Source organism: Nocardia ninae NBRC 108245, from assembly GCF_007990755.1.
GTDB classification, from domain to species: domain Bacteria; phylum Actinomycetota; class Actinomycetes; order Mycobacteriales; family Mycobacteriaceae; genus Nocardia; species Nocardia ninae.
This window is the reverse complement of record NZ_BJXA01000025.1, coordinates 56,827-112,404: the sequence shown is the minus strand read 5'-3', so window position 1 is coordinate 112,404 and position 55,578 is coordinate 56,827. Positions and strand designations below refer to the sequence as shown.

The following is a 55,578-nucleotide window of genomic DNA, read 5'->3' as shown; positions in this document are numbered from 1 at the left end:
CGGTAGGTGTCGCGGCGGCCGCGGCGTTCGCCCGGTTCGTCGCGGGGTCGCCGCCGTCGCGGCCGCGTGCCGGAACCGACGAGGACGACGCCATCGGTGTGCTGCCGGTGCTGCGCGCCGCGCAGGTGCAGGCGGCGTTGATGGCGTTGTCTTCCACGGATCTGATCGTGGTCCGCATGGTCCTCGATGAAGCGGATGCCAGCCGGTACGCACTCGGCACCATCGCCGCGAAGATCGCATTCTGGTTGCCGCAGGCTGTCGGCGTCGTGCTGTACCCGCGGATGGCGCAGCCCACGCATTCGGCTCAGGCGATCAGGTCGGCGCTCGCGGTCTTGTCGGGTATCGGCATCGTGGCGGTGCTCGGCGCCGCGCTCGCCGCACCACTGGCTCCGCTCCTGGCCGGCCAGGACTACGCCCCCATCCAAGGCTTGCTGTGGCTGTTCGCGTTGCACGGCGCCATCCTCGCGGTCCTGCAGGGCGCGATGCTCTCGGCGATCGCCGTGGACCGCACTGCCCTCGCCGCGCTGACCTGGCTCGGCCTGGCCGTCGAAGTGGCACTGATGGTTTCGTTCGCCCGCTCCATCCCGACGCTGATCACCACCGTCGCCTCCGTCGCGGCCGCCACCACCCTCGTGGTCGCCGTGATCGTCCTGCGCACCGCCGATCGGGACAGCAACGTTCGTCGCCACGAACCCGAACCCCGGCTGTAGCAAGCCTTTCAACGAGCTGCGCCGGTCACTGGCCGCTACCGGCGGCCGCCTCGGTGCCCAACTTCGCTATCGGCGGCTGGCGCGGTGCCCTAACTGATCGTCGCTACCGGTGGTGGCACACCGCGCCAACTGATTTCGCGAGCCCGTGGGCAACTCGCCAGTACCAGCTCAGCCGACTCCGGCCGCCACCTTGCTGACACTGTGCCTAGGTCTGGCCTGAATACCTGGGGAGGCGCAACAAAACGGCCCCCGGTCACAAGGACCGGGGGCCGAATCTTCAGCTACATCAAGGTTGTTTCGTGACGTTGATCTGCTCGGTCGGCGGATCGTTGTCCGCGCGACGCGAACCGCCACTGGTCGGTGCCGGTCCACCGCGTCCCTGGCTCAGCGGCCCACCGCCGCGCGCCGGAGCGGGCGTCGAACCGCCGCCACGGACGCCGAGGATGATGCCGACGATCAGTGCGATCACACCGAGCACGCCGAGCACGATCGGCATGATCCGCCCGTACAGCGACAGCTTGTCGATGTTCTCCTTGGCCACCGAGATCTGCGACTCGATGGTGTTCTCGTCGAACACGATGTGCGACTTCAGCGCGGTGACCTCGGGCTTGGAGTCACGGCCGTAGTACAGGTGCAGCTGCTCGCCACCCTTGATCACGGTGCCGGTCTTCGGCTCGACCCACACGTCGCGGGTGTTGGTGTACCAGCGCGACATGGTGACGTCGCCGTCGCCGGGCACGCCCCACTTCGCGGCGGGGAAGGTGAGCCGGTTGGTCGGCGCCTTCACCACGTCGTTCAGGTTGGTCGCCGGGATGGTCTGCTGGAAGTGGTAGACCTGCATGCTGTTGATCTCGGTCTCGCCGACGTAGTTGATGTCGAACGTCTTGCGCGCGTTGAGATCGAAGTACGGGTAGGTCTTCTGCTCGGTCCCGATCGGGAACCGGTACTGCAAACCGGTGTGCTGCACCGGATCCGCGACCGACTTCATCTCCTTGTCCACGTTGACCGCGATGGAGCCGTTCGGCTCCTTGGCGACCGGCTCGCCGGTCTTGCGGTCGATGGTGACCCGGTCGATGCTCGCGGTGAGCAGGCCGGTGTCGCCCTGCTTGTCGATGCGCCGCAGGGTCTGACCCGCCTGCACCGTCATCTCGGTGGCGTCGGAGGGCTCCTCGACGGTGAGGAAGCGCTGCGAGACCAGCGGCACGTTCGTGTCGATCTTCGCGGCACCCTCGGGCGCGCTGAGCGACTTGGAGTCCAGCACCAGGCTTTCCTCGCCCGGCGCGTTGGTCGCGATCGTGGTGATCTCGAGATCGAGAGGAGTCTTCGCCAGTTTGCCGACGGTGTAAGTCGGGATCAGCAGCGCGGCGACAATCAGCAACGCGCCGAGACCCACGAGCAGGCAGGCCACCGTCCTTCTGGTTCCGGCACTCAGTGCCATGCAAACTCTCCTCGTCGTAGAACAGGGTCGTTCCGGCGAGTACGGCGGGCCTCCCGCGGCACTCGTGAGCCCCGACACTAACAGTCCGGTGACGTACCATGCGGCGCCGAGGCCGGAAACGGCCGAGAAATCGCCCGAGTTTAGCGCGAAATGTGAAACGTGGGGTTATCACCTAAGAATTGGCAAGGCAGACTGGAGTCCGATGACCGCATCTCTGTCCACTTCCGCCGTCGCGGTCGCCCCGGCGGCCGAATCGGTACCGGCGCGCGCCTTTCTGCCCGCGCTCGAAGGCATGCGCGGGCTGGCCGCGCTCGGTGTGCTGCTGACGCACGTCGCCTTCCAGACCGGCGCCGCGGGCACCCCGGTGCTCGGGCGGGTGTGGGGCCGGTTCGACATGGCGGTCGCGGTTTTCTTCGCGCTCTCCGGCTTTCTGCTGTGGCGCCCGCACGCCGCCGCGGCCCGCGGGCTGGGCAGTGCGCCGTCGCTCGGCTACTACCTGCGGCATCGCGCCGCGCGCATTCTGCCTGCGTATTGGGTTGTGGTGTGCGCGGTTCTGGTGCTGCTGCCGAGTGCGGCGGGCACGGCGGGGTTGCGTGTCTGGGTGTCGAATCTGGCGTTGCTGCAGGTGTTCGTGCCGCTGACGCTGACCGATGGGCTGACGCAGATGTGGAGCCTCTCGGTCGAGGTGGCCTTCTATCTGGTGCTGCCGTTGCTGGCGTTCGCGGTGATGTGGTTGCGCGGCAGCACCGCTCGCTGGCGGGTGCCGGTACTGCTCGGCCTGGCTGCGGTGTCGTTGAGTTGGAACTTCATTCCGGTGCCGACACCGGACGCCATCCATTCCGACAATTGGCTGCCCGGATATCTGCCCTGGTTCGCGATGGGAATGGTGCTCGCGGAACTTTCTTTTGGTAGCGAACGGCTATCGAAATGGCGCAGGCTGGCCGGAAATCAACCGCTGATGTGGGTCATCGCGCTGATTGCTTTCCTCATCTCCGCCACCGATATCGGCGGGCCCGCCGGACTGACGCACGCCCAGCCGTGGCAGTACGCGGCGAAGATGGCGCTGGGCGCGATCATCGGCTTCGCGCTGCTCGCCCCGCTGGTGCTCGGCGACCCGAGTAGTGGGCATCGGTGGCTGAAATCGCGGGTGGCCGCGACCATCGGGCGCTGGTCCTACGGGATCTTCCTCTGGCATCTCGCGGTGCTGTGGGTGGTGTTCCCGGTGTTCGGGATCCTGCCGTTCAGCGGCGACTTCGGCTACGTCCTCATCCTCACCATCGCGCTGACCCTGCCCGTCGCCGCGGCCAGCTACGCGCTGATCGAGGAACCGGTGCGGCAGTGGGCGCGCAGGCGGGACCGGGCGAAGCCGGCCAAGGAAGTCGAAGAGGAAGACCGCCTCGCGGCCCCGTGATCGCCCGGCGCGCTCAGGTATCCAGCTGCCGGTGCATGTCCAACAGGTGGTGCCGGAGTTCGTGCAGGGTGTGCAGCGCGAGCCAGCGCAGCGAACGTTCCTGCGGCTCGGGGTAGCTGTAGATCAGCGTCCGCTCCCAGTCGTCGCCGCTCAGTCGTTCCAGCACATTGGCGAACAGTTGCGCCGCGTCCCGGAGCTGGCGGCCGACATCCGAGGGCTTCTGATCGAGGTACCCGTCGTGCTCGACGCGCTCGTCCCGGCCCATCGGCGTGGCGTCGGGCGTCGTGCTGCGCCGGGCGGCCAGCGCGCGTTCCCGTTGCACGAGAAGCACATCCCGCATATGGCAGGCGTACTCGAGCGGCGACCAGGTGTCGGGTTCGGGTCGCCGCCGTAACTTCGGCGAGTCGGTGAGGAGCAGGTCCGCGTACTCCACGGCGTGCTCTCTGGCCAACGGCGCGACATCGGTCGCGCGGGTCAGGTCGTAGACGAAACCGCATTCGGCACATTCCCTCACGCGGCGTCACATTATCAACGAGGTCCGTTGCGGCGCAGCCCGAATGACCGAGGCGGCGGCAGTGCAGCGACCCCGACCGCGATCACGGCGAGGACTGCGGGGAGTTGCGCCCACAGCGAGCCGCCCATGTAGCCGCCCGACGCGCGCCATGGGCCGGTCGACAGGGCTGCCGCGGACAGTGCCGTGCCGACTCCTGCGATGACTACGAGCGCCCGTGGTGCAACCTGTGGATAGAACCGGACGGTGGCGAGAATGACTGCGGTGAGGATGGTTCCGACCGGACCGGCGATCAGCGTTGCTGCTGCCGCGAGGCCGACTGCGCCGAGCCAACGAGGGCCCCAGGTTCGTGGGGTGGAATCCGGCACGTGGGCAACAGCATCCGTATTGGGGATGGTTGGGTCGGAGACGGGTGCGGCATCCGTGCCAACGGGTTTCGCGGGACGGGCGCGCCGCGGAATCGCCAGGGCTATCAGCGGCAGGAGCAGCAGGAGTCCACCGAAGATGCCGAGGCGGTACCAGCGGTCGATGGGGAACGATACGGTGACGGGACCGGTGGCGCCGGGCGGTAGCAGCCAGGCTTGCTGCCAGCCGTCGATCACCACGGGCTCGAGGGTCTTCCCGTCGGAAGTTGTTGCCTGCCAGCCGACATTGGTGCTCAGCGGCAGCACGAGCACGTGGTTGCCGGGCGACTGTGCGGCCGGTGCGGCGAGCCCGGTGCGTTCGAGGCGGAGCCGGTCGACGAAGAACAGGTCGGTCGGCCCGACGGTGACGTCGGCGCGACCCTGTGAAAGGCCGAGCGCACCGGAATCTGGCTGCGGCGAAGCGTCATCCGCGCAGACACGTGCGGGAACCGGAGCGCCGGAGCGCAGTTCAGCCGCGGTCGCGGTGATGGTGGTGCGCCGCAGTTGTCCGTCGATGTTGATGGTCGGGCCGATTTCGCACGGGACGGTGATCTCCCGGTCGAGTGCTGCGGGCGCGGGGTAGTCCGGACCGAGCACCGACACCTCGGCCAGTCCCGCAGGCTGCGCTAGTACGAAACCCATTGCCGTTCTGTCCAGGACGGGCTGCCAGTCCCGGATGCTCAGCTCGATGCGATCGGTCACGGTGGGGTGCAACGAGATTCGGGTCGGCGTGCCTGCGGTGCTCTTGTCCAGCTCACGCACCTGCGGACCGTCGCCGAGATTGACCACCACCGAGGTGGGTGCGGCAGGCAGGCCGCCGAGCGACGGGGTCAGCTCTAGTCCGGTCACCAGCGTCGGGGCGGGCAGTTCGATCGTCAGGGTGGGTTTGGCACCGGTCAGCACCCGCACCGAGTCCTCGGGGGCGGTCCAACTGGTGCGCGGATCGCCGTCGGTCGCGGCGAACGCGGCGCCGCGCAGGTCCCCGACGTCGGCCTTACTCCTGGCGACCGGGCGGTCGTGGTCGGTGAGCAGCGCCTCCAGCGCGGGGCCCTGCCGGGTCCGGACGGTCAGCTCCGGCGAGACGGACATGGGTTCGGGCACCGACAGCGTGCGCTGGAAGTTGCCTGGTTCCTCGGGCGCCAACGCGAGACCCTTGCTGCAGCGCACGCGGTCCGGCGAATCGAAACAGGCACTGCGCCCGGGGAATTCCTGCCCGAGATCCCAAGCCTCAATCTGCGCGCCCGCCGGGGTCGGCGGCAGTACGGTCCGGTGCCGGATATCGACGGGGACCGGTTGGTCACGGACGGAGTAGTCGTCGAGCGCGATCTCGCTGATGCCGAACTGCCCACCGCGCTTGCCGTTTTCGGTGCGGATGGCAGTGATGGTGATCCACTGCGTCTTGCCCGCGGGCAGCGAAACCGACACCGGCGTACCGGGTTCGGGAATACGGGTACCCACGGTGCCGTTGGCGGTGCGCACCTCGACCCACTTCACCGGGTCACCGATGGCGGCCGCACTGGTGCTGAAGCTCAGTTGACCGACCCGGATCGGTTGGTCCAGATCGAGCCGAAGCCATTGTCCGAGCGCGTGTTCGGAACCGTTGCTGATCCACGCCGTGGCCGGATCACCGTCGACGACGGCTGCGGTGGAGCTGCCCGGTGCGGCACCGCCCAATTGGGTGGCGTCGGCGGCCGAGCTCGACGCGGTGACGGTCGCGCCCGTCCATTCCCCGCGCACCAGGTCGGCGCCGGGCACCGGGTAGTCGGGCACCAGATTGTGGGTGCGGCGGGCGTCGTCGGGCGCGCGGAGTGCGGAATTGTGGTTGTCGACGCGACCGAAGTCGGATTCCCGGTCCATCGGGGTGTCGGTGACGGTCAACGGTCCGATCGGCAGTCCGGCGCGCCTCGCGTCGGCGGCCAGCATGGCGGGCGTCTCGGTGCTGCCCGGGTCGCGGTGCAGTCGTTCGAGCACTTCGGGCCCACCCTGCACTACGGGTAACGCGTCGAGCGGCACCGTGTACGCGCCGGGGAACGACGGCGGCGCACCGGTTCCGCTGCGCACATCGGCCGGTGTGCCCGGCCTAGGCGTCTGCACCCGGTAGATCTCGACCGCCGGGTAGGCGGGCCGCAGATCGCCGTCCGCGACGAGATCCTCGGCGATGACCGCGGATTCGATCGGCGCACCGAACTCCGCGACTTTCGCCAGGCCGGGGGAACCGTCGATCGCCCGGTGTGCCAGCATCGGCCGGGTCGAGCGCGATGTCTCGGCATCGAGATCGTTGCGCAACACCAGGATTCCGATGCCCTGCCCGGCCAGGGTCGCCGCGAGTCCGTTCGACGGTCTGCCGTCGGCGATGAGCCGCTGCACCGAGTCCATCGCGCGGATGGTGCCCGGCGGGTTCAGCGGTACGGCGTCGCGGACCGCCCACGGCGTGCTCGCCAACGCCTGCAACGGTTCGTCGCGCGTCAGTCCCCAAACCTGACTACCGAAGGGTGCACCGGGCACTACCAGTGCCCTGGTGTCGGAAGCGTTGTCTTGCAACCAGTCCGCCGTCTGCTGCCAATATGCGGGCACCTTGTCGTAGGCGCCGCGCGGGGCCAGCTTGCCGGTCCAGGCCAGCGAGGTGGACAGGGCAAGGGCGGTGAGGATCAGCGCGGCCACCGCGACGGCACGATCCCGCTCCGGATGCGTGAACGCGCTGCGCCACACCGGCATCGGCACCGAGGCGGGCAGCGGCACCCGCGCCAGCAGCTGGGCGAGGCCGAGCACCAACGGGATTCGGATCAGCGGCTCCAGCTTGTGCACGTTGCGCAGCGGCGCCCCACCGGAATCCAGGAACAGCCGCACCGATTCCGCGAACGGCCCGCCCAGCTCACCGACGTAGCCTGCGCAGATGCCGACCAGCCCGACGCACAGGATCAGCGTCAGCCGACCGCGGTACGGCATGGACCGCATCGCCAGTCCGGCCATGCCCGCCGCCGCCAGCAGCCCGGTGGCGAGCACCGCGGCAGGCTGGGTGACCAGCACCGCGCCCGCGATGCGCTCGGGCGAGACGAACGGCGTCCAACTGTCCGTGCCGCGCAGCACCTCGGCGAGCGAGGCCCATTGCGTTGTCACACCGGAGGATTCGATGTAGTCCAGGAACGGTGGGCTCACCTTGCCGAGCAACAGCAGCGGCACCGCCCACCAGAACGTGGCGAGCACGAGCAGCGGCACCCAGGCCCTGGTGAAGCGCCACCACTGCTTGTTCGGCCGATACGACGCCCACCACAGCAGCGCGGGCAGGAACGCCGCGACTGTGGCGACCGCATTGACCGATCCCATCAGCGCGAGTGCCAGCGCGCTACCGGCCGCCGATTCGGCACCACCGCGCCGCCCGCGGTCCGTCGGCCGATCGGCGCCGACGCCGGTCTCGGCCCGCGCATGGCCATCACCTGGCGATGAACCGGAATCGGGCGCGGATGCCCCACCAATCGCGCCCGAGGCCTGCCGCGCACCACCTGGATCGACCGTGCGTCGTCGATTCCGATAGCGGATGCCCAGCGCCGCCGGCGCCAGCAACACCCACGGTGCCAGCATCATCGGCAGCGTCTCCGACGAGATGGAGCCGAGCGTGGTGAGCACCCGTGGGGACAGCGCGAACGCGGTCGCGGCGATGATGCGGGAGCCGCGGGTGCCGATGCCGAGGGTCTCGCAGAGCCGGATGATGCCCCAGAAACCGGCGATCAGCAGCAGCGCCCACCAGATGCGCTGGGTGGCCCAGGCGGGCAGGCCGAGCACATGGCCGAGCGAGAAGAACGCGCCGTGCGGGAAGAAGTAGCCGTAAGCCTGGTTCTGCACCTGGCCCATCGGGGCCTGGCTGCTCCACAGGTGGCTGGCGCGTTCGAGGAAACCCAGCGGGTTCTGCGCCAGGTCGTATTTGGTGTCGGCGACCGTGCGTCCCGGCGCCTGCAGGAAGGTCAGCAGGAACGCCGCGAGCACCGTCCCGGCGAACCAGCGTCTACCGAGCGGCGCGGTGTTGTGCCGCCGCGCCGCCGGTCCGAGCGAGTCGGTGGGTGAAGCGGGGGTCAGCGGCTCAGCGACTGCCGTACTCGACGTTGTTCAGCAACGAGGAGTCCTTGTCACCGGAGCGATCGATGTCGGGACGCGAGTTCTGCTGCACCGCCACCGTGACGAGGAGCACCGCGATCACGCCGAGTACGGCGCCGCCGACAGCACTCGCAACACCAGGAACAGCAAACTTCATTGCGGCACTCCAATACATCGATGCAGGCACATTCCCGGTCAACCTAGCAGCCCGCAACCGTATCCGGTGCGTTCAGCCCGCCGATTGTCGGTCGGCAGTCCGGTTGAGGCGGCGATCACCGGGGATTCCGGGTGCTATCAACGGCCCGGTCGAGCGCGCCGGATCAGTGTGCGGGGATGGCGCAGTGCAGCCCGCCGAGCAGCGTGCGGAGTTTGGCCGTGGTTTCGTCGAGTTCGGCTTTCGGGTCCGAGGCCGCGACGATGCCGCCACCCGCGTAGGCGTGCACGGTGCGTCCGTCGGCCGACAGTTCCGCGCAGCGGATGGCGACCACCCACGAGCCGTCACCGCGCGCGTCGCACCAGCCGACCGCGCCACCGTAGAAACCGCGGTCCTCCTCCAGATCGGCGATCGTGTCGAGCGCGAGGTCGGTCGGGGTGCCGCAGACGGCGGGCGTGGGATGCAGCAGCAGCGCCAGCTCGAGCGCGGTGGTCGCTGGGTCGCGCAGCCGCCCGGTGATGGGGGTGGCGAGGTGCCAGACCTCGGGCGTGCTGATCAGTTCCGGACCGTCGGGGATGGACAGTTCGGCGCAGACCGGGCCGAGTTTCTCCCGGATCCATGCGATGACGAAGGCATGCTCGGCGCGATTCTTGGTGCTGGACAGCAGCTCTCGCGCCTGGACGGCATCGGCACCAGGGTCGGCGAGCCGTGGCATCGTGCCGGCCAACGGGCGCAGCGTGACGGTTTCGCCGTGCCGGGCGATCAATACCTCGGGCGTGGCGCCGACCAGCGTCACACCCGCCCGCCCGGCGGGGGACAGGTCGACGGCGAACACATTGGCGTGTGGATGCCTGGTCAGCAAGTGAGCGGCGACTAGTTCAGGGTCCAATGCGCCGGCCGCCTCGGCCATGACCGACCGGGCGGCGACCACCTTGCGCAGTGGTTGTACCGGATCGTTCAGCTGCTCAACGAGTTTCGTCACGCGCGCGATATGCTCAGCGGCGCTGGGGATTTCGGTCACGAACTGGACGGCGGGTAGGTCGGGAAGGGCAGCGGGCCGCCACGGCCCCGCGGTGTGCCGCACGTGTTCAGGCACCGTGAGCGCGGCCGGCCTGCGCGGATCGAACGGCAACGCACCGACGATCAGTTCGGCCGCGCCGTCGCGCAGCGCGGCGATCGCGGGCTCGGCCTCGTCGAAGGCGACCCGGCTCCCGGACGTCCGGACCACCCCATCCGGCTGAGCAAGCAGGAATCCATCCATAGTCCCTCGACCCTAACCCCGCCCCCCACCCCCGAAACCCGCTCCGTGAGCGCCCTCACGAAGCGACCTCGGACGCGCTCCGCGGCTGTGTCTTCGCTTCGCTCGCCGACCTCGAAGCAGCAACGCTCGGTTGCACCCGCACCTACCCGGTTTTGGCGGCGGGCTCCTTGCCTGGCGGGACCATCAGGACCGGGCGGTGACAATGCTTGAGGACCGCGTCGGCGACGCTGCTGTGCATCAGTGCGCGAATGCCGGTGGCGCCCCGGGTGCCCGCGACGATGATGTCGACGTCCAGGTCGTCGGCGCATTCGACGATGGCATTCCAGATGGTCGTCGTGCATTCGGCGGTGCGCGCCTCGGCGTTGAGCCCGGCGAGTTTGGCCAGCCGGACACCCTCGGTGTTGATGGTGCGGGCGTCGACGTAGGCGACGTCCTCGATCTCGTCGTCGGGCACCCATTCCGGCTGCATCACCCCGGACAACCCGGACAGGCGGGCGGCTTGGCGCACCATCGGCTCCCACGCGGTAAGCACGATCGCTCTGTTCGCACTGAGGAACCGCCCGGCGTATTCGATGGCCCGCTTGGCGTTCTCGGACCCATCGTAGGCAATGAGCATCAGATCGCAGGGCACGATGACCTCCTGGTGGGAGACTCACGGCTATTGAACAAGGCTACCCTGGCCGAGCCCGGCCTACTTGCTGGCGCGCGGGATCAGTACGGTTTACTTCCATGCGGAAGACGCCCCTGCTCGTGCTCGCCGTGCTGGCCGCCGTCGCGACCGCCTGCTCGTCCGGCGGTGGCGCCGACCCGACGCCGTCGCAAGCGGCGGCGCCCGAGTCGACGTCCGAATCGTCCACGCAGGCAACAACATCCGCGAAGCCGGATTGTACGGCCGGCTATCTCGGTCAGTTCACGCTGCGGCAGAAGCTGGCGCAGCTGTTGACCGTCGGCGTCACCGGCGCCGACGACGCCGCGAATGTGGTGGGCACCGAACAGGTCGGCGGGATCTTCGTCGGCGGCTGGACCGACCTCACGCTGCTGAGCGACGGCAGGCTCGAACAGATCAAGCAGTCCGCCAAGGTGCCGCTCATGGTGACCATCGACGAAGAAGGCGGCCGCGTCTCCCGGGTGAAGAACCTGATCGGCGCCGCGCCCTCGGCCAGGGCCACCGTCGACGCGATGACCGCCGAACAGTTCCACGACGCCACCCTGACCAGGGGCCGCGCGCTGAAGGACCTCGGTGTGACGGTGAACTTCGCCCCCGATGTCGATGTGAGCGCCCAGCCCGCCGATTCCGTCATCGGCGACCGCTCGTTCTCCGACGATCCCGCCGTGGTCACCCGCTACGCCGACGCCTATATCCGCGCCATGCGTGAGGTCGGCGTGGGCACCGTGCTCAAGCACTTCCCCGGCCACGGGTCCGGCTCGGGCGATTCGCACCGCGGCGCGGTCCGCACGCCGCCGCTGGAGAGCATGCAGACCGTCGATCTCGTCCCGTTCCGCGCGCTGATCGGTTCCGGCGCGGGCGTGATGGTCGGTCACCTCGACGTCCCCGGCCTCACCACCCCTGACGTGCCCGCGAGCATCAGCCCGCAGGTGATGACGCTGCTGCGGGAGGGTCGCGGTTACGGCGCCGCCCCGTTCCAGGGGCCGATCTTCACCGATGACCTGGGCGGCATGGCCGCGATCACCAACCGGCTGTCCATCGCGGACGCGGTGGAGGCCGCGCTGGTCGCCGGCGCGGACAACGCGCTCTGGATCACCACCGACGCGGTGCCCAGCGTGCTCGATCAGCTCGAGCAGGCGGTGGCCACGGGCCGCTTGCCCGCCGCGCAGGTGGACGCGTCGGTGCTGCGGATGGCGGCGTTCAAGGGAGCGCTGCCGCGCTGCTGAGGCACTGTTCCCGCGACTGATGAGCAAATGCGACCCGCGGAACTTACCTTGGAGTAATATATGAACTTCACCGTGCGGTAGGAGAGTGGATGGCGGGCGGAACGAAGCGACTTCCTCGAGCGGTTCGTGAGCAGCAGATGCTCGATGCCGCGGTCGAGGTGTTCTCGCGGAAAGGCTTCCACGATACGTCGATGGATGCCATCGCCGCCGAGGCCAAGATATCGAAGCCGATGCTGTACCTGTACTACGGCTCCAAGGACGAACTGTTCCGCGCCTGCATCCAGCGCGAGGGTCTGCGCTTCATCGAATCGGTGGTGCCCGCAGGAAACCCCCAGCTGACCCCGCACGAGCAGGTGCGGGTCGCGCTGGAGGGCTTCCTCGGCTTCGTGGACCGCAACCGGCGCTCCTGGCAGGTGCTCTATCGGCAGGCGATCGGTCAGCAGGCGTTCGCCTCGGAGATCGAGAACGCTCGCGAGCGCGTCATCGAATTGACCGCCAAGCTGCTGGAATCCAGCGCCAAACACCCCGAGCCCGGCACCAACTTCGACATCGTCGCGGCCGCCGTGATCGGCGCGGGCGAGGCCATCGCGGACCGGGTGGCCAGCGGCCGGATCGAGGTGGCCGAGGCGGTCGACCTGCTCGACGATCTCGCGTGGCGCGGTCTGGCCGGGCGCAAAAAGGCGGAGTAACTCCGGCTCGCCACTGTGGAGGAAGTGGCGGGTACCGGTTGCCGTGCCGTTAACGGCCTGCCAGAGTGCGGTGATCAACAAGTACAGACCGGCTCTGCGCGGAACGGGCCGGGGAGAACGGGGCGGAATTATTCGGGTTGCTCAGGCCGTGTGCGCACGGCGCGGCTAAGTACGGCATCGATGCGGCCGAGTGGCGCACACATATGTGCGGACTGTGTCTGGGGTTACGGGACGAGCACGGGCAATTGGCCCGTGCCACAACAAATGTCGATGCGATTGTGCTGAGCATGCTCACCGAGGCGCAGTCCGCCGGCGCGGTCGAGCGCACCACGGCGGGGCGGTGTGCCCTGCGCGGCATGCAACGCGCGTCGGTCGCGGCCGCGAATTCGCCGGGCGTGCGACTGGCCACGACGGCGTCACTGCTGCTGGCGTCGGCCAAGGTCCGCGACCACGTGGACGACGGCGACGCGTCCGCCCTGGCCCGCACGCCGATGGCGAAGGCGGCGAGTCGCTGGGCCGGACAGGCGCGGCTGAGCGCTGAGCGCATCGGGTTGGATGTCGAACCCCTCGTCGCCGCGTTGAGCGCACAGACGGGATTGGAGCAGGCGGCGACCGCCGGTGGGACGGATTCGTTGGCGCGACTGACCGAGCCGACCCAGCTCTGCGCGTCCGAGTTCTTCGCGCACACAGCGGTTTTGGCGGAGCGCCCGGCCAACGTCGACGCATTGCGCGCCGCCGGTTGGCAATTCGGGCGAATCGCGCACCTGGCCGATGCCGTGCAGGACTACGAGCAGGACCTGGCCCGCGGCCGGTTCAATCCGCTCGCCGCCACCGGAACGTCCATGCCGCAGGCGTACGACCTACTGCGGGAATCGGATTCACGGCTGCGCGAAGCAGTAGCGGAAGCCGAGCTGGACACCATCCCCACGGTGCGCTGGATGCTGCTCGACCCACTGGCCGGTGTGCTGCGCCGACTCGGCCGAGGAATCGGCACGGTAGCCGGCCACAGCTGCGGGATCTCGCACGACAGCACCGACGTGCAGCTGAGCGCGCGGCGCACCCGGCATCGTCGTCCGGGTATCGGCGAGTCGCTGGCCCTCATCCTCGGCGGGTACTGCACCGGGTACGCCTGCTGTGCCGAGCACACCCAGCCGTGCACCGGCGAACGCAAGGACGCTTGGCTCAAGGACTGCAACGGCGATTGCGGCGACTGCTGTCATTGCGATTGCTGCGGCTGCGACTGCTGACGACCTCGCGTCGCGAGGTCATTGAACGAGCGGAGCCGCACCTCCCGTGAAAGAGGCGCGGCTCCACTGTTTCTCGAATCTCAGCGCAGCGTCGCGGTGAGGTGCGGGAACCCCTTCTTCGGGTTCAGCACGGCCAGATCCCAGCCGCCCGCCACCTGATCCGCATACACGTTCACCGTCGACGGCAGGAAGATCGGCTTGCCGAACTTCACCGAGTAGGTGGTCTTGCCCGGTACCCGGCCCTCGATCGTGCCGAGCAGGTGCGCGGCCGACCACATGCCGTGCGCGATCGGCTTCGGGAACCCGAAAGCCTTGGCGCCCAACGCCGAGGTGTGGATCGGGTTGTGATCACCCGAGGCCGCGGCGTACTGGTTGATCGTCTTCTGATCGACCCGCCAGGTGCGCAGCGGCGGCGGCGGCACCTCTTCCGGCTTGGGCTCCGGCTTCGGCCCGCCCGAGAGCGAGGTGCGCTGCTGGTGCAGGAAGGTGGTGACCTGCCGCCACACCAGCTCGCGGCCGACGCTGATCTCGGTGACCGCGTCCACCAGCAGCCCCTTCGGGTGCTCCCGCAGATTCTCGATGTGCGCCTTGATATCCAGCGGTTCGCTCACCGAGATGTCGCGGGTCCGCTCGATCACGTTCTCCGCGTGCACCGCACCGACCGCGACGAACGGAAAGTCGCGCTGCACAACGAGTTGCATCACGATCGGGAAGGTGAGGATGAACGGGTAGGTCAGCGGCAGCGCATCGCCGAACCGCAGCCCGGTGGCCCGGCAGTACGCGGCCAGATGATCCGGATCGACCTGCAGGCCGTCGAGCTTGCTCGCCCGATCCGGCAGCGTCGACTTCCGCGCCGAAACCAGCGGCAGCGGAACCGCTCCCAGCGCGGCCTTCAGATACAGCGGGCCGTTCTTGGGGGTTTCGGTGAGCGAGATCAGTTCGGTCATCATGCTCCGATCAGGCTCTGACCACAGACGCGAACCACGTTGCCGGTCACCGCGTTCGACGCCGGGCTGGCGAAGTAGGCGATGGTCTCGGCGACGTCGACGGTCTGCCCGCCTTGCAGCAGCGAGCTCATCAGCCTGCCCGCCTCGCGGGTGGTCAGCGGGATGGCGGCGGTCATCGCGGTCTCGATGAAGCCGGGCGCCACCGCGTTGATGGTGATGCCCTTCTCCGCCAGCTTCGGCGCCTCGGCGTCGACCATGCCGATGACACCGGCCTTGGAGGTGCCGTAGTTGGTCTGGCCACGGTTGCCCGCGATGCCCGCGATGGAGGACACGTCGATCACCCGGCCGCCCTCCTTCAGCGCGCCACGGGCGACCAGGCCCTCGGTGATCCGGTGCGGCGCCGCGAGATTGACGTTGAGCACCGAGTTCCACCGGCCGTCGTCCATGTTGGCGAGCAGCTTGTCCCTGGTGATGCCCGCGTTGTGCACCACGATGTCGATGCCGCCGAAGCGCTCGGTGGCGAACTCGGCCAGCTTCTCCGCGGCGTCGGGCGCGGTCACGTCCAGCGCCAGCGCGGTGCCACCGACCTTGTTCGCGGTCTGCGACAGCGCCTCACCGGCGGCCGGGATGTCCGCGACGATCACCGTCGCGCCGTCGCGGGCGAACACCTCGGCGATGGTTGCGCCGATGCCCCGCGCGGCGCCGGTGACCACGGCGACCTTGCCCTCGAGCGGGCGGTCCCAGCTGGTCGGCGGGGTGGCGTCGTCCTTGCCGACCCGGATGACCTGGCCGTCGACGAACGCCGACTTGGCCGAGAGCAGGAAGCGCAGCGTCGACTCCAGGCCGGACGCGCCAGCGGCGGCCTCCGGGTGCAGGTACACCAGCTGGGCGGTGGCGCCGCGCAGCAGCTCCTTGGCCACCGAGCGGGTGAAGCCTTCGAGGGCGCGCTGCGCGATCTGCTCGTCCACGCTCGACGTCAGCTCGGGGGTGGTGCCGATGACGACGATGCGCCCGGACGCGGCGATGGTGCGCATGGCGGGCTGGAAGAATTCGTAGAGCTGGGACAGGTCTTCGATGGAACCAATGCCGGTCGCGTCGAACACCAGCGCGCCGAGCTTGGTTCCCGCGCTGGGCGCGTCGACGAAGGTGTAGTCCGACAGCAGGGCGCGCACCGGCTCAGCGACTCGGCCCTTACCGCCGAGCAGCACGGGGCCGGGCAGGGCGGGCTCGCCCTGCTTGTAGCGGCGCAGATTCTCCGGCTGCGGCAGTCCCAGCTTGCTCGCCAGGAACTGACCGGGGGCCGAGTGGACGAACGATCCGTAGAGGTTGGGAGCACCCTTACTCTTGCTGGCTGCCACTGTTCCTACCTTTTCTGTGTTGACAGGCGGCGTGCACGGTCCCTGGCGAGGTTACGCAAGCTACCCCGCCACCGACTCTCGCTCACGCCGCGATGTTCAGTTCTCGGGTCTGGTGGTACCCGGCAGTGGACCGCTGGCACACATTTGCGGGGTACGGTGTCGACAACAAACTTACTCCAGAGTAAGTTTAATGTAAACCAATCGCGACGGGGCGCCGATCTGTGGAGATTTCCACGCGGACTCCGGAGCGCCGAACATCCCCAACGAGACCTGGAGACTCGAGTGACAACCAAATCCCGTTCGGCGAAGAGCACCGCCAAGACCGGTAAGACCACCCGCCCGGTCGCGATCGTGGGCGGCAACCGGATTCCGTTCGCTCGCTCCGACAAGGCGTACGCGCACGCCTCCAACCAGGACATGTTCACCGCCGCGCTGGACGGCCTGGTCAGCCGCTTCGGCCTACAGGGCGAGCGGCTCGGCATGGTGGTCGGCGGCGCCGTCCTGAAGCGGGTCGGCGAGCACGGCATGATCCGCGAGAGCGTGCTCGGCAGCAAGCTCAGCCCCTACACCCCGGCCCACGATCTGCAGCTGGCCTGCGGCACCGGTCTCCAGGCCGTCGTCACCGTGGGTGACGCGATTGCCCAAGGCCGCATCGAGGCCGGCGTCGGCGGCGGTACCGACACCACCTCGGACGCGCCGATCGGCGTCAGCGAGGGCATGCGCGAATGGATGCTCGACGCCAACCGTGCCAAGACCAACAAGGACCGGCTCAAGCTGGTCGGCCAGCTGCGTCCGGGCATGCTCGGCATCGAGATCCCGCGCAACGCCGAGCCGCGCACCGGCCTGTCCATGGGTGAGCACGCCGCCATCACCGCCAAGGAATTCGCCGTCCCGCGCGAGGCGCAGGACGAGCTGGCCTACCTGTCGCACAAGAACATGGCCGCCGCCTACGATCGCGGTTTCTTCGACGACCTGGTCACCCCGTTCCTCGGGCTGACTCGCGACGACAACCTGCGTCCCGGCTCGACCGTCGAGAAGCTGGCCACACTCAAGCCGGTGTTCGGTGTCAAGGCCGGTGACGCCACCATGACCGCGGGCAACTCCACCCCGCTGACCGACGGCGCCTCCACGGTGCTGCTGTCCAGCGAGGAATGGGCCACCGAGCGCAACCTGCCGGTGCTCGCCCACCTGGTCGACAGCGAGGTCGCGGCGGTCGATTACATCCACGGCCCGGATGGCCTGCTGATGGCCCCCACCTACGCGGTACCGCGGATGCTCGCCCGAAACGGCCTGACCCTGCAGGACTTCGACTACTACGAGATCCACGAGGCGTTCGCCTCGGTGGTGCTCGCCACGCTCACCGCGTGGGAGTCCGACGCGTACTGCAAGGAGCGCCTCGGCCTGGACGGTGCGCTCGGCTCGATCGACCGCAGCAAGCTGAACGTCAACGGTTCTTCGCTGGCGGCGGGTCACCCGTTCGCCGCGACCGGTGGCCGCATCGTCGCCTCGACCGCGAAGATGCTGGCGGAGAAGGGATCCGGCCGCGCGCTGATCTCCATCTGTGCCGCCGGTGGACAGGGCGTCGTCGCCATCATCGAGCGATAGCGCCGGCAAACAACTGACAGAAGGTGGCACCCGGTCCTCGGGTGCCACCTTTTTCGGTCAGCGCACCAAACTGCCGCGGGCCGCGGCGAATCGGACCACGCCCGGTGCGAAGCGGCCGAAGACGTACTGCACCCTGGCTTCCGGGGTCACCGGAACGACGTCCTTGTTTTTCCGCACCGCCCGCAGGATCTGCGCCGCGACCTTCTCCGGCCCGTAACCGCGCAACCGGTACAGCCGGTCGTAGAGCTGCTGTCTGCGCTGCTCCTCCTCGGCCGAGACCCCGGACATGTGGGTGTTGCGGACGATGTCGGTGTGCACGATGCCGGGGCAGATGGTGCTGACCCCGATGCCGCTGCTTGCCAATTCGGTGCGTAGGCAGTCGGAGAACATGAACGCCGCGGCTTTGCTGGTGGAGTACGCCGAGAAGGCCTGCTGCGGGGTGTAGGCGGCCATGCTGGACAGATTGACGATGTGCCCGCCGAGTCCGCGCTCGACCATCGGGCCCGCGAAGGCACGACAGCCGTTGACGACGCCGTGCAGGTTGACCGCGAGTACCCGGTCGAAATCGGCCGAGGAGGTGTCGAGGAATTTTCCGGCCTGTCCGATGCCCGCGTTGTTGATCAGGATGTCGGGCACGCCGTGCTCGCCGATCACGCCGTCGGCATGCTTGCGCACCGCCGACTCGTCGGAAACGTCCAGCTCGTAGGAGTAGCCGGTACCACCCGCCTGCGCGATCAGCGCCACGGTCGCCTCCGCCGCGATCCCGTTGATGTCGGACACCACGATCTCGGCGCCTTCGCGCGCGAAGGCCAGCGCGGTCGCCCGGCCGATCCCGCTGCCGCCGCCGGTGATCACGACCAGTTGATCCTCGAACAGCTTGCGCGACAACCCCATCCGCGCCCGGCGGAGGGTTCGGGTTTGCGGCGCACCGGATACCGCGTCGATCAGCTCCACGGCGGCCGAGGCGAGCAGCTGCGGGTGCGAGAACGGCAGCCAGTGCCCGCCTTTCACCACGCGCAGCCAGACCTGGTCGGCCCACCGGTCCTCGTCGGCGTAACTCGACTGCCGCACTGCGGGATCGCGGGTGCCTACGATGATCTGCGTAGGGACCGTGGTGAATTCGTCGCGGTCCCGCAGCGGATTCGCGGCCAACGTGGACCGGTAGATGCGCAGCCCGTTCGCCATGTCCTGCTTGAAGGTCGGCGCGAGGTGTATCTGCTCCGGCCGCGCGCCTTCGGTGGCGGAAAGCATGGCGCGCCACCGCTGTTCGCTCATTACCACCTTGATCGCGGCCTGCGGCAGTACCGGCAGCGCGAGGAAGGTCGAGTAGGCGAAGGAACCGAGCTGGGCCAGTGGCAGCGCGATATTGCGCGGTGTCGGCCTGGCGAGGCGGCTGCGTGCCCACTTGCTCACGTGCGCGATGCTCGGCCCGGAGACCGAGGTGAACGAGGCGATCAAGCGTTGCGCGTCGGGGCGGCAGACGATTTCCCAGGTGGCGATGCTGCCCCAGTCGTGTGCGAGCACGTGCACCGGCTCGTCGCCGCCGAGTGCTTCGATCACCGCGACGTAGTCCGAGGCCAGCGTCGTGGTCGAAATGGCCGCTGTGCCCGGCGGGTTGGACGATTCGCCGTGTCCGCGATTGTCCACGCTCAGCACCCGGAACCGCTCGGTGAGCTCGGGCGCGACGTTGTCCCACAGGTGATGGGAGTCCGGCCAGCCGTGCAGCAGCAGGATCGTCGGCCCGTCCGGATTGCCTTGTTCATAGACGGCGAGGTCGACCTCGCCGTTGTGGACCACATGCTTCTCGGCCATGGATTCACCCCACTATCCGGGCCGCGCCGATCGCGGTCCGTGGACGTAGCTGTCCGACCCATTCTGTCTGAGACGGTGGGTTTCGGGTAGTCCCCACGGGGCTCACGGCCTGCTCGTCGTTGCTGTGAGTTATCTCATTCGGTACCGATCGTCTTTTTGCTCCTATTTGCTGCGTTGCACGCCCGCGTTAGTAGCTACTAGCTCGCAACTTTCGTGTTACAGGTCTTCTTCGGTTGCTGACCATTTGTCATATCGCGCCTTGCGACGGGGCTGATCTCTGTGTTTACCTGCACGTCACCTACTGTGCTACCGGTGCTTGTTAATCGAGATGGCGTTATACCACCGCCCGATCGACAGGCAGCTACCGGCAGGACATCTCTTCGGCTTAACGAATAACTCGAATCGAGCTAGCAGAGAGGAAGGCTGAACAGCTGATGCGAATCGGTATAGCGCTGCGCGCCACCGCACTGGCGCTGGCGGCCGCGGTCGGTCTCGGACTCGCGGCAACGGCCCCGGCCACAGCGGCGGGCGAGGTGGACCGCTACCTGGATCTGCCGCTGGTGAACCGGGATGCCGCGTCGAGCCCCGGCGGCGTCAACCCCGAACTGCCCTACGACGCGGCCGAGCTGCGCGGGCTACTGGATGAGGCGCGCGGCCAAGGCGTCGCGCCCACCCGGTATGCCGCCCTGCTCTATCAGTACTGGCTCGTCGCCGCGACGAACAAGGCGGGCATCGACCTGCGTTCCTGGGATCCGCGCGCGGGCGTCGAGGCCAACCGCAACAACCTGATCAGGTCTTATCGCTACTACGAAGACCTGCAGCTGAACCATCGCGAGCTGCAGTGGGCGGGGATGGGCGGGCAGGTCGGCGCCGACTTCGGCGGTGGGCTGCTCGATTTCGAGCTGATGGGCAACCTCTACGGTCTGCCCGGCCTCTCCGAGTCCGCGCGCGGCATCATCGCTGCGGTCGACCAGGCGGCCGGACCGCAAGCGGTCGCCCAACTGCCGCGCGGGCTGATGGCGCTGGCCGAGGCGGGCTCCCAGATCACCCCGGAAGACCTGCGCTACCTCATCGGATTGATCCTGGTGATGCAGAAGAACATCTTCTCGGACCTGATGCCCATGCACGAGGCCTACGTCACCGAGGGCCTGCCCGCGCTGGAGGAGTTCCAGGCGGCCGGGTTGTTCGGTGCTGACATCATGGAAGCTTGGCGCGGGGTGGCCTCCGGTGACTACGACCGGATCGCCTCGGGCAACGGAACTTTGCTTCGCCGGGAACAGGAGTGGGTGATCGGGGCGCAGTGGGACGAGGCACGCGGCTACAAGGGCAGCGTCGGCGAGGCGATCACCTACGCCAGCGGTGCCGCGGGCTCACCGTCGGTCGCGGGCGTGGCCCCGCCGCGGGAGTTCCATCCGGTGCGAATCCCGTTCACCATGGCCGATGGCCGGCCCGCGCTGCTGACCCTGCCCCTGCCGGAATGGAATTGGTCGGAGTTCGGCCCGCGCTGGGATTACATCAACTCGGAGCTGCTGCCCAAGTACAAGTTCCAGGTCGAGAACAACTGGCCCGCATTGGAAGCCGTGATGCGTACGCCCTATGAGATCCAGATGGAGTCGCATCGCCCGCTGCTGAACATTCCGCAGCTGCTCGACTCCGCGGCCAGGCAGATTCAGGTAACCCCGATCGACACGATGGCGGTGCGCTAGATGAAACGCTTCACCGTGGCCGTTGCGACGGCCGCTTCGTTGGTACTCACCGCGGCGACCGCCGCGGCGCAGACGGAGATGCCGACGCCCGGACTGGACCGCGTCTTCAACGGATTCGTCGTCGGCCAGATCCAAGGCGCGCAGCCGGTTCCGCCGGATCAGGCGTTCCAGGCATTGCTCGCCAACGACCCGTTCTACCAAGAGCTGCCGCTGACCGGTGCCGAGCAGCCGGGAACGCTGTTGAAGGCCAAGAAGGTCGACGTGATGTTCCTGGGCATCACGCCGCCCGATGTCGAGGCGTACAAGCTGATGTACGTGACCACCGGCATCGACGGTGTCACCCCGATGATCAGCACCGGCATCCTGATGATTCCGAATCACGGTGTGCCCGTCGGCGAGAAGAAGCTGATCTCCTATCAGGAGGCCAACGACAGCGTCGGCTGGTCCTGTCACCCCAGCACCCAGTGGACCGGCGGCGACCCGCTGGACGGCTCGTCCTGGTCGGCGCTCGGCCCGCTGGCGCTGATGTTCGACAAGGGCTACGCGGTGATGATCTCCGATGTCGGCAACGACGGAGATCGCAAGCCGCACGGCGTCTTCGCGGGCAAGTTCGCCGCGCACGCCCAACTCGACGGTGTCCGTGCGGCTTTGGCCCATCGCGAGGCCGGACTCGATCCGCAGGCACAGATCGCGCTGTTCGGCATCGCGGGCGGCGGGGTCGGCGCGGGCTTCTCGGCCGAGCTGCAGCCCACATACGCGCCGGAACTCGACGTGAAATCGGCTGTGCTGGAGGGGATGGTGGTCAACCCGCGCAACTTCATGCGGGTCGCCGACGGCTCGGTCGGCTCCGGCTTCGCACTGGCCACCCTGCTCGGCCTGGAGCCCGCGTACCCGGAGATGGAGGTGAACGCGAAGCTCAACCCGGCGGGCGTCGGGCTGGCGAACGCCTTCCGCACCCAGTGCCAGACGCCTGCCTACTTCGGGCTGCCGTTCCTGCCGCTGAACACCCTGTTCAACTCCGGGCTCAGCCCCGCCGACGAACCGGCGTTCCAGCGCGCGTTCGAGGACAACATCCTCGGCCGCTCCGGCACGCCGAAGGCGAAGGTGGCCATCACCTCCTGCGCCGCCGACGACTCGCTCATGTCGCTGGTACCCGCCAAGGACTCCCGTGAGCTGGCCGACATCTATCGGGCAGGCGGCACCGAGGTGACCTATCAGCCGACCGACTGCAGCATGGTCCGCATGCTCACCGACCTCTACGGCTGGGGCACCGATCTGTTCGGCATGCAGACGATCGACTGGATCGACCGCAACTTCGACTGAAAGGACTTGCCGGTCATGGCATTTCTCTACGGCATCAATTATCTGTTCTGGTTCGGCCCGCTGGCCGTTGCCAAGCTGCTGGCGCAGGCCGCAGGCTTCTGATCCGCTGAGCGCGGCTCCCGCATACCGCGGGAGCCGCGTTCGTGCGTTACGCCCCGGGTAGCTCGTTGTGCCCGCCGAACGCTTTGCGCATGGCCGAGAGCATCTTGTCCGCGTAGAGCGCTTCGCCGCGCGAGGAGAACCGCTGGAACAGGGCGGCCGCGAGCACCGGCACCGGAACACCGGTGTCGATGGCGGCGTCGATCGTCCACCGGCCCTCGCCGGAATCGGAGACCCGGCCGCTGTAGGAATCGAGGTTCGGATCGGCGTGCAGCGCGCTCGCGGTGAGGTCCAGCAACCAGGAGGCGACCACCGAGCCGCGCCGCCACACCTCGGTCACCTCGGGCACATCGATGGCGTAGCGGTAGTACTCCGGGTGCTCGAGCGGGGTCTCCTCGGCGGAGAACTCGCCGTCGTGCTCGGCGCCGTAATTGGCCCGGTGCAGGATGTTCAGGCCCTCCGCGTACGCGGCCATCGCGCCGTACTCGATGCCGTTGTGCACCATCTTGACGAAGTGTCCCGCGCCGGCCGGGCCGCAGTGCAGGTAGCCCTGCTCGGCCATCGACGGCTCGCCGGTGCGTCCCGGCGTCCGCTCGGCCGCCTCGACGCCGGGTGCGATGGATTTCAGCAGCGGGTCGAGATACTTCACCGGTTCGGCCTCGCCGCCGATCATCAGGCAGAAGCCGCGTTGCAGACCGAAAACGCCGCCCGAGGTGCCGATGTCCACATAATGGATGCCCTTGGGCTGCAACTGCTCGGCCCGCTTGATGTCCTCGTGGTAGCGACTGTTGCCCCCGTCGATGATGATGTCGCCGGGCTCGAGCAGCTCGGCCACCTGGTCGATGACGGCGCCGGTGGCGCCCGCCGGGATCATTACCCACACCACCCGCGGCGTCTCCAAGGTGCGCACGAATTCGGCGAGGTCGGTGCTGCCCTGGAAGTCGTCACCCAGCTCCTGGCGCAGCACGTCGATCTGGTGCGGACGACGTTCGTAGCCGACGGCGGTGTGCCCGTCCTTGACGATGCGGCGCACGATATTGGCGCCCATTCGTCCGAGGCCGATCATTCCCAGCTGCATGCCATCCCTCTCCTCGTGTGTGCGGTGGCCGGACACTCGTTCGTCCTCGATTGTCCCGCCTCGATCCGATCCTGGTCCGTCCGGCTGTGTAACGCACGGTGCGCCGCACCGATAATCAGATCGGCTCCGCGTAGTTGCCAGACCCCCGACCCGGCAACTGCGCGGGGCCCTTTGCGTGGCCCACCGGGTTCTTTGCAAGGAATTAGCTGTAGATCAGTGCTCACCTGACGTTGTCGCTGGGGCGCACTATCGTTGGCGGAGACTCGCACCCAGCGAGTCCCAACTCAACCGAACGGGGAGGACGGTTCGTGACGAGCCAGTCGAGCACCGGACGCCGCGGCCAACAACCGGCGGGCGAGGTCGGTTTACGCCAGCTGCTCGAATCGGCCCAGGCCAATGGGGCACAGCAGCCCCAGGAGTGGGGCGGCGACTCCGCACCCACCGAACCACTACACGTCACCCCGACCAGGCGCGCCACCCATCGGGCGCAGCCGGGCGAGCGGCCGGCGCCACCGATCCGTCGACCCATCTCCGGTCCCCCGGCGCAGCGGCTGAATCGCACCGTGCTGAAGCGGGCCGGCCTCGCGGTCGGCGCGGTACTCGCGGTGACCGGCCTCGCCTACGCGGTCGATCTGGTGCTGTCCTCGGGTGAGGTGCCGCGCGGCACTGTCGTAGCGGGCGTCGATGTCGGTGGCCTGGACACCGAGGCCGCAGACGCGAAGTTGCGCGCCGAGCTCGCACCGCGCGCCGACCGGGAACTACCGCTGCGCATCGGCGACGTGCAGACCAGGCTCGTCCCCGCCGCCGCGGGACTGACCGTCGACTGGGACGGCACCTGGGCCCGCATCGGCAAGCAGCCGCTCGACCCGATCACCCGGCTCACCTCGTTCTTCACCACCCGCGATGTCGCGGTGGCCAGCGCCGTCGACGACGTCGCGCTGGATCGCCAACTCACGGCGCTACGGGTGCACGACAGACCCTCGGTCGAAGGCACCATCGCCTTCGACAAAGCGCGGCCGGTCGCGGTCGCCCCGGTCCCCGGCCGCGTGCTGGACACCCCGGCCGCACGCACCGACCTGATCGACAAGTGGATCACCGGTGCCGCGCTGGACCTCCCGGTGCACCCCGCACCGCTCACCGTCCGCCCGGACGCGGTCGACCAAGCCCTGCGCGAGGTGGCCGAGCCCGCGGTGCGTGCGCCGATCGTCTTCGCGGGCAAGGGCGGGTCGGCCAAGCTCGATCCCGAGCAGATCGCGTCGGTGCTGTCCTTCGCGCCCGACGGTCAGGGCGGGCTCGCCATGGCCGTCGATCAAAACGTCGCGGTCGGTTTGCTGGCGCCGCAACTCGCGCCCTCGGAGATCGAGGCGAAGGACGCGACGTTCGCACTCACCGGCGGCAAACCCACCGTCGTGCCCGCCGTCGTCGGTGACAAAATCAACTGGCCGAAGACCTTCGAGCAGTTCGCCGCGCTGCTCGCCGCGCCGCAGGAGCGGACCGGCCAGGCGATCTACGAAAAAGTGGAGCCGAAGCTGACCACCGAGGCGGCCCAGGGGCTCGGCGTGGTCGAGACCATGGGCACGTTCACCACCAACGGCTTCAGTGGCCCGTCCGGAGTGAACATCAAGGTGGTTGCCAGGAAGGTGAACGGCGCGGTGGTGAAGCCGGGAGATACCTTCTCGCTCAACGACTTCACCGGTCCGCGCGGTACCGCCGAGGGCTACGTGGAGTCCGGCATCATCGATCACGGCAGGCCGAGCACCGCCGTCGGCGGCGGCATCAGCCAGTTCGCCACCACCCTCTACAACGCCGCGTACTTCGCGGGTATGGAAGACGCGGGCCACACCGAGCACAGCTACTACATCTCCCGCTACCCGGCCGCGCGCGAGGCGACCGTCTTCGACGGCGCGATCGACCTGCGCTTCCGCAACAACACCCCGCACGGCGTCTTCATCGAGGCCGTCACCACCGATTCCGAAGTGACCGTTCGGCTCTGGGGCACCAAGACCCTGAACGTCGAATCGGTGACCGGTGAGAAGACCAAGCCGACCGAGCCGACCACCATCAAGCTCCCGAAGGGCAAGGACTGCATCGCCTCCGAGGGCGCCCCCGGCTTCACCATCTCCGACACCCGCATCATCACCGACCGGCGCTCCGGCCGCGAGGTCTCCCGGACGACCCGGACGGTCAAATACGATCCGATCCCCGTCGTGAAATGTGAGTGACCGCAACAACTCCTGGGCAACGCCCGTCCCCGCCGACGAGCCGCACGCCGCCGCCTTCCGGCCGCTGGTGTGCGGCTCGAGCCAACTTCCGGCTATCTCACAGCGCGCCGCTGGTTAGCTCGGCGAGCCACGAATCATTCTGCGGCAGGGCGACTTTGGTGGGCGACCCCCCGGCGAATGGGATATAACTACGCCAGATTCCGGGACGCCAGTCCGGTTCTGTCTCGGAGTGGGGCTCAAGGTTGAGCGAAGTGAAGGGGATAACAGTCGTGGACCAGATCGACTCAGTCAGACCGTTTGCGGCAGGGCGGGGAAACAACGCCGCAGTCACGCTGGGTACGGCTATCGGGGATGAAGTCGCCCGGCGGGTTGTGCAGGGCAAGGGCACATTGTGTGACGTCGTGCTCGCGGCGTGGGTGATGGGCGTAGATCCGGTCGAAGCGGTGCTGCAGTACGCCGAGGCGGCCACCGGAGTGATCGTCGACGACACCGTGGTGGTGGCCGACGGCGGTGCCGATCCGCGCTGCGCATAAGCGTTTTCGCCGCGCGGCCTCGTGCATTCGCACTCGCAAGCGCTCTAAGCGGCAGTAAAGGGTGCCTGCGCGGTCTTCTCACACGGCGTGCGCCGATGTCAGGGCGTGCAGTGTCGCGCCGCATCAGTTCGCCGATCGTCTTTTCGACTCACTGTCCCGCGCAATAGCTTTCGCACCGCCGCGACCCGGTGGTGACGGCAGTGTGGGTGATGTTCGGTTGTGTGCGTTACTCCGCGGGGCGTTCGACGTCGCGCAGCGCGAGCGCCACGAACTCCCGCATCGGAATGTCCAGTGCGGTGCACAACGCGTGCAGCTGCTGCATGTCCGGCGATCTGTCGCCGTTCTCGAAGCGCTGAATAGTGCTGACCCCGAGGCCGGTCAGCGCCGCGAGTTGCGGACGCGTCAGAGCCCGCCGAGCCCGGGCTGCCCTGAGCTCTGCTCCCACCGCGCGATTGATGTCCGAAGGTACCTTTTCCACACCCATATGGACCATTCTGAGGTCCGAACGGCTACCTGGCAAACGACATGCCGTAAAAACGCCAAGGTTTCCCACGGTTCTCGGACATTTCGCCCATAAAGGTCATCCGGGAGTTGCAACAGGTCCAAACGGACCTTAATGTGCTCCGTATGGAACACCTAGACCAAATGGTTGCCGGGAAGGTGCGGCTCGCCATGTCCGATGCGGGACTTTGTCTCGAGGACTTGGCCGCGCGTTCCGGGCTGCCGGCATCCGACCTGCGCAGCCTGCTCGCCGCGCACGGCTCGTTCACGCTGGACGAGCTCGTTCGGATCGCCGCGGTAGTGCGGCGCCGCGTCGTCGACCTCTTGCCCGACCAAGAGGAGATGCGATGACAATCACCGATGCCCGCCGGTCGCCCGGCGCGTCCCGCCGTCGACTTTCGGCGTGTCGTACCAAACATTTTGTGACACAAATCACTGTCTGCCGGAAGGCGGATGGGCGGTGTTGAGCGATCGATCAGCTACCGCCGAGATGGCACTCGATCATGCCGTGCGGAGTGTGCCGAGGCTCGCGGGATTCAGTGCGTGGCGCCCGGGCATCTCCGGCATTCCCTACCTCAGCGGCGACGAACCGCACGCCGTCGTCGTGGTCCTCATCCACGATCCGCGCGACGCCAGGGTGCGCAGCGCGACACTCGTCGCGACCCCGGACCCGGCGGCACCGACCGACCCAGAGCCGAGCCCGCGGTGAGCAAGCCGGCGCGACGGCGTCGCGCGAATCCCGTCCTCGAGATCTTCCGGCACCATATCGGTGCCCGCGTCACCTACACCGGAACTACCGCGGTGCGCGGCGCCGTCGAGCACGGCGTCATCGTCGATGTGGATCACCGGATGGTGTACGTCGACTACGGCTATCCCAATCCCGTCTGTGCCGAACTCGGTAACGCCATCGCCACCCACCCGTCGAATCTTCGACTGGAAACGACTGTCGCACAGCCGGACTCCTGTGGCCACTGCGGTACTGCGGCCGAACGCCCCGGCCCGGCATTTCGCGCGCCCCGCTGATCCGGCGCTCGCGCTTTCTCATTCTCCGACCTGACCGAGTGGTTCCGTCATGCGCTCAACCGGTCGCGTCGTCCACGAAAGGACAGACCACGTGGCCATTTTCGGCCGCCGTTTATTCGGCAAGTTGCTCGCTCCCGGCGAGGTCATCGATGTCTTGATTGTCGGAGGTACCTGGAATCCGAATGGTGATCCGGTCACCGCCGCCTTCGCCGCAGCTCTCGACCCACGGCGTTTTGTCGTGCGAATGGTGCCTTACCCAGCGGATTACGGGCGGCACGTCGCGTTCGCCGACAGTGTCGCGGCGGGCAGGCGGGCCTTGATCGACGCGATCGAAGCAACGCCCAATCGTGTAGTGCTGGCTGGATATTCACAGGGGGCGGGTATCGCGGGTGATCTCGCCGCCGAGATCGGTGCCGGCCTGTTCCCCCACTTGGAGGTCATCGCCTGTGCATTGATCGCGGACCCGCTGCGTCCGGCGGGCTGTTGCCTCGGTACGGATCCCGGCGGTTACGGCGTCGTCGGACAGCGGAACATCACCGGCATTCCGACGTATTGGGTTGCCGCCGAGGGTGATCCGATCACGGCGCTGCCCGCGGGCAACCCGTTGCGCCTGATCGCCGACCTCAGCGCGTATTTCAGCCTGGCCAGCCCGGAAGCCATGGTGCGCTGGGGGCAGAGCATCATCGCGGTTGCCACCCGGCACCAGCTGCAGCGCTGGTGGTCGCTGGAGAACTGGCGCTCCTGGGGCGGTGCCGTCGCCTATGCCCGCGGCTATCTGTTCGACGGGCGGCACACCGACGCCTACGTCCGGCACGGCCACGCCCGGCTGCTCGCCGAGGCGATCAACCGCGAGGTGGCCGAGGGGAACCGCTGATGCCGTGGTTCCAGGTCGACGACCAGCTCGGCTTCCATCCCAAGGCCGTCGCGGCGGGCAACACCGCGATGGGCCTGTGGGTGCGGGCCGGCTCGTGGTCGATGCAACAGCTCACCGAGGGTTTCGTGCCCGCCGCGATCGTGCGCGGCCTCGGCTCGGCGGCGCAGGCGAAAAAGCTGGTGGAGGTGGGCTTGTGGATGGCCGTCGACGGCGGCTACCAGTTCCACGGCTGGGGCGAACGGCAGATGTCGAAGGCCGAAATCGAGGACCGACGCCGTAAGCGGGCCGACGCGGGCCGCAAAGGCGGCCAGGTCTCCGGGCAAGCCAGACAGCTTCGCGCGCAAGCAAGTGCTGCACCATCTGCTCGAACGTCCACTGCGGCAAAGGTTTCAGCCGAGGCTCAACCGTCTGTCGAGCAATTGCCGGAGCACATCGAAACCCCTGTCCCTGCCCATGACCCTGAAAATTCTTCCAGGGCAGCGCGATCGGCTCCGCCGCCCCGGCAATGCTCGGTGCACCGCAATCACCCCGCGCCGCCACCGTGCGGTGGCTGTGCCGACGCCAGGCGCGCCAGACAGCGGTGGGACGCGGCGCACGGCAGCGACCTGCGCGCCGATGCCGTGCAGCGCCGCGAAGCCGCCCGCAACTGCGTGATGTGCGACGACGCGGGCTGGCGCCACCCACCCGCCGATCTGCTCGCCGTGAATCCCGATCCGCCCGTGCTCCGCTGCGATCACCGCACGGTGACCTCGCTCGACCACTGGCATGCCACCGAAGAGGAAGCGACACCATGACAACCACCACCGCACAGTGGTCCGCCGAGGCGGTTTCCCGGTGACCGAGCACCCGAACCACCTGTACCACCTGTACCTCGACCGTATCGAGCTCCGTGCGCTCGCTGAGTTGCTTTGCGAAATCCCCGATCTCGCAGAGGATCTCAGTATCTCGCTGACCAGGCAGTCCCGATTGAGCACTCGCGGTGACTATCGGATGAACCGCAGACCGAGCGAACAACCCCTGCCCTACAACCCCGCCGCCTCTCGGGCCGCCGACGAATTGCACGCGGTACTCGTGTCGTGGGTACGGCTCGTGTGCGAGCAGCGTGGTCTCGACTATGCCGGATCACCGTCCACGCCCGGCCTCGCCCGCTGGCTGGACCGAAACCTCATCGCACTGGCCATGACCGAGGGTGCCGAGGGCGCGCCCGAGGAGATCCGCACGGTGGTGCAGGCCGCACTGGGGATCGTGTGCCCGCCTGCCGCACCGATCGTGCTGGACGAGCAGAAACTCGAGCAGGCGCGGCGGCACCGGCTCAACGCATCCGGGATCGCCACGCTGGCAAAGGAACTCGGCGCCGAGTATCAGGGGCTGACCGTGCGGCGGATCCAAACACTACGCAACGCTGGGAAAATCGCCCCGCTACCCGGGCCATGGGCACCCGGCTGGCCGGAGTTGTACACCGTGGGTGAGGTATTGGACGAACACCTGGCGCATCCGATGCGCCGCCGCGCACCGGCCGCCGTGAATGACTCGAATTGAGTTGCTTCAAAACGTAATTCGGTGCGCGCTCGGCGAAAGAGCGCGAAAAGTTACGGCCATTGCTTATGAAATGAATCACAACATAACTCTCGAATTGCTGGGTACCTGTGACCGGGTGCGCTATTCGCAACGCTCGCGCTCTGCAGTAGCTGGGTCAGCGGCAGGGCATCGGCTGCGGACTCGGCCGAGTGCCGACGAGTGGGGCGTCGAGATGCCGGTATGTGAACGAAGTTCCCGGAGCGGCTGGGAAACCGTAGAAGTAGCGGTCCTGCACCGAAATTGCAGGCATTGTTCCGAAACCCTCGCCGTGCATGACCCGTTATCGATCGGCAATTGACGTCATGCGTCGCGCGTGGCTGACGGGTCGCTAGCCGGGTAAACCCTGTGCTAGAAAACTCTCGATCGATAACCAGCAGGTTGTCGATTCGAGGGACAATTTTTTCAAGGGGAAGATTCTCAGATGAGCAAGATTCGCGTGTTCGGCGTTGTGTTCGCGGCTACCGCAGGCATCATCCTGGCCGGTTCGGGCCTGGCCTCGGCCGGCACCGACTCGGGCTCGGGCACCGGTTCCGCCAAGACCGACACCGCGACCGAGAGCGGTTCGGCCACGATCCTCGGTGACCTCCTCAAGCTGCTGAGCACGGGCTCGGCGGAGGCGTCGTAATACAAGACTCCGATAGGTCCTCGACTCTCATCGAGTGATGGACCTGTTCGCCGGGCAGAGACGATTGCCCCACCTCGCATGAGGTGGGGCAATCGTCGTTTCCGGGTCCTGCGGCCCTCGGTCATCGCTCCGAAATAGCTATCTACCTGCGAAGTTCATTGAATTTTGTATTCAGGGGTTGACATCCTCGGCGCTTTAGGTGAAGCTTTGTGCAGCGCCACAGCTGCGCCTTCTTCCCGAAGTTCGCCGGGAAACTCTGGTACTACCAATCACTTTCACGTTCCGCTATTCCGGCCGCCTGCGTGGCCGGCGTAGCGAATGCATGTGGCATGCCCCCGAAACCTCTTCGAGATCGATGACAAGCGGGCGCGAGCCTGCCACATACCCGCCCTGGTTTCCGCTCCCGTCTCCCGCTGACCCCTTTCTCGCGGTTGCAGACGTGAAGATGCGACCGGGGCGTTTCGCCCCACCCCTGGTACACCCCCTGATCGGGGGTGGGGCTCAAACGTCATACATGGCACGGTGAACCCGCCGGAGCCCGAACCTTTTCGACAACCGAGGTCTGACATGGACAACACCGTCCTGGAGCTGCTCGAACTGGCCGACCACGCCACCCCGGCGGCCCCGCTCACCATCGCCCGGGCCCACGAGTCGATGCGCGTCCACCGCGCCTGCTCCGTCGACCACTGCCGCCGAAAAGCGTTGGCCTTCAACACATTGATTGAAGCAGGTCGCATCGTGCCGGACTCGTCCCGGCGTTATTGACCGACCGGGAGGAGGTGAATCCATGCTCACCATCATCCTCGACCTGCTCGACTTGGCCTGCCGTTTGGCGCCGGTGGTCCTGCCACTCCTGTTGCCGCTCCTCGGCTTGTGACTTCTTCGACTGCGGCCGAGTCGAAAGCGGCGTCATGGCAATACTCCACGGCCAGACCGTCCACTGATACAAGCAGGTGAACCTGCAATAACTCCGTCCCGCTGCCCGACTGCCCGGGAGCGCGAACGGAGTTCGCTAGCATGCGCCGCAGCCTGCTGGTCAAGGCATGCGGCAGCCGTCCTGGTTCGGGATTCTCATCGCGCTGCCTCCGCCCGCTGCGAAATCTCCGCGACCAGTCCGGTCCGACGCTGCCTCAGCAGAATCCTGTCCCATTCACCTTGTGGGGGAGGGGAGTTCGTGATCAGTACGTACGGCGCGAGTTTCCCTGATCTCCCGATTGTCTGAGGTATTTGGTATGGCGGGCCCAATTGTGGAAGCCAATGCGCCGGTGCTCGCACTGACTCGGTTGTTCACCTCCCGAATCGAGTCGATACTGCCCGTCCAGCCGGCCGTCGCTTGGGTCGGTGACCGTGCCGCGACGTTGACGGCAATGGCAGATAAAGCTGGTGCACAACATGATTCGGTGCCGACGCTCGGCCAGCGGACCTACACCTTCGCGGGTATGACACCGACCAGCGCCGCTCAGCTGGTCGGCCGCATCAAGACTCGCGGCGATCTGACGCTCTCGGCGGAGGGCGCCGCACCTTCACCGCGTTCGGCTGCGATTGCGGGTGTGCTGCCGCCGATCTCGCCGCGGCCGAACAGCGAAGGTGGTCGTGGGTCAGGCAATTTCGGCGACACTCCCGCCCCGGCCCCGGCGGAAGAACTCAAACCTGCCGAACAGAATCCGCCAAGGTCGGTATCGCCGCCGCCACCTCGCGATGTGCCGAGCGCACCTGTACCACCGCCCGTGACGCTGGAAGCACCAGCTGCTCCGGAGCTCCCAGAGTCGCCGGAGACGGAGCCGGAACCCGGCGTCGATCCGCCCCGAGCCGATTCGGGCGCTCGGCCGGTAATACCGGACTACCTCGAAGCGCCGACGCCAGGAATCCAATTGGCTCGCGACCCGGACACCATTCCTGGCCCGGTCATCGTCATTCCACAGGTACCGCCACCATTGCCACCGAGCCTGGAGGAGATCATCAAAGACGCGCTCGACGGCATCGGAAAGATGCTGGAGGAGATCGGCAAGCTGCCGAAGAAGCTCCTACTTCGGGCCGTCATCGAGCTGCTGCGCTTGCTCGAAATGCTGCGCGAGCTATTCGGTCCGGCCGAACCGAACGACAACTCCATCGCGCCGCCGAACCCGATGCGGCAGCCGCCTCCCCTCACCATCCCCACACCCCCGCGCACAGCAACCCCGGCGCCGCCAACTCCCACCCCCACCCCGACTCCGACCAGGCCATTGGAGATCGAGCCGACGCTGCCGTCGAAGCCGCCGGCCCAACCGGAGCCATCCCCTGCCCCGACGCCGTTGCCAGAACCGACTCCACCGCCGCAGATAGAACCGACTCTGCCGCCCGAGCCGATCCATCCGCCCGACGTCGAACCGGAACCGCAGGTTGCCCCCGGCCCCCTGCCGGACACGTTGCCCGCACTGCCTCCCGAGGTGCAACCGAATCTTCCGCCCGAAGTTGTGCCTGCCCGGCCGCCGGAGATTTCGCCACCGGACCCGGACGTTTCCGCCGAGCCGGACCCACAGCCGCATCCCGATGTCGCTGCTCCGCCGGATGGGCCTTCATTGCCAGCGGAACCTGATGCGCCATATGTATTCCCACCCCGGGCCGAGCAGTCGGAACCGCCTGCGGCCGAAGGGAACGACGCCGAGTCGCCCAGCGAACCTGCTGGTGGTTTGGATGCCATGCCCACGGTGCGTGAGCTACTGGATACGAACGAGGACGAGCTTCTCGAGATCTTGCGGCGCGGGATGCAGGGCGAATACGGCCGCCCCGACAAGGAGACAGGGAAACGGCTACGCCTCCAGATCGACTATGTGGAGGTGGTGACCGACGAACAGACCGGCAAGCCGATGATCATCGTCTATGCCACGGTCCGCGACCGTAACGGTACCGAGGTCGGCCAAGTTACTCGCGTCTTCACCGAGGACAAGTGGGGCGATTTGGTCGTGACGAACTCCTGGTTCCACCTGGACGAAAATATGCGCGGGGGTGGCTTCTCAACCGACCTTTCCCCGAAGCTCGAGGCATACTATCGTCGGTCGGGGGTTACCGAGATCATCGTGGAAGCCTCCATGAAGGACGGCGGCTGGGCTTGGGCGAAAGCAGGTTTCGACTGGGATAACACCGGCCCGGACAAAGAGCAGCAGAACCGCGCGTCGATGCTGAACCAGATCCGTGCCGTTAGAGATGATCCTGATCTGTCTGCGTCAGACCAGGCTCTGCTCGACGAGCTAGCCGCCAGCTTTACTGGTCCCAGCGACGGGTGGCCGTCCCCCATGTCGGTGAAGGATATGCAAAGTGAGAATTCCGCCCTCAGCGAGAGAATCCTGCGAGGGTCGCACTGGTATGGGGTGAAGTGGTTGTGAGAATGAAGATGCGGTGCAGCAAGGCGATGCAGGAGTTGATCAAGGGGCGTGGCCGTGCGTCCGCCAGGCTGTTCGATGACTTCATTCAGTCTCGCGACCTGGACTGGGCGGATGACTTCTGGTCGGAGCGGGACAAAGCCGACTTCAACGAGCAAGTCCGCGCCCACCTCGACGTGTGGGAGCCCAAGCAGGCCGAACTGCTGGCTGCCGAAGCAGCTTTTCGGGCCGAGCTGTCTGCGACGATCAACGAGGCAGGCCGCAGTCGGGGATTCGAAGCCGTCGGTATCGAGCACCCGGATGATGCTGAGGCGGTGACGATTCCGGACAGCTGGGATGACGCCGTGATCCTGCTGGGTCCGGATGGGATCGAGCGGATGCTGTCGGAGTGGGACGCCGTGCTCGGGGCGGATAGCTTTCCCGCGACCCGTGCGTGGATGCTCGAGCATGGTCTCGGCTGTCGATTGGCCCGAGATGCCGACGGCAATCTCGCCTTGGCGTATGTGTTCGCAGGTAAGTCGGATGATGATCCGCGTGTCGTGTGGTTCGGCTACCTTCCCCGGAACGCCCAACCGGCTCCCGAGCCATTGCCGTCGTACTGGGATGACCTGCCCGACCTGCTCCGCAGGTTCAAAGCAGAGTTGCATTCTGGATTCGTCGGCGGTGGAAACGCGGACGGGCTCACGCGTGAGCTCGAGGGCACTCCAGGCAACTGGATATCTCAACTGTTCGACTGAATTCTCTGGGTCCGGCATCGAGATATGTTGTGCTGGTTGACAATTGACCCAGATTAAGTGAAGATAGTGGCAGCGCCACAGCTGCGCCTTCATCCCGTTTGTCGGGAACTTCTTCCCTCCCCATTGTTTCCGAAGGTCGCTCGACAGCGGCCCCGTCCACCTCGGTGAGCGGGGCCGCCGTCGTTCCGGCAACCGGGATGGGTATTCGTGCAAACCTCCGGAGGATCCCGCACACCATGCAAAACAAGGAAATCGTCGAGTCCGTGACATTCGGCAATCATCAGCCGCCGCCGGAGTACGTGAAAACCGATACCGGGCAGCTGGTCACCCCCGAATTCCTGGCCTTCATCGAACACGCGCTCAGCGGGAAGCTCACCGAATCACGCGAGACCGACGAGCTGGAACCGCAGGTGCGGGAGCTGGCCGAGGAACTGACGGTCATCCACCTGCCCGAATGGCACGATTCGTCCGGCCGCAAACGCGCCGAACCGACGGTGACCAACATCAAGCAGGCGAGCCGAGTTGCCGAGTACCTCGTAAAACGCGGTGTGCGAGTGCATTCCGAGCTCGAGCAGATCCGCTGGGTCGCTACTCCGGGCGGCCCACCGGGCGCCTTCGACATCGGGATGCACATCACCAAGGACGAGCACGGGCAGTGGCCCGCGCCCGATCCGGAGGAGTTCTACGACCTCGACGATATCGAGGTCAAGCAGACCGACGACGGAATGTGGTGTGCCACCCATCCTCGTGGCCTCGCCTTCGAGGGCGCGACCAAGACCGAAGCCTACGCGGGCGTCGTCGAGCAGCTGCGACAGCGCATCGCACAATCCCGCGACCCGCAATAGCCACGAAAGGTGGTAGTGCGATGACCGAACGAATCGTGTACCCCGACATCGAGAAGACACTGGTCGACTATCTCACCACGCAACTCACCGCCGCGTCCGACACCGCGAAAGCCGTTACCCGAGTACCGGATCCGCGACCGACGCGCATGGTACGGGTCACCCGCAACGACCGCAGGCTGCGCCGGGATCGCGAGGATCGCGAGGGGCAGCGTGGCCCGAACCTCATCCTGGACCGTCCGCGCGTCGTCTTGGAATGCACTGACGACGCCGGCACCGCAGCGGGATTGGCCGGCCTGGTCCGCGCCATCCTCGCGAGCGCGGCGCCAGGTTATCTCGGCACTGTTTGGTGCGATCACATCGAAGACGTCGGTGTGGAGAACGACACCGATCCGGAAACCGCCGCCCCGCGGCAGGTGATCGTCGCCGACTTGTTCGTGCGAGGCACCGTCCTCGCCTGACTCCCACTGGGAGCCACAACTGAATAGTCATCCCTGGGCCTGCGCAAATCCCAAGGGAGAAAACAATAATGGCTCTGCCTTCCAGCAAGTACATCGGCGCGGGCACCCCGATCTCCGTCACCGGCGGCGTCCTGGTCGCCGCGCCCAATGCCACGCTGCCCGCCAACGCGTCGGATCCCATCGACCTCGCAGTCTTCAAGGCGCTCGGGTACGTGTCGGAGGACGGCATCGAATCCAAGGGTGAGCGCAAGATCGAGCAGGTCAAGGACTGGAACGCCGACATCATCGCGAATCTGCAGACCGAGCACTCGGTCCGCTTCGGCTTCACCCTGTACGCGGTGTGGGACCGTGACGTGCTGAACGAGGTATTCGGTTCGGGCAACGTCAGCGTCCTCACCGAGGCCGGCCCGACGGCGGGCACCACCTACAAGGTGACCGAGACCGGCACGGTGCTGCCGCGCCGCGCATGGGTGTTCGACATGAAGAACGAGAACAAGAAGCTGCGGATCGTGTTGCCGAACGCCTCGATCTCGCAGGTCACCGAGCGGAAGTTCGTCTCGAAGGAACTTGCCGGTTTCACCCTGACCGTCGAAGCGTTCAAGGACGACACCGGCGTGAAGGCATACCGCTACCTCGACGACGGCGTGCGTACCGCCTGATAAGCCCCCAGTGGCGGCGGGATTCAAACCTATGCGCAGGCCCGCCCGCCGCCGCTGGGCCCTTCGGAACGCCTGCGCACGCCAGTATTGATGAAAGGGTCTGCGAACCAAATGACTACTACGCCAAGCACTGATAGCACCAGCAGGGTCAAGGACGATTTCGTCCGAACAGTGGGTGATGTCGAGGTTCGACTGCCCTCGTTGTCGTACCTGAAGCCGGGCCTGATCCGTCGGATCCGTCGCATGCACGACATCGACGCTATGTACACCCTGATCGAATTGACCGTTTCCGCGGAAGCTTTGGTCGCACTGGACAACATGAATCAGGACGAATACCAGGCACTGCTCGATGAGTGGCGGATCCATTCGGGGGTCGGCCTGGGGGAATCCTGAGCCTCGACGCTCTGCTCGAAGAGCACACCGAGGCTATCGAATACGACCTGATCGCCCTCGGCCTGCGGCTACGCATGCTGGCCACGGACGCCCTCAGCTGGGCCGATCTGAAGGCGATCGTCAAATACGCGCCCCTGGACTCGGCTTTGGCTCGGTCGACCCACGGCCCGGACCATCAATGGCAGCTGACCCAGCACCTGCTCGCCGACGTCGCGGACTCGCTGCGCTGGCTGGTCTGGTCGAAAACCAAAGCGGCACAGGATGGTCGAGACCGCCCCGACCCGATACCCCGCCCCGGCGTGAAACGCGCCGAGCGCATCGGCACCGCTACGAGCATCGCCGAGATGAATGGCTTCCTCACCTGGTAGCGCTGCACGAACTGCGCCGTCATGACCGGCGGCGCGGCTCCCGGCGCACCGACCGGTGTGGTCGGTTTCATCCCTAGCTGTGGGCCGAAAGTATCACCAGCGCAGGATAACGTCGCTGCATCTCGGTGATGACATAGTCCAAGGTGGCTGGCCGGATCTGTAGCGCGGAGATCACGGCTGGACTGTTGCCATAGAACCTGCTCAATGCGGCGAACATCCGGACCGGCAGCGTCGTTCGGGAGCTGACCGCGCCTGGATTGTTCAGCAGAATCGCCAGATGCGGTATGTGACCGATAGTGACGATGTTGACTGCGGAAATTTCCGAAAACGCTATGTGGCCCATCAATCTGTGCTGGATACCGCACGCGTCGATTACCAGCTCTGGTGTGCTCTTCAGCAGATAGACGACTCCCCATGCGGCAGTCGCGGCCCCGGCCAGTAGCGCCATGGGGCCGAGGACGGCTTGCGCGAAGAGTCCGAAGGCATCCGAAGACACCAGCGATAGGCCGACGGCCATCACCACGAGGCCTGCGAGTACGGCAGACAACCTCCGACACCGTGGGGCCGCAGCGAAAACAGTAGGAGGACTGCCGAATTCGCCATCCAGCACGCGCACAGTATATGCAGCCGGTGGCCGCCCATAGTTGTGGTTCGCTGTCAGGATTGGCCGCGCAGCTGGTCGCGTACCGACCAGGGCGGTGGTGTGAGCATCGCGGTGAGTTGCTCTTTGGTGAGTTGGTCGCGGTGTTCGGGGTGGGCTTGCAGGTGGCGGATGGTCGACAGCAGTGAGTTGCCGTTGACTCCCCACATCGGCGAGATGATCTGCCACGGCCCGTTTATCGCGTTGTCCGGTGGTATCCAGCGTGACAGCGGTTTGCTCGAGGTAGGTCGATCGATCATCTCGGCGCGGGGGCAGTGTATCGCGATGGCGGCGTCGGGTGCGTCGAGAACGGCTTCTGCCGCCACGATCGCGTCCCACGGGAATTCCCAGTCGCAGCGATATGTGGATACGCGAAGGGTTTTCGGCCCGAAAGCCAGTCGCCCATGGAGTGCGTATCGGAATGCGGGTAGCACTGCGCCGATGGCCGTGATCGGGAAGAGCACCGATCCCGCAACGATCATCCATGGCTGATGATCGGTGATGCCGATCCACACCATGGTGGAAAACAGTGCTACCAGACAGGCTGTCGCGAACCCGTGTCTAACGGTGAAGAACGGATAGCGGAGTGCGAAAACCCTTGTGTCATCGCCCGACTCGACGATCGGCTGATCCTGAGCCTTCGTGCCGGCGATCACCACGATGCCGAAGCCGGCGATGATGGCGGAAAACAATGCGAAGGTCAGCAATTCCGTGTCCCCGGTCGTCACTATATAGATGAGGGAACCGATGCCCAGCAATATCAATGGCGCCGCTATGAGCAGTGGGCCCATTCCGCGCGTCTCCGGCCAAACGTAGAACCAGCGGTAGCCCGGGGGTGAACCATCCACCCCCGGGGTAGAGGTGTTGCTCATCTCTACTCCATGTTACGCAGTGTCGGCCGATAAGCCGCGGAACGGTCATTGTTGCACAATCCGTGCCGAGTGTCGATTTTTCACAGTTCCGATACGCAGTGTCGGCACGTGCCCGATAGGTTGGAATACAAATGGCACCTTCAGACAGAAACGATCCAGCTGAAAAGGCGCGTACGCAAGCGCTGATAGGAATGCTTACGGGGACTGCCCCTGTGCCCCAGAACAATCCGGCACCCGACCCGAGCGCCGATCTTCCTTATCTCATCATGGGCACGCCTTCGGTTGGGCCGGGAAAATCGGCTACCTTGCCGGGTGGGACCACCGTGGAAAAAGGAAAACCAGGTGATCTGACGCAGACATGGTCGATGCCGGGTAAAGACCCCATCGTAACGAGTAGGCCGCCGACTGCGGTCGACACCATTATTTCACCGCAGACGCCGCAGGAGTCGCCGAGTTTTCTCGGGCTGCCGGATGTCGTCGCGATTGTCAAGAATCCGGAATCGTCCGCACCGAATTCGACCTTGACGCTCCCGTCCGGTGTAACAATGGAAAATCAATCGTATACCGAGGGTAATATTTCGGAGCGGAATACCAAGTTCACCGGCCCCGGAATATCTCCGCTGGAGTACTCTACTTTTTCGATCAAGAACGAGCCGGGCAATGTTCTGGGCTTCGGCACTTCTTATGACTTGGAGATCGGTGCCGATGGTCTGCCGCAACGAGCGACGATCCACGGCTCGGATTCCGCAAAGGAAGTGTTGTTCGGGTCCGATGGTGTCGCAACCGTGGTTCCGCTGGATTCCACCAAGAAGCCTTATGCCGTTACGCTGGTGCCGAACCTCACCGATGTCAAGGTCAACGCCGGAAACGGCGCGATCGTCATGACGGGCGAGGGTCTGCGCACCGGGTACAACCAGGTCTTCACGGGCATGCAGAACGGTGCGACGTGGGCAGATCGCTTGGCGTACCGCCATTTTCCGAATGCGATCGATACTGGTGCGCGGATAACCTCCGACTACACCGTGCCGCGCGCCAATGGGACAAAGTTGCCGCTCGGTGTGGGGCGCCTCAGCGGTCCGATCGCTCTGCTGACTCTACCGCTCGCGATCTGGGGTGATATGAGCTCCGGTGACTCGGCCGAACGTGCTGTTATCCGTGAGTCCACCGGCTTGCTCACCGGCATCGCTGCCTCTGCGGCGGCCGGCGCGGCCATGGGGACGGTGTTCCCTGGAGCCGGTAACCTCGCGGGGCTCGCGGTCGGGGTCACTGCCGGACTGGTGGGTTCGTATCTCGGCTCGAAGGGTGCGGACGCTGTACTCTCACCCGAATTCGGGAAGGAGCCCGACTCTCCGCCACCGTCCTGGTTGTTGCCGGACGACCCGGCCTATCTTCGCCAGTACATCGCCGACATGGAGGCGCAGAGCCCTACCTGGGCCAACGGGTTCCGCCCCTCCCCGAAGACCGACAGCAAGGCCTACGCGCGGTGGAAGGAGTGGGACGATCAGCGGCGAGCCGCCCAGGACAAGCTTGCCGAGATCGAGAAGAACATTCCACGCAAAGCAAATGGTGGATTGGTGCTCGGTCCGGGCACTTCGAAGAGCGACTCGATCCTGTCGTACATCTCCAACGGTGAATTTGTCGTCAACTCGGATGCGACGGCTGAGTTCTTGCCGCTATTGGAGATGCTCAACGCGGGCTGGGTTCCGTCGGCGGAGTCGATGGCCCTGATGTTTCCAGACCTCCTACCTGACTTGAATTCCATGATCGCACCGATGCGGACACCCCCGGTGAAAACGCTGGAGGCGCCGAGGTTTTCGGCCCCGTTGAAGACATTGGAACTGCCAGGCCCCGCCATCGCGCAACCGGGAGATTCCTCCGCTCCTCAATTCAAGCCGTTGCAGATCGATCCGGATGCGGTGCTTGGATCGGGAGTCAAGGGGGCGCTGTCCGGCGCTCAGTCCGGTGCCGCACAGCACGGCCTGGTCGGTGCGCTGACCGGTGGAATCTCCGGCGCTGCTTCGTCTATCGGCGGGACCATCGGGTCGGCTGTCGGCACCGCTATCGGTGCGGGGCTCGGACCGGTCGGCGTGGTGCTCGGTCCGGTGATCGGCCAATTCCTCGGGTCGATGGCTGGTTCGAAGGTGTCGGAGATAGTGACGAAACCGATTGAGTACGTGGCGAATACGGCGAAAGAAGTGATCGGTTCCGGCTTCGGTCTGGTCGATTTGGCCAAAGGTCCCGGCGGTCATACCGCGCGGGGCGATATCTACAACTTCAACGGTATGGACCCGAAGAGCGCCGCCATCGCGGTGGAACGGGTGCACCGGCGGCGGACCCTCGCGCAGCAGCGCGGTGGCGGCCTCGGTCGATGAGAAGAGTGATAGCCCGATATCTGCACATTCAGCGCCGCTACTCCCGCAGCGGATTGTATATCGCGCTGTCAGTTGACCGGCTCCGCATTCCGTTGTGGGGCGGGGAAGGTTACCGGCGCCCACGTGCGTCCGGCATCGTAAGTCGCCGGCAGCGTAGATACTCGCGGGTGGTGCGGGCGCACGGGGTCGCTGATCCATCCCTTCTCTTCAATGATGAATCCGGTTGTTGCCGTGATGAACCCGGGAGCAGGCCGGTAAAGATAGAAGGAGTCTTCGCGGCGTTCGCGAGAAGGCTGGTATGTCTGCATCCAGCTGTGCCCACCGTCGAGTGAGGTGAGCAGGTTCGGCGGGTCTTCGGCGACTAGATCGGTGGTCGTTGCCGCCGACAGGATCGACACTCGCGAAGAGTCGGGCCCATCGAGGTCGGCGAATGTGGCCCCGCCGTCCCGGGAGACCAGCTGGCGATAGCGGTTATGGTCCGGGCCGGACGCACACGTGAGGAATATCTGAGTCTCGGACGGTGCTTGGGCCCTGACCGGGTGCTCATCAGGGCCCGAACACGGCGGCGTCCAGAGTCGGAGTCGGCCATCCACGAGTTCCGCGCCACTCACGGCCCTGATAGGTCGGGGGAACGTGGTTGTACCGGGCGGGACGGGCGCAGGCTGCTCACCGCTGACCCAGAACCATGCGCTGTTTGCGTGGTGTGCCGCCGCGATTTGTGGCGCATCGATATAGTCGTTGATCTCGACGGTCGCGGATTTCGTCCATGCGTCGCGCTCCGCGGAGCCGGTGAAGAGAGCGAGTTCGCCGTCGGCCGTGCCCTCGATGAATCGAGCTGTGCCGCCGGGCAATTCGATACCTGAAATGTCAACGGTATTGGTGCTGCTCCGAGGGCCGCGCCCAACACTGTTGTCTACCGGGCGCCACGTTGCGCCACCGTCCTGTGTGGACCAGAGTGCATCCGGCGTCAATGCCCATCCATGACGAGAGTTCGCGAAGCGCAGGATCTGCGTCTGCTGAGGAATGGTCATCGCAGTAGCGGTACGCCAGGTACGGCCGCCATCGGTTGTGTGCTGTACCGACGCGCAGTGCTGTGTGGACTCACATGGCTCGAGTCGGCCGAGTGTCCATCCTTCGTTCGCGGAGCTGAAGGTGGCCGAAAGCGGATCGAACCGCACAAATCCGGAGGGAGCCCGAATGACAGGGACGACAATCGCCGAAACGCCGAGTACCGCGGTACAGGCAGCGGCTATACCGGCAAAGCGCCAGTGCTTCATGCTTCCTGCTTAATTCTATTTGGCCACAACAGGTTTCATCCTAGCAGCGGCGCCGCGTGCAGGCCGACTGCCACTGCACGGCCGACCGAAATCGCGGGTCGTTCGAGGGGCAATTTCCGACGCCTGAGGCGGCGCCTGCGGTCGCATGACCGATCGGGTATCCGCCGCATGGCGGCATTCATCAACTCAATTCATCAGATCCGAGTAGCGCCGACACCGCGCTGGGCCGGAATCGATCGGCGCCGCACTTCGGCGCAGCGAACGGAGGAGGGGCTACACGTGACCCATCATCTACTCGAAGACCACGACACCAAGATCGTCGTTTGGGACATCAACGGCAGGGTGTGGCACTTGGCCGGCACTAATGCGGGACGTGAGGGGGTCCGGCTGTCGAAGCAGACCGGATTCATGTTCGCACCAGTGCAATTGCTTGTTTCGGAGGGTGCGCGCCAGGATGGCGCGACCTTCCACCGGTCGGTCCGTTCGAAGAAGGAATGGGACTTCCTGGTGGTGATTTCGGGGGCCTCGAACAAGACTGCGGTGAACCCGGTGCGCGACTTCCTCGCCGTGCACGATGCCTGGTTCCGTGGCTGGTCCACCGACAAGCCGGTGACTGTCGGGTATTTCACCAAGCACCAGGGTTGGCGGTTCCAGCAGGCACAGCTCGACGGCGCGCCCGAGCCGGTCGGTGACGTCGACCCGGCGCGTAACGCGTTCGCGGCGTACAAGATTTCGGCGACCGCTATGGATCCGCTGGAACGCCATTTCGAGGAGACCGCGGTGTGGACCAACACCGCGGGCCTCAATCAAGGCACAGTGCGAGTCCGCAACGCTGCTGACCAACCCGGCTGGGTGCGTTACACGATGAACGGCCCGGGCCGCTGGTCGATCCTGGACCCGGCGGGCGGTGATCTCTTGCGAATGGTCGAGACGCCCACGTTGACAGCGTTCGAAACCTTGCGCATCGACACACATCCGCGACATCGCACCGCCCGCGTTTACGTGGAGGGGCAAACCAAGGTCAGAAATGTGTGGGGTCAGCTGGCCGGCCGCCGGTGGCTCGCATCGATGGCACCGTGGAGTGCCACCGACCTGACGGTGCGGATCGACGGCGGCACCACGCAGTCGACGGTGATCGCCGCGATCACGCCGCGCTCCTCGAGGCCGTTCTGATGACGGCCGCATGGGACCCGCACTCCGAAGCACTGCGGATGGACAAGATCGATCGGGCCGAGCAGCAGGAAGTCAACAATCCTGAAGTGCTCGTCCGGTATTGGGACAAGTTTTTGCAGGAGGTGGGCGAGGAGCACAGCTATCTCTCCCTGGAGTTCACCTACCCCCGCAACAGCGCGGGAGGCCTGAAGATGACCTGCCCGCGGGACATGGTCCACTTCGATCATCTCTTCAACAACGACGACGGTGAAGACGCCACCATTCCGATCACCGTGAATACACCCGGTTTCCGGTGGGACGGCTACATCACCAAGGCCTCGATCATGCGCGATGAGCACGGTGTCGAAACGGTCGACATCGAGGCCATCCACTGCTGGAATCACATTGCCACGATCTGTTGCTGGGCAAGCCCTTTCGCGCCGATCCTGGCGCAGTTCCCGCGCCATATGATTCTGTTCGGCCCGGTCCGTTCGATGATCACCACGTACCTGACGACGAATCTCATGCGGTTGCAAGCGCCGGGCTGGGTTCCGAAAGAGCATGCAGGCAAGCCGGAATGGGGCGGCATCGGCAACTCGTTGTTCCCGATAGCGGTCGTTCCGGTCAACCCGATGACCGACACCAGTCGATGGAGCGCGGCATCGGCGCGATTCGACATGGCGGACAAGCTGTTCGCGCCGATGCTCGAGGATTCCGGCGTCATGCTCACGGCCCGGTTCTATCTCCCCGGTGAGGATGAGCAACCTGCGCCGGAGTGGTTCTACTTGGACAAGCCGACCGTGGTGTTGGACACGGTCGACAAATCCGGCGTCACCGGCAATTCCGGAACGCTGCTCGCGGGGATCCAGACGTGGCTGGAGGAGTTTGCCGACGACGGCACCACTCCGGTTCGCTACCCGAACTTCAACTCCACCACCGAGTACGAGGCGGTGTACGGCGAGGCCGGAAAGTACGGCACCTTCAAGAATTTCCCTTGGGTCTGGTACTTCGAGGGCGAGTACTCCGGCATCGGCAAGTCCGAGATCGCTTTGCACAAGCCGACCGCCACCGACATCATCATCGGCGGCCGGTCACCCGGCTGGGTGAACGCGGGCATCGAGCTCGCGATCAAAGGCCTGCTGTCGCTCATCGGGTTGGATTGGCTGTATCGCGGTCAGCTCGACGATGTCTTCCTGGCCTGGATGGTGTACCGGGACATGGGCCGGGTGAACCGGGCGGGGCCGTACGCGTTCCGCGAGCTCTACATCACCGGCAGCGACAAGGCGTTCACCCTCGACGGTCTCGTCGCCGCGCGCCAGGGCTTGCACCTCACCCGTGGCTATACCAGCAAGCGGGTGACGGTCGAAGACAACGCACCCTACATCCTCGGTAAGGACTACGGCCTGGGCGACCAGATCGGATTCGTGCTCGACCAGCATATTTTCACCGATTACGTGACGGAACTGACCTTCACCGACGACCGCGAGTCGTCGGCGAAATGGCACATCGTCGTCGGTGACGGGTCCGACGAAGAGGACTCGGTCGTCAAGGCCTGGCAGCGCCTGGGCCGGGTGGCGAGCGCGATCAAGGATCTGGCCACCGACGTCGGCGCCGATCTCGACCTGCTCATCTTCTGACCTCCGTGTGGAGAGGAGAAACCATGGCGGACATCAGTTTTCCCGCCCGCATAACGGTGGATCGACAGCAGGACCTCGATGGCCTGCCGATCCTTAACGCGAACGTCACTGTGTCGGAGGAGGCCGCCAAGCTCGCCCTGCCCGCAGGACCGGTAGGAACGCCGGGCAGAAAGGGTAGGCCGCGGACCACGTTCCAGAAGATGGGCGAAATCCCTGACGCGGAAGCACGTCCGGTCGGCCTGGGCCCGGATGACCGCGGAAAGTGGTGGCATCGCCTTGACGACGACGGCATGGATACCTGGACCGGAACCACTTGGCGGCATTCGCCGAATGCTGTTGGTGGGCAAGGCGAGGTGGCAACCGCCAATATGATCACCGATGTCGAGACGGTGCACAAACCCGAACTGGTGAACGCGGCCGTCGAATTCGTCGGCACCGGCGCCGAGCAGCAACTGAAAGTCACTGTACCGGCTGGTTTACCGGGCGCACGGGGATCCGCGGGAGCGTCGGGCGAGATTTCCGGTTCGCCGGACTTCGACCAGACGACCGCGCCGATGCACGGCGGAGTGTTCGCGTTCAACCGCGCGAGCCAGAAGTTCCGCCCGCTCCCGGCGCCCATGGGAGTCGGCCCCTGGTCCTGGTACCAGGAGGATTTCGCCGCCGATCAGCAGATCGCCGCCGCTCAGCTGATCGCAGGCACGTTCACTGTTCCGGCCCAGCCGTTTGCCTGGCGTCCGATCGTCTACGGGCACATTTCCAGCTTCTCCGAAAACAACAACTCGCAAAGCGCAAAGCCGACGGTGCGGCTGCACCATGCGCAGGGCGCCAGTGTTGCCATCGGACCCGGCTCGTCAGGTACCTACTTCTTCACCTCGCTCTTGCCTGCCTATCGCGACGGACAGGTGACCAAGACCTTGTCGCCCAGCTCGACGTTCGCGACGGTGCCAGCCGGTCAGGCAGCGAATCTCGTCGTGACCATCGACCGCAGCGGCGACGGCAACCTGACCATCGGATACAAACGTGCACGCGCCTCGCTGGTCGTGTACGCCCAGCCCATCTGAATGAGGTGACATGTCCACCGTTGGTGAATACTTCCAATCCACCGTCATCCGCGGCATCGATGAGGGAGTCGGCGGGCCCGGACTCGTCCAGTCCTTGCACGGCACCCCACGTGACGGTTCGCTCGAGCTGACGACCGGGACGCCGGGCGATCGTGGTCCAGCAGGCGAGCCTGCCCGAGAATTTCGCTGGGAAGGCGATATCGACGGTCAGACCGCGCTCGACGCGATCGCCACCAAACTCGGCCCCGCACAGGCCGGTAAGGCGTGGCGAGTGCTGCCTTCCGGCAACGCGCCGGACACCTTGGTGTACTGGAACGGCACCGGTTTCGACACTTTCGTCGACGCGTTCGGTGCCGCGGGACCGGATGGTCAACCGTGCACGGTGACTATCGGCATGGTCGAGACCGGGCCGATCGGGTCGAAATTGCAGGCGACGATCACCGGGACGCCGCCGAGCCTGACACTCGATCTCACGGTTCCGCGAGGTGTGCAAGGCCGCAAGGGCGACCCTGGCCCGCCCGGTCCGATCCGGCAGGCGCCGGACTACGCCGACGGGCCGCACGTCGAACGGACCGTGCCGATGTGGGACACGACTATCGGCAAGTGGGTACCACGACCGTATCCGGGGCTCCGTGGCCCGTGGTCGATCGTCGAGAATTTGGCGTGGGATAGCGGTGCGGGCTTCTCCGCATCGCAGAGCAACATCGGCACGACTCCGAATACTGTTGCGGTTCTGAATATTCCGGCCCAAGACACAGACTGGCGTCCGTACATTACCGGCGGTGTCATGGTGGCGAGTGGGGATCAGCTCGAAACGCGTATCGATGCCGAAGTACGGCTCGGCTCGGCTGCGGGCCAGATCGTCGCACTCGGCTCCGGCTGGCCGTCGGGAGTCCTCGGGCACAACCGTTTCCAGCCGTACTACGGCGCTCGGATGACGCCGGAAAGCACGGTGGGGGTGGTACTCGCCGGCCAACCAGCGGCGTTGTATGTCGTCCTGCGACGCAATAGCGGCAACGCGAACTACAGCTACGCCCAGGCGGGCGCGCAAATCGTGTGCTGGGCCCGTCCTGTCGGCAAGACGCAGTGATCAGCGCTGCGAGTATGGAGTCAGAACAGTGACAAACGACCCTATCGTCTACGCGGACGATGTCATGATCACCATGCGCGGCGTCAGTGACTCGATCGGTTTGCCCAACACGGTGAATCCGCTCGAGCTCGTCGACCGGGAGGCGCTGATCGAATTGCGGGAGGGTCCGGTCGGTCCGGTCGGTCCGGACGGTGCGCCCGCGTGGCCGTGGGAATGGCAGGGAGATATCGCCGATACCGCTGCGCTGCGCGCACTTCAACTCACTACCGCAGATGCGCGCAAGGCGTGGCGGGTGCTCTCGGAGAATGCCGTCTACTTTTGGACCGGACTCGAATTCATCGCCTTCGCCAATGCGTTCGGTAGGTCAGGTCGGCCGGGAAAGCCGAACCGGTTGACGGGATCCGGTGTGGCGGGTGCGGCGGGAAGCAGCGCATCGGCCCAGATCAGCGGGCCCTCCCCGGGGCAGAAGGTGACGATCACCTTCCCTCGGGGCCAAACCGGTCCGGTCGGTGATCCCGGCGCGGCCGGTCGGATCCAGGACGCGGTGGACGTGCTGGTCGACCGGGACCATCCGCTCGCCCAGGATCATGTACTCGCCTGGAACGTCGCGGCAGGCAAATTCGTGCCCATCGCGCACCCCCGCCGCACCGGTCCGTGGGCGATCGCGCAAGCACAGTTCAACGGCGGGGCCAATCTGGTCGAGAACGAGAAGACTTTGGCCGCCATCACCATCCCCAGCCAGCCGGTGCCGTGGCGCCCGATGGTCGAAGGATGGGTCAACGCCGGCAACCGCGGGCCGCGCGGTCGCACCCAATGCGACATCGAGGTCCGCATCGGCGCGGACGGCGACGTGGTCGGTCGTGGGCACGGATTCTCCGATCCCAACTTCGGCGGTGTGATGATCTCGCCCGAGTTCCAGTACCCGCTGTCTGCGGGTTCACAGCTGGGTGTCGTCGCGGCGAACCAGACCATTACCCTGCACGTCATCATCAAGCGCATTCGAGGCAACGACCCGTACGAGGTCAAGACCGAAGACGCACATCTCATCGTCTACGCGCAGCCGGTCTGATCCTGCTGTGGCGCTGTAACCGACTCGCTCACCTGACTTTTCACCCGACCGGGATGCCAGCTCCGGTCGATCCGATCCCGCATGCCGTATCCGGCTGCTTGCTGTTCGAAAGGCATTGATCCATGGCCGAGCTGCCCCCGTTGAAGTACGGAAAAGTCGTCGGGCGATTTCTCGCCAACGTCATCGACGGCGCCGATGTCGAGGACCTGCCCGAATTTCTGCCCCTCAGCGGTACGGTCACCTTCAGTGCCGACGCGCCGAAGGTGCTCGTGGCGGGCGCGCAACCCCCTGCCACCTACGTCCAACTGCCCAAACACTATGAGTGCCAGCTGAATAAGTTCGGCTACCTCACCTGGCGCGGTAAGCCGGGTGTCCGGTTGGTCGCGCCGAACGCCGCGACGAACCCGTCGCAATGGACGTGGCGGGTGTCGTTCGATCTGTCCTACGACGGTGACCGCGTGCCGATGGATTCGTTCAGCTTCGTTGTGCCCGAATATGTTCCGGGCCCGGATCCGGCGAACCCGGATGCCGGGTCGATTGGCCTCGTCGACCTGACGCTCGCCGCGCCGGTACCCGCGTCACCGGGTAACGCGGTGGTCGCAGGCCCCCGGGGTGAGGGACTCAAGATCGACGGTCAGGTCGCCACCTACGCTCAGTTGCCGCCCACCCCGGCCGAGGGCGCCCAGTACGTGGTGAAGGCGGACGGTCTGCTCTATGTTTTCCACGCGGCGGCGGGTGGCTGGTTGCCGAATGGGCAGGGTGTCGTCATTCGCGGACCGGCAGGCGCCAGCGATTGGGCCGGAATCACCGGCAAGCCTGCTACTTTCGCGCCGACCATCGGCGCGACGGCGACGACCGCCGTGGCGGGCGACGATCCGCGGCTGACCAACCCGCGCACACCGACCGCGCATACGCATACCGCGAGCCAGATCGCCGACGCGAGCACGCTCGGCCGGTCGCTGCTCACCGTGGCCGACGCCGCGACGGCGCGTACCGCCATCGGCACCATCGCTGACACCGACACCCGCCTCACGAATACGCGCACACCCACCGCCGCGGGACAGGTCTATGACATCGCGTTCAAGTCGCACAACGGAACTCGGGCACTGGGCTCCGGTAATGTGATGCCGGAGGGCCTCCGGATCGAACGCAAGATCGCCCTCAGCTCGGTGACCTACCGTGGCGAGACCGCAGGCACCGGCAATCTGGTCGTGGAGATCCGGAAGAACAACCAACCCGTCGCCCCGAGTTCGTCGGCGACCATCACACCGGCCAATCAGACCGGAGACACGACGATCACGCCTGCCACGCCCTGGGTGTTCGACCCCAGCGATCGGCTCACCGTGCACGTCACTACGCTCGACCCGACCGCAGGTAAAGGGTTGCAGGCGAGTCTGAAAGGCATGACCGCGTGACCCTGCATATCGTCGCCGGTGGATCGATACCGAGCGTGGCGATGGGGATGAACAAGAACGGCAGTAGCCAGGCCGTTCCATCGGAGGTGACCACCGCGGTGACCGGCTGGGTGGCTCGTCCCGGCTATCCCGATACGGTGATCACCAACAATGCCTTGGTGCCGGGGGGCGCAGGCAGCGTGGTCGTTCGTGCCCAGGTCACGTTGACCGGCGGATGGCAGAGCACCGGTGGCCTGTGGGTCCAGCTCGTACGCAACGGTACCGAGATAGCGAGCGCGGAATACGCGGCAGGACAACTCGTCGGCGTGATCAATCCGTTGACGATCGCCGTCGCGGAGGGGGACCAACTCGCTGTGAACATGGTCAACTCCCATTTCCTGTACAACGCCACGGTGCAAGCAGGCGCGGGCACTTATCTTTCCTTCGAACCGGCACCCTGAGACCGCTTGGCGGGCGGCACGGGGCGACCTGTTTTTCTCGCTCCAGCGACGACGTTCCGCGGCAATCGGCACAGAATGGTGCCGCTGAGAAAGTGAATTGCTATGCCGTTTCACATTGTTGATGGGGTTGCGCCGATTACCGCGGTGCCGATGGGCATGAACCTCAACGTCAACCGGCTGGTCGTCAGCGAAGACGGCATACTCGCGCCGACGGATCTCGGCGGCTGGTCCGTGCGCGCCGGGTTCTCGAACACCGTGATCAGCGGCAACGTATGCGTTGCCAGTGGTGCGGGCAGCGCCGTCTTGCGCTGCCGGGTGCAATTGACCGCGAATTGGACAAACGCCAATCGAGTGCTGCGCGTCATCGTGCTGCAGAACAGCACCCAGGTCAAAAGCGCCGACTTCGTGGTGGGCACCAACTCGCTGGATCTCGGTGAGACCTCGATCAACGTGGCCTCCGGCGACCGGATCGGCGTGCGGATGGCCACCACCGACGAACTCGGCGTCACCGTGCAGTCGGGTTCGAATACCTACGTGTACTACGACGCCTGACTTTCAGTTTCCATAGAAGGGCAGGACAACCATGTCTTGGACCGGTGATCCGGTATGGCTTGCGGACGTGCTCCGCGCCGCGGGGCTGCGGGTGGTCGAATTTCCTGGCTGGCGCGAACGCGGTCACGGTGACTTCGGGCAAATCTGGGGCATCGTCGCCCATCACACCGGCGGCTCGACCACGCCACCAACCGAAATCGCTTACGGTTTCTCGTCGTTGGCGGGCCCCCTGTCGCAGTTACATCTCGCGCAGGACGGCACAGTCACCGTCGTAGCCGCCGGCGTCGCATGGCACGCCGGGGCCGGCTCATGGCCAGGCCTGCCCGAGGACAACGCGAACTATCACACGATCGGCATCGAGGCCGCCAACACCGGCACCGAGGGCTGGTCGGACGAACAATACGACGCCTACGTCGGTATCTGCGCGGCGATCCTACGCAAGCTCGGCCACGGAGCCGACCGGGTGATCGGCCACAAGGAATGGGCCGGACCCAAACAGGGCAAGTGGGATCCCGGCGCCATGGACATGAACCTCTTCCGCGCCGACGTCGCGGAACGTATGAAAGGCAGTGCACTGATGGCACTTTCGGATATGGAGCAGCGTGAGCTGCTCGACAAACTGCGCCGGGTGCACTTCGAGTTGACCTATGGCTTCCAGTCACGGGTAGCCGACTCGGAATACCGCGACACCGTGGCGGGCTACGTGCTCAATTCCGATGCCGCCGACTACCGCAATGAGCAGCGGCTGAAGGCGCTCGAACTGAAGCTGGACCGGTTACTCGCAGCGGCAGAGGGGCGGATCTGATGTCCGCCAGAAGAATTCCGGAGCCCGCACTGATCCGGTCGGTGCTCGTCGCGGTCACCGGCGTGGTCGCGTTCGTCCTCGGCCGCGAGCTGGACACAGCGTGGATCGAGGCGGTGCTCGCGGGGTACGGACTGCTCACCCCGGTGTTGGCCGGCCTACTCATTCGGCCGGTGGTGACACCGGTCGACCGGCGGGAAGGCAGGCCATGAATGGCCGAGCATTGGCTGAATCCCGAACTCGTGCAGGCCTTCGGGATCGCGATCGCCACGGTGATCGGCGCGATCACCGCCTGGCAGGCGCGTGCGGTCGGCAAGCTCCGCACTCGTGTCGAGGTGCTGGAAACCCAAGCGGCAGACGATAAGAAGCGCTTCCGTGAGGCGATCCGCCTCATCCGCGCACTGCAGCAGCACATCGACGAGTTGCGGGGCTTCCTCCGCCTGCACGTACCCGGCCAAGAGCCACCGAAGGCCCGCTACAAGATCCCTTCCTCGCTCCAAGAGGAAATCTGAATCAGGGCGGCCCCGCATCGCGGGACGTCACCACGCCGACAAGAATGCGTATCACCAATGGCTATCAAGACCTTTGTACTGACTCAAAGTAGTTGGGGCGGAGAATATTTCATCGCAGGCTTCCGCGGTATCGATGAGATCCGGCAGTCGGACCACGCCCCGGATGTCGAGTTGTACGTTCAGTACGACGAGACACAACTGAACCAGATCTCCCGGGTCCAGCTCTTCACGACCGGCCACCTCGTCGCCGATCGGCCGGACAACGGCAGGGTGCTCGGCAAGGTTCGCGCGCAGGGTGATTGGGCTTACCTGTATTACCAGGCATCCCCCGCGTCGACCGGTTATGTCGAGAAGGCCCTGGTCGTCACCGGAAGCGTCTGGACGCTCGACGTCTACGTCCCCGGCTTCGTCGGCGTCGATGAAATGCGACAGGTGGATGAATGGGGCGGCGTCGAACTGCATATCAGGCAGGACCTGCAACGCCTCGCCGAAGTCGACCACATCAAACTGAACGGCTACACCCAGGATCCGCCGACCATCGACCGAGTGGAGCTGGGCGTAGTCCGCTCCCCGTTCTGGGGTAACAGAAACGTCTACTACACCAAAGAACGCGTCGCCCCGCCGTCACCCACCACCTAGTCCGCGAAAGACCATGTAGCCGAGGCGATCTGGGCGGCCTGTCGCAGATCCGGTAACTCACCCCGGCTAACTGCTGATTACGGCTGACGAATAGCGGTAGGTGTGAGGCGGTCGGGTCGATCCGGGCCGCTTTGTCATATCCGGCACGAGGGTGCGGAGAAATCACTCGTTCGCACCTTCTCCACGTCGGAGATCGGTCCGCTCACTTGATAGTACAAATCGAGGAGTAGCAAAAATGGCAAGAATTCCATTTGATTCGTTGTGGCGACCGAGCGGTGTCGCGGTCGATTCGAAGCGCAATATCTATGTTACGGACAACGGGCACAGCAGGGTGCTCGAGATGACCCCGGAAGGGCGGCAGCGCACCCTCGCGATCACGTGGGCGCGCAGCCCGAGTGCGGTGGCGGTCGATGTGGCCGGCAATGTTTACGTCGCTGACAGTGCGCGCGGATCCGAGAAGATTGTCCGCCTCGGCACCGATGGGGTGCAGAGCATCATTCGAATCGCCGAACTCAGGAACCCGACTGACCTGCGTTTCGATGCGGCCGGGAACCTGTATGTGGTGGACAGCTGGGCCGAGCGAATCGTTCGCATCGCACCGAACGGGACGGAAGAAACCATCCCGCCGGGCGATCTCGATCATCCCTTCGCCGTCCATGTGGACCAGGCCGGCACGATCACCGTCTCGAATCGCGCGGAGTCGGTTGGGATCATTCGGCTCGACGCCAATGGCAGCCGAACCACCTTGCCGTTCACCGGACTCGACCAACCCACGGGTCTCGACATCGATGCGGCGGGCAATGTCTATGTTGCCCAGTCCGGGCAGTCGGGTACCTACGGTGCACGCATCCTGAAACTCACTCCCAGCGGCGAACAATCGGTCGTGCCGTTTGCGCGCGACGCGCTGTATCGGCCGATGGGCATCGTCGTTCGAGATGGGTTCATCACGGTGGCCGACCAACTCGGCTTCGTGGAACAACTGGCACTTTGACCGTAGTGCGCCGCGACAGCGCTCGCCGGCCGAGCCTGCACTGATTCAAAGGAACACCTGGTGTACACGTTCTTCTTTTCTCCGATGCAACTCTGTGTCGTAAAATCCATCATTGGCGAATTCCCGCGTGCCACCGCGCTCGGCATTGTCTTCGAAGACGACAAGCCGATGAGCAATCCCGACTACAGCACACTCGTCGCGTACGAGGCCTTCACCGAGTTGGTCGGTGGCGACAACATCGCATCTATTCGGGCGCGGCTCGTGGCCGACTTCGTCGAATGGTTCGAGCGCAGTGGTCATACCGGCCCTTACCGTGAAGTCTGGTTGGGCGACCCGGTGAAATCGGAGTAAGGTCAGGGCACGCCTGCTCTGCAATTCGCCCTGCTACCCTGCACGTCGTGGAGATGACTCCCTGAGGGTGTGCGGTCGGCGGCGCCGTTCGGGGCCGGGGGCGCTGCACACCTGAGGGCATAGCAGTACCGACAAAGTGATCTTTGGTAGCCGACTCATATGAATCGCAAACAGTTGGACCCCTGGCACCGCCGTCGGTGGGACGCCGGGCACTATTCGGTGGATCTTCCCCTGGCGTTACGTTAATTCCGCATGCAATGAATCACAGCATAGCCGCTTGCTTGCTGGATTAAGCAAATGTGGTCAGTTGATGAATGATCAATTATTTCTGAGTGCGCTAGAGGTTTGCTACAAGTTGGTAGGCCATCGGTGCGATGTGATGCCGAACGGCTATTTCGCCACGAATAGCCCGGTGTCGACTGTTGTTCGAGCATGCCCCGAAACTGGATGCCAGTAGAAATATGGGCGCGAACTGGCAATATATCAGCTTACAGTTTGCAAGTTGTGCACCCAGCGATGTGCAACCCGCCCGCAATCATTGGCCGAAATCCGCGATCACTGAACAGTCGCTGACCTCCGAATTACCGTGATAGAACTGGCTGCGGTCGATGCCAAAGGGTTTCGACCTGGATATTCGGTAAAGGAAGCAACTGAATGAAGAAAACGCGTGTATTCGGGATCGTGCTGGCGGCGGCCGCCGGCGTCCTCATCGCCGGGTCGGGTATGGCGACCGCCGACGCGGCGCCGGGGCTGAAGCTGGAGCCGGGCACCGTGGAGCCGGTGGTCGCCCCCGGTG

General features: G+C 65.8%; 54 protein-coding genes and 2 pseudogenes (1 of these 56 only partly in view). 42 read left to right on the top strand and 14 right to left on the bottom strand.

Going from position 1 to position 55,578, the window contains the following annotated elements; translation table 11 throughout:
* Nucleotides 1-710 (top strand): annotated as a pseudogene (locus NN4_RS20065) (polysaccharide biosynthesis protein); the annotation flags it as partial.
* A 286-nt stretch (nucleotides 711-996) separates the two neighbouring features.
* Here the strand turns inward: NN4_RS20065 and pgfA are convergent.
* Nucleotides 997-2,148, bottom strand: a complete 1,152-nt coding sequence (pgfA, locus tag NN4_RS20060; protein WP_147133431.1) for a cell envelope lipid trafficking protein PgfA — start codon at nucleotides 2,146-2,148, stop codon at nucleotides 997-999.
* Nucleotides 2,149-2,350: 202 nt separating this feature from the next.
* On the opposite strand from pgfA, the gene NN4_RS20055 reads away from it, so the two are divergent.
* Nucleotides 2,351-3,559 carry an acyltransferase family protein gene (locus tag NN4_RS20055; RefSeq protein ID WP_147133428.1) on the top strand — a complete coding sequence of 403 codons (1,209 nt, stop codon included), beginning with the start codon at nucleotides 2,351-2,353 and terminating at the stop codon, nucleotides 3,557-3,559.
* Between the two features lie 13 nt (nucleotides 3,560-3,572).
* Here NN4_RS20055 and NN4_RS20050 read toward each other — a convergent pair whose 3' ends face one another.
* From NN4_RS20050 to NN4_RS20030, 5 genes are all read right to left on the bottom strand, one after another.
* The gene (locus tag NN4_RS20050) at nucleotides 3,573-3,992 is read right to left on the bottom strand and encodes a DinB family protein (RefSeq protein ID WP_370465416.1); all 420 of its coding nucleotides are present in this window, start codon (nucleotides 3,990-3,992) and stop codon (nucleotides 3,573-3,575) included.
* A gap of 95 nt (nucleotides 3,993-4,087) precedes the next feature.
* Nucleotides 4,088-8,545, bottom strand: coding sequence for an alpha-(1->3)-arabinofuranosyltransferase (locus NN4_RS20045; protein ID WP_147133425.1), 4,458 nt, complete (start codon nucleotides 8,543-8,545; stop codon nucleotides 4,088-4,090).
* A 4-nt stretch (nucleotides 8,546-8,549) separates the two neighbouring features.
* Nucleotides 8,550-8,720 (bottom strand): DUF2613 domain-containing protein, encoded by a 171-nt coding sequence (locus NN4_RS20040; protein ID WP_083894819.1) that lies wholly within the window; start codon nucleotides 8,718-8,720, stop codon nucleotides 8,550-8,552.
* 163 nt (nucleotides 8,721-8,883) lie between these two features.
* Nucleotides 8,884-9,978: an isochorismate synthase gene (locus NN4_RS20035; protein WP_147133422.1), complete on the bottom strand. Its 1,095-nt coding sequence runs from the start codon at nucleotides 9,976-9,978 to the stop codon at nucleotides 8,884-8,886.
* A gap of 142 nt (nucleotides 9,979-10,120) precedes the next feature.
* Complete coding sequence (locus NN4_RS20030) at nucleotides 10,121-10,609, bottom strand: universal stress protein (protein ID WP_107653285.1); 489 nt, start codon at nucleotides 10,607-10,609, stop codon at nucleotides 10,121-10,123.
* Nucleotides 10,610-10,707: 98 nt separating this feature from the next.
* Between NN4_RS20030 and NN4_RS20025 the strand changes: the two genes are divergently transcribed.
* The 3 genes from NN4_RS20025 (at nucleotide 10,708) to NN4_RS20015 (ending at nucleotide 13,807) form a co-directional block, all read left to right on the top strand.
* Complete coding sequence (locus NN4_RS20025; RefSeq protein ID WP_147133419.1) at nucleotides 10,708-11,871, top strand: glycoside hydrolase family 3 N-terminal domain-containing protein; 1,164 nt, start codon at nucleotides 10,708-10,710, stop codon at nucleotides 11,869-11,871.
* A gap of 89 nt (nucleotides 11,872-11,960) precedes the next feature.
* Nucleotides 11,961-12,560 carry a TetR/AcrR family transcriptional regulator gene (locus NN4_RS20020; RefSeq protein ID WP_107653283.1) on the top strand — a complete coding sequence of 200 codons (600 nt, stop codon included), beginning with the start codon at nucleotides 11,961-11,963 and terminating at the stop codon, nucleotides 12,558-12,560.
* A gap of 137 nt (nucleotides 12,561-12,697) precedes the next feature.
* A complete protein-coding gene (locus NN4_RS20015) occupies nucleotides 12,698-13,807 on the top strand; it encodes a DUF5685 family protein (RefSeq protein WP_147133416.1) in 1,110 nt (369 codons plus the stop codon).
* A gap of 80 nt (nucleotides 13,808-13,887) precedes the next feature.
* Here NN4_RS20015 and NN4_RS20010 read toward each other — a convergent pair whose 3' ends face one another.
* Nucleotides 13,888-14,757, bottom strand: a complete 870-nt coding sequence (locus NN4_RS20010; protein ID WP_147133413.1) for a MaoC family dehydratase — start codon at nucleotides 14,755-14,757, stop codon at nucleotides 13,888-13,890.
* Nucleotides 14,754-16,112 carry a 3-oxoacyl-ACP reductase gene (locus NN4_RS20005; RefSeq protein ID WP_147133410.1) on the bottom strand — a complete coding sequence of 453 codons (1,359 nt, stop codon included), beginning with the start codon at nucleotides 16,110-16,112 and terminating at the stop codon, nucleotides 14,754-14,756. Before NN4_RS20005 ends, NN4_RS20010 begins: the two co-directional genes overlap by 4 nt.
* Before the next feature lie 282 nt (nucleotides 16,113-16,394).
* Here NN4_RS20005 and NN4_RS20000 point away from each other — a divergent pair, with 282 nt between their 5' ends.
* Nucleotides 16,395-17,717 (top strand): acetyl-CoA C-acetyltransferase, encoded by a 1,323-nt coding sequence (locus tag NN4_RS20000; RefSeq protein WP_135233956.1) that lies wholly within the window; start codon nucleotides 16,395-16,397, stop codon nucleotides 17,715-17,717.
* A gap of 57 nt (nucleotides 17,718-17,774) precedes the next feature.
* On the opposite strand, the gene NN4_RS19995 is transcribed toward NN4_RS20000, so the two are convergent.
* The gene (locus NN4_RS19995; RefSeq protein ID WP_147133408.1) at nucleotides 17,775-19,529 is read right to left on the bottom strand and encodes an SDR family oxidoreductase; all 1,755 of its coding nucleotides are present in this window, start codon (nucleotides 19,527-19,529) and stop codon (nucleotides 17,775-17,777) included.
* Between the two features lie 434 nt (nucleotides 19,530-19,963).
* On the opposite strand from NN4_RS19995, the gene NN4_RS19990 reads away from it, so the two are divergent.
* Nucleotides 19,964-21,235: a hypothetical protein gene (locus NN4_RS19990; RefSeq protein WP_147133405.1), complete on the top strand. Its 1,272-nt coding sequence runs from the start codon at nucleotides 19,964-19,966 to the stop codon at nucleotides 21,233-21,235.
* A complete protein-coding gene (locus tag NN4_RS19985) occupies nucleotides 21,236-22,558 on the top strand; it encodes a lipase family protein (protein ID WP_147133402.1) in 1,323 nt (440 codons plus the stop codon).
* Nucleotides 22,559-22,706: 148 nt separating this feature from the next.
* Here the strand turns inward: NN4_RS19985 and gnd are convergent, their stop codons facing one another.
* Nucleotides 22,707-23,735, bottom strand: a complete 1,029-nt coding sequence (gene gnd, locus NN4_RS19980; protein WP_147133399.1) for a phosphogluconate dehydrogenase (NAD(+)-dependent, decarboxylating) — start codon at nucleotides 23,733-23,735, stop codon at nucleotides 22,707-22,709.
* A 308-nt stretch (nucleotides 23,736-24,043) separates the two neighbouring features.
* On the opposite strand from gnd, the gene NN4_RS19975 reads away from it, so the two are divergent.
* Together NN4_RS19975 and NN4_RS19970 are read left to right on the top strand one after the other, a co-directional pair.
* A complete protein-coding gene (locus NN4_RS19975) occupies nucleotides 24,044-25,957 on the top strand; it encodes a VanW family protein (protein WP_147133396.1) in 1,914 nt (637 codons plus the stop codon).
* A gap of 269 nt (nucleotides 25,958-26,226) precedes the next feature.
* A complete protein-coding gene (locus tag NN4_RS19970) occupies nucleotides 26,227-26,490 on the top strand; it encodes a hypothetical protein (RefSeq protein WP_147133393.1) in 264 nt (87 codons plus the stop codon).
* A 226-nt stretch (nucleotides 26,491-26,716) separates the two neighbouring features.
* Here NN4_RS19970 and NN4_RS19965 read toward each other — a convergent pair whose 3' ends face one another.
* Nucleotides 26,717-26,974, bottom strand: coding sequence for a helix-turn-helix domain-containing protein (locus NN4_RS19965; protein WP_159080089.1), 258 nt, complete (start codon nucleotides 26,972-26,974; stop codon nucleotides 26,717-26,719).
* A 143-nt stretch (nucleotides 26,975-27,117) separates the two neighbouring features.
* Between NN4_RS19965 and NN4_RS19960 the strand changes: the two genes are divergently transcribed.
* The 15 genes from NN4_RS19960 to NN4_RS19890 all read left to right on the top strand — a co-directional run bounded on the left by NN4_RS19960 (nucleotide 27,118) and on the right by NN4_RS19890 (nucleotide 37,910).
* Complete coding sequence (locus NN4_RS19960; RefSeq protein WP_147133390.1) at nucleotides 27,118-27,342, top strand: hypothetical protein; 225 nt, start codon at nucleotides 27,118-27,120, stop codon at nucleotides 27,340-27,342.
* A 112-nt stretch (nucleotides 27,343-27,454) separates the two neighbouring features.
* On the top strand, nucleotides 27,455-27,700 hold the full coding sequence (locus NN4_RS19955; RefSeq protein ID WP_147133387.1) for a hypothetical protein: 246 nt from the start codon (nucleotides 27,455-27,457) through the stop codon (nucleotides 27,698-27,700).
* Entirely contained in the window at nucleotides 27,697-28,014 is a 318-nt protein-coding gene (locus tag NN4_RS19950; RefSeq protein ID WP_147133384.1) for a hypothetical protein, read from the top strand. Before NN4_RS19955 ends, NN4_RS19950 begins: the two co-directional genes overlap by 4 nt.
* A gap of 91 nt (nucleotides 28,015-28,105) precedes the next feature.
* Nucleotides 28,106-28,888: a PE-PPE domain-containing protein gene (locus NN4_RS19945; RefSeq protein WP_186818522.1), complete on the top strand. Its 783-nt coding sequence runs from the start codon at nucleotides 28,106-28,108 to the stop codon at nucleotides 28,886-28,888.
* The gene (locus NN4_RS19940; RefSeq protein ID WP_147133378.1) at nucleotides 28,888-29,682 is read left to right on the top strand and encodes a hypothetical protein; all 795 of its coding nucleotides are present in this window, start codon (nucleotides 28,888-28,890) and stop codon (nucleotides 29,680-29,682) included. Before NN4_RS19945 ends, NN4_RS19940 begins: the two co-directional genes overlap by 1 nt.
* 40 nt (nucleotides 29,683-29,722) lie before the next feature.
* On the top strand, nucleotides 29,723-30,427 hold the full coding sequence (locus NN4_RS19935) for a hypothetical protein (RefSeq protein WP_147133375.1): 705 nt from the start codon (nucleotides 29,723-29,725) through the stop codon (nucleotides 30,425-30,427).
* Between the two features lie 460 nt (nucleotides 30,428-30,887).
* A complete protein-coding gene (locus NN4_RS19930; RefSeq protein ID WP_107653267.1) occupies nucleotides 30,888-31,091 on the top strand; it encodes a hypothetical protein in 204 nt (67 codons plus the stop codon).
* Between the two features lie 567 nt (nucleotides 31,092-31,658).
* Nucleotides 31,659-31,856, top strand: a complete 198-nt coding sequence (locus NN4_RS19925) for a hypothetical protein (protein ID WP_147133372.1) — start codon at nucleotides 31,659-31,661, stop codon at nucleotides 31,854-31,856.
* Between the two features lie 1,106 nt (nucleotides 31,857-32,962).
* On the top strand, nucleotides 32,963-34,453 hold the full coding sequence (locus NN4_RS19920) for a hypothetical protein (protein ID WP_147133369.1): 1,491 nt from the start codon (nucleotides 32,963-32,965) through the stop codon (nucleotides 34,451-34,453).
* A 2-nt stretch (nucleotides 34,454-34,455) separates the two neighbouring features.
* A complete protein-coding gene (locus NN4_RS19915; RefSeq protein WP_147133366.1) occupies nucleotides 34,456-35,187 on the top strand; it encodes a hypothetical protein in 732 nt (243 codons plus the stop codon).
* 236 nt (nucleotides 35,188-35,423) lie between these two features.
* Nucleotides 35,424-36,032 (top strand): hypothetical protein, encoded by a 609-nt coding sequence (locus tag NN4_RS19910; protein ID WP_147133363.1) that lies wholly within the window; start codon nucleotides 35,424-35,426, stop codon nucleotides 36,030-36,032.
* Between the two features lie 20 nt (nucleotides 36,033-36,052).
* The gene (locus tag NN4_RS19905; protein WP_147133360.1) at nucleotides 36,053-36,490 is read left to right on the top strand and encodes a hypothetical protein; all 438 of its coding nucleotides are present in this window, start codon (nucleotides 36,053-36,055) and stop codon (nucleotides 36,488-36,490) included.
* Between the two features lie 68 nt (nucleotides 36,491-36,558).
* Entirely contained in the window at nucleotides 36,559-37,149 is a 591-nt protein-coding gene (locus tag NN4_RS19900) for a phage tail tube protein (RefSeq protein ID WP_147133357.1), read from the top strand.
* 111 nt (nucleotides 37,150-37,260) lie between these two features.
* On the top strand, nucleotides 37,261-37,542 hold the full coding sequence (locus tag NN4_RS19895) for a hypothetical protein (protein ID WP_147133354.1): 282 nt from the start codon (nucleotides 37,261-37,263) through the stop codon (nucleotides 37,540-37,542).
* Nucleotides 37,503-37,910, top strand: coding sequence for a DUF5361 domain-containing protein (locus NN4_RS19890; protein WP_147133351.1), 408 nt, complete (start codon nucleotides 37,503-37,505; stop codon nucleotides 37,908-37,910). The genes NN4_RS19895 and NN4_RS19890 overlap by 40 nt, the downstream gene beginning before the upstream one ends.
* A 73-nt stretch (nucleotides 37,911-37,983) precedes the next feature.
* On the opposite strand, the gene NN4_RS19885 is transcribed toward NN4_RS19890, so the two are convergent.
* Together NN4_RS19885 and NN4_RS19880 are read right to left on the bottom strand one after the other, a co-directional pair.
* Complete coding sequence (locus tag NN4_RS19885) at nucleotides 37,984-38,457, bottom strand: hypothetical protein (protein WP_147133348.1); 474 nt, start codon at nucleotides 38,455-38,457, stop codon at nucleotides 37,984-37,986.
* Between the two features lie 110 nt (nucleotides 38,458-38,567).
* Entirely contained in the window at nucleotides 38,568-39,422 is an 855-nt protein-coding gene (locus tag NN4_RS19880; protein WP_147133345.1) for a hypothetical protein, read from the bottom strand.
* 131 nt (nucleotides 39,423-39,553) lie between these two features.
* Between NN4_RS19880 and NN4_RS19875 the strand changes: the two genes are divergently transcribed.
* The gene (locus tag NN4_RS19875; RefSeq protein WP_147133342.1) at nucleotides 39,554-41,794 is read left to right on the top strand and encodes a hypothetical protein; all 2,241 of its coding nucleotides are present in this window, start codon (nucleotides 39,554-39,556) and stop codon (nucleotides 41,792-41,794) included.
* 68 nt (nucleotides 41,795-41,862) lie between these two features.
* On the opposite strand, the gene NN4_RS19870 is transcribed toward NN4_RS19875, so the two are convergent.
* Complete coding sequence (locus tag NN4_RS19870) at nucleotides 41,863-42,825, bottom strand: hypothetical protein (protein WP_147133339.1); 963 nt, start codon at nucleotides 42,823-42,825, stop codon at nucleotides 41,863-41,865.
* A gap of 525 nt (nucleotides 42,826-43,350) precedes the next feature.
* On the opposite strand from NN4_RS19870, the gene NN4_RS19865 reads away from it, so the two are divergent.
* From NN4_RS19865 to NN4_RS19795, 16 genes and pseudogenes are all read left to right on the top strand, one after another.
* Nucleotides 43,351-44,244 carry a phage tail protein gene (locus tag NN4_RS19865; protein WP_222595111.1) on the top strand — a complete coding sequence of 298 codons (894 nt, stop codon included), beginning with the start codon at nucleotides 43,351-43,353 and terminating at the stop codon, nucleotides 44,242-44,244.
* Nucleotides 44,244-45,860 carry a Gp37-like protein gene (locus tag NN4_RS19860; protein ID WP_246180968.1) on the top strand — a complete coding sequence of 539 codons (1,617 nt, stop codon included), beginning with the start codon at nucleotides 44,244-44,246 and terminating at the stop codon, nucleotides 45,858-45,860. Before NN4_RS19865 ends, NN4_RS19860 begins: the two co-directional genes overlap by 1 nt.
* A 23-nt stretch (nucleotides 45,861-45,883) precedes the next feature.
* On the top strand, nucleotides 45,884-46,921 hold the full coding sequence (locus tag NN4_RS19855; protein WP_147133335.1) for a hypothetical protein: 1,038 nt from the start codon (nucleotides 45,884-45,886) through the stop codon (nucleotides 46,919-46,921).
* Nucleotides 46,922-46,931: 10 nt separating this feature from the next.
* A complete protein-coding gene (locus NN4_RS19850) occupies nucleotides 46,932-48,011 on the top strand; it encodes a hypothetical protein (RefSeq protein WP_147133332.1) in 1,080 nt (359 codons plus the stop codon).
* A gap of 28 nt (nucleotides 48,012-48,039) precedes the next feature.
* A complete protein-coding gene (locus NN4_RS19845) occupies nucleotides 48,040-49,080 on the top strand; it encodes a hypothetical protein (protein ID WP_147133329.1) in 1,041 nt (346 codons plus the stop codon).
* A gap of 122 nt (nucleotides 49,081-49,202) precedes the next feature.
* Nucleotides 49,203-50,495, top strand: coding sequence for a hypothetical protein (locus NN4_RS19840; RefSeq protein ID WP_147133326.1), 1,293 nt, complete (start codon nucleotides 49,203-49,205; stop codon nucleotides 50,493-50,495).
* Nucleotides 50,492-50,935 (top strand): hypothetical protein, encoded by a 444-nt coding sequence (locus tag NN4_RS19835; RefSeq protein WP_147133323.1) that lies wholly within the window; start codon nucleotides 50,492-50,494, stop codon nucleotides 50,933-50,935. Before NN4_RS19840 ends, NN4_RS19835 begins: the two co-directional genes overlap by 4 nt.
* 102 nt (nucleotides 50,936-51,037) lie before the next feature.
* A complete protein-coding gene (locus tag NN4_RS19830; protein ID WP_147133320.1) occupies nucleotides 51,038-51,487 on the top strand; it encodes a hypothetical protein in 450 nt (149 codons plus the stop codon).
* A 31-nt stretch (nucleotides 51,488-51,518) separates the two neighbouring features.
* Nucleotides 51,519-52,292: an N-acetylmuramoyl-L-alanine amidase gene (locus NN4_RS19825; RefSeq protein ID WP_186818521.1), complete on the top strand. Its 774-nt coding sequence runs from the start codon at nucleotides 51,519-51,521 to the stop codon at nucleotides 52,290-52,292.
* On the top strand, nucleotides 52,292-52,501 hold the full coding sequence (locus tag NN4_RS19820; protein ID WP_147133318.1) for a hypothetical protein: 210 nt from the start codon (nucleotides 52,292-52,294) through the stop codon (nucleotides 52,499-52,501). Before NN4_RS19825 ends, NN4_RS19820 begins: the two co-directional genes overlap by 1 nt.
* Nucleotides 52,502-52,801 (top strand): hypothetical protein, encoded by a 300-nt coding sequence (locus NN4_RS19815; protein WP_147133315.1) that lies wholly within the window; start codon nucleotides 52,502-52,504, stop codon nucleotides 52,799-52,801.
* A 57-nt stretch (nucleotides 52,802-52,858) separates the two neighbouring features.
* The gene (locus NN4_RS19810; protein ID WP_147133312.1) at nucleotides 52,859-53,440 is read left to right on the top strand and encodes a hypothetical protein; all 582 of its coding nucleotides are present in this window, start codon (nucleotides 52,859-52,861) and stop codon (nucleotides 53,438-53,440) included.
* 235 nt (nucleotides 53,441-53,675) lie between these two features.
* Nucleotides 53,676-53,765 (top strand): annotated as a pseudogene (locus NN4_RS46940) (SBBP repeat-containing protein); the annotation flags it as partial.
* Between the two features lie 75 nt (nucleotides 53,766-53,840).
* The gene (locus tag NN4_RS19805) at nucleotides 53,841-54,431 is read left to right on the top strand and encodes an NHL repeat-containing protein (protein WP_246180967.1); all 591 of its coding nucleotides are present in this window, start codon (nucleotides 53,841-53,843) and stop codon (nucleotides 54,429-54,431) included.
* A 60-nt stretch (nucleotides 54,432-54,491) separates the two neighbouring features.
* Entirely contained in the window at nucleotides 54,492-54,782 is a 291-nt protein-coding gene (locus NN4_RS19800; RefSeq protein ID WP_147133306.1) for a hypothetical protein, read from the top strand.
* Between the two features lie 654 nt (nucleotides 54,783-55,436).
* A protein-coding gene (locus tag NN4_RS19795) for a hypothetical protein (RefSeq protein ID WP_147133302.1) crosses the window boundary here: on the top strand, nucleotides 55,437-55,578 show its 5' portion. Its footprint extends 92 nt past the window's final position; only the first 142 of its 234 coding nucleotides appear in the window; it begins with the start codon at nucleotides 55,437-55,439; the stop codon falls past the right edge of the window.

Bases quoted from the DNA above. Each gene is read 5' to 3' on its own strand.
- NN4_RS20055 (WP_147133428.1), top strand. From the start codon at position 2,351: ATGACCGCATCTCTGTCCACTTCCGCCGTCGCGGTCGCCCCGGCGGCC.
- NN4_RS19860 (WP_246180968.1), top strand. From the start codon at position 44,244: ATGACGGCCGCATGGGACCCGCACTCCGAAGCACTGCGGATGGACAAG.
- pgfA (WP_147133431.1), bottom strand. From the start codon at position 2,148: ATGGCACTGAGTGCCGGAACCAGAAGGACGGTGGCCTGCCTGCTCGTG.
- NN4_RS19895 (WP_147133354.1), top strand. From the start codon at position 37,261: ATGACTACTACGCCAAGCACTGATAGCACCAGCAGGGTCAAGGACGAT.
- NN4_RS19985 (WP_147133402.1), top strand. From the start codon at position 21,236: ATGAAACGCTTCACCGTGGCCGTTGCGACGGCCGCTTCGTTGGTACTC.
- gnd (WP_147133399.1), bottom strand. From the start codon at position 23,735: ATGCAGCTGGGAATGATCGGCCTCGGACGAATGGGCGCCAATATCGTG.
- NN4_RS19960 (WP_147133390.1), top strand. From the start codon at position 27,118: ATGGAACACCTAGACCAAATGGTTGCCGGGAAGGTGCGGCTCGCCATG.
- NN4_RS19830 (WP_147133320.1), top strand. From the start codon at position 51,038: ATGCCGTTTCACATTGTTGATGGGGTTGCGCCGATTACCGCGGTGCCG.
- NN4_RS19815 (WP_147133315.1), top strand. From the start codon at position 52,502: ATGGCCGAGCATTGGCTGAATCCCGAACTCGTGCAGGCCTTCGGGATC.
- NN4_RS19915 (WP_147133366.1), top strand. From the start codon at position 34,456: ATGAAGATGCGGTGCAGCAAGGCGATGCAGGAGTTGATCAAGGGGCGT.
- NN4_RS19825 (WP_186818521.1), top strand. From the start codon at position 51,519: ATGTCTTGGACCGGTGATCCGGTATGGCTTGCGGACGTGCTCCGCGCC.
- NN4_RS19810 (WP_147133312.1), top strand. From the start codon at position 52,859: ATGGCTATCAAGACCTTTGTACTGACTCAAAGTAGTTGGGGCGGAGAA.
- NN4_RS20035 (WP_147133422.1), bottom strand. From the start codon at position 9,978: ATGGATGGATTCCTGCTTGCTCAGCCGGATGGGGTGGTCCGGACGTCC.
- NN4_RS19930 (WP_107653267.1), top strand. From the start codon at position 30,888: ATGAGCAAGATTCGCGTGTTCGGCGTTGTGTTCGCGGCTACCGCAGGC.
- NN4_RS20040 (WP_083894819.1), bottom strand. From the start codon at position 8,720: ATGAAGTTTGCTGTTCCTGGTGTTGCGAGTGCTGTCGGCGGCGCCGTA.
- NN4_RS19850 (WP_147133332.1), top strand. From the start codon at position 46,932: ATGTCCACCGTTGGTGAATACTTCCAATCCACCGTCATCCGCGGCATC.
- NN4_RS19905 (WP_147133360.1), top strand. From the start codon at position 36,053: ATGACCGAACGAATCGTGTACCCCGACATCGAGAAGACACTGGTCGAC.
- NN4_RS19820 (WP_147133318.1), top strand. From the start codon at position 52,292: ATGTCCGCCAGAAGAATTCCGGAGCCCGCACTGATCCGGTCGGTGCTC.
- NN4_RS19925 (WP_147133372.1), top strand. From the start codon at position 31,659: ATGGACAACACCGTCCTGGAGCTGCTCGAACTGGCCGACCACGCCACC.
- NN4_RS20025 (WP_147133419.1), top strand. From the start codon at position 10,708: ATGCGGAAGACGCCCCTGCTCGTGCTCGCCGTGCTGGCCGCCGTCGCG.
- NN4_RS19990 (WP_147133405.1), top strand. From the start codon at position 19,964: ATGCGAATCGGTATAGCGCTGCGCGCCACCGCACTGGCGCTGGCGGCC.
- NN4_RS19940 (WP_147133378.1), top strand. From the start codon at position 28,888: ATGCCGTGGTTCCAGGTCGACGACCAGCTCGGCTTCCATCCCAAGGCC.
- NN4_RS19840 (WP_147133326.1), top strand. From the start codon at position 49,203: ATGGCCGAGCTGCCCCCGTTGAAGTACGGAAAAGTCGTCGGGCGATTT.
- NN4_RS19900 (WP_147133357.1), top strand. From the start codon at position 36,559: ATGGCTCTGCCTTCCAGCAAGTACATCGGCGCGGGCACCCCGATCTCC.
- NN4_RS19995 (WP_147133408.1), bottom strand. From the start codon at position 19,529: ATGGCCGAGAAGCATGTGGTCCACAACGGCGAGGTCGACCTCGCCGTC.
- NN4_RS19870 (WP_147133339.1), bottom strand. From the start codon at position 42,825: ATGACCATTCCTCAGCAGACGCAGATCCTGCGCTTCGCGAACTCTCGT.
- NN4_RS19910 (WP_147133363.1), top strand. From the start codon at position 35,424: ATGCAAAACAAGGAAATCGTCGAGTCCGTGACATTCGGCAATCATCAG.
- NN4_RS19880 (WP_147133345.1), bottom strand. From the start codon at position 39,422: ATGAGCAACACCTCTACCCCGGGGGTGGATGGTTCACCCCCGGGCTAC.
- NN4_RS19965 (WP_159080089.1), bottom strand. From the start codon at position 26,974: ATGGGTGTGGAAAAGGTACCTTCGGACATCAATCGCGCGGTGGGAGCA.
- NN4_RS19855 (WP_147133335.1), top strand. From the start codon at position 45,884: ATGGCGGACATCAGTTTTCCCGCCCGCATAACGGTGGATCGACAGCAG.
- NN4_RS20010 (WP_147133413.1), bottom strand. From the start codon at position 14,757: ATGATGACCGAACTGATCTCGCTCACCGAAACCCCCAAGAACGGCCCG.
- NN4_RS20020 (WP_107653283.1), top strand. From the start codon at position 11,961: ATGGCGGGCGGAACGAAGCGACTTCCTCGAGCGGTTCGTGAGCAGCAG.
- NN4_RS19875 (WP_147133342.1), top strand. From the start codon at position 39,554: ATGGCACCTTCAGACAGAAACGATCCAGCTGAAAAGGCGCGTACGCAA.